Raw genomic sequence first — 57,671 nt, 5'->3', positions numbered from 1 at the left:
TTCTATCGGACACACGCAGCCGGATTATGTAGCAAAATTGAAGAATCAGATAGATAACTTAGGTTTTTATTCGAATGCCATTCAGAATCCTTTGCAGGTTGAATTGGCTCAGAAATTAGGAAAACTTTCTGGTCTTGAAGATTATGAATTGTTTTTATGCAGTTCTGGAGCTGAAGCAAACGAAAATGCTTTAAAATTAGCTTCTTTCCATAACGGAAAATCAAGAGTTGTAGCTTTTGATAATTCTTTCCACGGAAGAACTTCTGCAGCTGTTGCAGTTACTGATAACAAAAAAATCGTTGCTCCAATCAACGCACAACAAGAAGTAACCTTTTTACCGCTAAACCAAATTGAATTAGTTGAAGCAGAATTGGCTAAAGGAGATGTTACAGCAGTAATTATCGAAGGAATTCAAGGAGTTGGAGGTTTAGACCAAGGAACAACTGAATTTTTTCAGGCTTTAGAAAAAGCATGTAAAAAACATGATGTTGTTTTAATCTTAGACGAAGTACAATCAGGATACGGAAGAAGCGGAAAATTCTTCGCTTTCCAACATCACGGAATCAACGCTGATATTATCTCCGTTGCAAAAGGAATGGGGAACGGTTTTCCGGTTGGAGCGATTTTGATTTCTCCAAAATTTGAAGCTAGTTTTGGATTATTAGGAACTACTTTCGGTGGAAGCCATTTGTCTTGTGCAGCAGGAATTGCAGTTTTAGATGTAATTGAAAAACTGGATTTACAGAAAAATGTAAACGAAGTTTATGAATATTTCTTAGAGAAAATCAAAGAAGTTGAGGGCATCAAACAAGTAAAAGGAAAAGGTTTAATGCTTGGTGTTGAGTTTGATTTTGATGTTGCAACTTTAAGAAAGAAATTAATCATAGAAAAACACATTTTTACAGGAAGCGCGAACAATAAAAATCTATTAAGAATTTTACCGCCGCTTACAGTGAAAAAAGCTGATATTGATACGTTTGTAAAAGCTTTAAAAGAAAGTTTAGAAGAACTTAAAAATTAGAAATTCAAAAATGAATATTTCCAAAAAATTTGAATCAAACCGAATTTTTAGGATTTGGATGTATACTGTAAGTCATTCAACATTAATATTGAGAAGTGAAAAACAATATGATGATGTTGTTTACGATTTTAATTACGATGATCCTGATACTACTATTGATTTAATTTTTAGTGCAGTTGATTTTATTTCGATTCCAGATAGATTTGATATTCTCGAAATAAAGAAACATGATGATAAATTTATTTTCAATAATAATGAAAATTGGTTTGTTAAAGCTGTTTTTTGTAATGTAGGGAAATATTCAGGAGAAGATGAAGATGACATTTGGCATCGGAATTTAGAATATGATGAAATTATAAATATTCAATAAAATTTCTTAACAGGTTTTAGAAACCTGTTAGGATCAATAAAGTTTCGATAAAAGAAACAACCAAAAAACAACCAACCAACAAGAAATTATGAATCCATTATCAATTGAAAAACGCAATCTCGTACTGCGGACTATGGCAAAGCTGGTCGAACAGGAGCGGAATCAGATTATCTTAACCAATCAGGAAGATCTTGCTGATTACGACGGCTCAGATTTAGCGATGGAAGAACGCTTAAAAGTAGATGATAAAAAAGTCGACGAAATGATTTTATCATTAAACCAATTAGCTTCTCAAGAAGATCCCGTTGGCGTTGAGCGTTTTCATTTTACACACGATAATGGAATAAAAGTTATAAATAAAACTGCCGCTTTCGGAACGATTTTAATTATTTACGAATCTCGTCCCGATGTTACCATCGAAGCAGGCGGAATTGCCTTTAAATCAGGAAATAAGATTTTATTAAAAGGAGGAAAAGAGTCTTTAAAATCAAATTTGAAAATCGTAAGTCTTTGGCACAAAGCTTTGGAAGAAAACGAAGTTTCAAAAGACTGGGTGGAATATTTGAATTACAACAGAACAGAAACTCAGGCTTTTTTAGAAAAACCAACTCAAAAAGTTGATTTAATAGTTCCGAGAGGCGGAGAAAAATTAATTGAGTTTGTAAAAGCACACGCAACTTGTCCGGTAATTGTAAGCGGACGCGGAAATAATTTCGTTTACGTTCATGAAAAAGCAGATACAGATTTGGCTTTAAAAGTAATTTTAAATGCTAAAACAGCTAAAATTTCAGCTTGTAATGCTTTAGATAAAGTTTTAATTGATTCGAAACTTCCAAATTTTGAAGGTTTTACTGCCATGCTAATTGAAGCTTTAACTGAAGCCAAAGTTGAAGTTATTGTCGATAAATCTTTAGAGAATTTCGAAAATACTAAAACATTTCAAAACGAAGATATTTGGTACGAAGAGTTTTTAGATTATAAAATCGTAATCGGAACCATCGATTCTCAAGAACATGCAATTAATATGATCAATAAATATTGCGGAGGACATTCAGCAGCAATTATTACCAGAGATAATGAAATCGCACAGCAGTTTATGGAATCGATAGATGCAGCGGCGGTTTATCAAAATGCATCGACCAGATTCACAGATGGCGGACAATTCGGTCTTGGAGGTGAGTTAGCGATAAGCACAGATAAATTGCATCAACGTGGCCCAATCGGTCTTCAGCATCTTGTAACCAATAAATGGTACGTTTACGGAGAAGGACAGATTAGGTAATTGAGATAATTAGATAATGTGTCAATTAGATAATTAAACAATTGCACCTTAATAGATTTAAAAAAAACTTTGTGCCTTAGCGCCTTTGTGGCAGATAACAAAATGAAAAAAAGGATTTTATTAAAAATAGGAAGTAATACTTTAACGAAAGAAACCAATCATATTTCGCGGGGAAAGATTGAAGACCTCGGAATACAGATTGCAGCTTTAAACGACGAATATGAGTTTATCATCGTAAGTTCAGGAGCAATTGCTGCAGCGAAGCAATTTGTAAAACTGGATAATCAGGATAAAGATGTTTTTGTAAAACAGGCTTTAGCTTCTATCGGACAGCCTCATTTGATGCGGATTTACAATGAAAATTTTAAGGATTTAGGATTAAATACTTCGCAGTGTTTACTTTCTTATTCTGATTTCGAAAAAGAGCAGACCAAAAAGAACATTGTAAATACCATTAATGTATTGGTTAAAAATAATTATATTCCGATTATCAATGAAAATGATACCGTTGCCACAGATGAGATTCGGTTTGGAGATAATGATAAATTAGCGGCTTTAACAGCAGTTCTTTTAAATGTAGATATTCTGATAATTGCCACCAATACAAATGGAATTTATACGAAAGAATCCATTCACGATGAAGTTCCGGAAACAATCAAATTGGTAAATGATTTAAAATCACTCGAAAAAGAAATCGGCGAATCAAAATCATCACATGGAACAGGAGGAATGCAATCTAAAATAGAAGCAGCAGGAATCGCAAAAACAGCAAATATTGAAACCTGGATTGTGAATGGATTAAATGATAATTTTATTCTAAAAGCATTAAAAGATGAAATTCCTTTTACGAAAATAATCTAATGAGTCAATTAGAAAATTAGTTAATTAGATAATGCACAATTATCCAATTTTCTAATTATCACATTATCTAAATTAAAAAGAAAACAAATGAACTATATCTCAATAAAAGAAATCAACTCATTATCAAAATGGGTAAAACAAGCGATAAAAATCAAAAAGAATCCGCTTAAAAATCAAAGTTTAGGAAAGAATAAAACTTTAGGAATGTTATTCTTCAATCCAAGTTTAAGAACACGTTTGAGTACTCAAAAAGCGGCACTAAACTTAGGAATGAACGTTATGGTAATGAATTTTACAAACGAAGGATGGACTTTAGAATTTGAAGATGGAGCCGTAATGAATTCTGGTGCATCAGAACATATCAAAGAAGCTGCAGAAGTAGTTTCACAATATTGTGATATTATCGCAATTCGTGCTTTTGCAGGTTTGGTTGACAAAGAAAAAGATTATCAGGAAACTGTAATTTCAGGATTTCTTAAATATGCTACCGTGCCAATCGTAAATATGGAAAGTGCTATTCGTCACCCATTACAGTCGTTGGCAGATGCGATTACAATGGAAGAATTCAAACCTAGACACAAAGACAAACCAAAAGTAGTGCTTTCGTGGGCACCACATCCAAAAGCGTTGCCGCAGGCAGTTGCGAATTCATTCGTAGAAATGATGCAGTTGCAAAAAGATATGGATTTTGTAATCACACATCCAGAAGGATATGAACTAAGCCCAGAAATTACAAAAGACTGTAAAATCGAATACGATCAAAACAAAGCGTTTGAAAATGCAGATTTCGTTTACGTAAAAAACTGGAGTAATTTCAACGATTACGGAAAAGTAACCAACAGCGATCCAAATTGGACAGTAACAGCTGAAAAAATGGCTTTAACCAACAACGGAAAATTCATGCACTGTCTTCCAGTTCGTAGAAATGTAATTGTAAGTGACGAAGTTTTAGACGGAGAAAATTCAATCGTAATCGAACAAGCGAATAATAGAACATATTCAGCACAATTAGTTTTACAAAAGATTCTTAAAAAATTGTAAATTTAGGTGCAAAGGCTCAAAGTGGCAAAGGTTCAGAGGTTTTACGCCTTGAGAAAAACCTTTGAACCTTTGCACCTCTGCCTCTTTGAACCTTAAAAGAAATGAACGTATCAGTAATAAAAATAGGTGGAAACATCATCGACAATCCGGCAGAATTAGAACAATTTTTAACCGATTTTTCTAAAATCGAAGGATATAAAGTTTTAGTTCACGGCGGTGGAAAATCGGCTACAAAAATGGCGCAGAGTATTGGTTTGGTTCCGCAAATGATTGACGGACGCCGAATTACAGATGCTCCAATGCTTGATGTTGTGGTCATGATTTACGCCGGACAAATCAACAAACATATTGTAGCGCAATTGCAGGCAAAAGACAATAACGCAATTGGTTTTTCAGGAGCTGACGGGAATTTAATTCAGTCAACAAAAAGAAATCACCCAACAATTGATTACGGATTTGTGGGCGATGTAAAACAAGTCAACACCAAATTATTGGCAACTTTATTAGAAGCAGGAGTTGTTCCTGTTTTCTGTGCCATCACTCACGATAAAAATGGACAATTACTGAACACCAATGCTGACACCATTGCAAGCGAATTATCTATTGCATTATCTGAAGTTTTTGATGTAACGTTGACATATTGTTTTGAAAAACAAGGTGTTTTGCAAGATTCAGAAGACGAATCATCTGTAATAACAGAAATCAACGAACCATTATACAACAAACTAAAAGAAGAAAAAGTAATCCATTCCGGAATGATTCCAAAACTGGATAACTGTTTCAATAGTTTATCAAGAGGTGTGCAGAAAATCAAAATTGGTCATCACAGAATGCTCCAAAATTCAAATATTCCGCATACAACGATTACGTTATAAAAAATGCTGTCACGAATTGACATTAATTTTGACTGTTAAGAGAGAAAATAGTTTTAGATGAACATTAAAAAAATCATTTTGATTTTAAATCTAAAACAAAAAAACAATTTGCGAAAATTCGTGTAATTAGTGGCAAAAAAACAGAGTTGCGCAGTACTTTTAAATATTAATTTAAGAAATTTGCGCCAATTAAAAATGTCGCATATTATTTAGTTAACAAAGTAAAAACTAAAAAAAAACTTAGCGACTTAGCGCCTTTGCGGCAAGAGCACAACAAAATGAAAAATATAGATACGCTTACCCAGGAAGCAATTAGTTTATTAAGAAGCTTAATCGAAACGCCTTCATTTTCAAGTGAAGAAGATCAGACGGCTCTTTTAATTGAAAATTGGTTCAATCAGAACGAAATTCCATTCAAGAGAGAGAACAACAATGTGTGGGCTTTTAACAAATATTTCGACGAAAACAAACCAACACTTTTACTAAACTCACATCACGATACCGTACGTCCAAATCAGGCATACACCAACGACCCGTTCAAAGCAATTGAAAAAGACGGAAAATTATTCGGATTAGGAAGTAATGACGCTGGAGGATGTTTAGTTTCATTATTAGCAACCTTTGTACATTTCTACGAAAACCAAAACCTTTCTCACAATATTGTAATTGTAGCTTCCGCCGAAGAAGAAAGCAGTGGAAAAAATGGTTTAAATAGCGTTTTAAAAAGCTTGCCAGAATTAGATTGCGCGATTGTTGGAGAACCAACCTTAATGCAATTGGCAGTTGCGGAAAAAGGACTTTTAGTTTTAGATGTAAAAGTAAAAGGAACTGCAAGCCACGCTGCACATCAAAACGATGATAACGCATTATACAAATCAATTCCGGTAATGGAATGGTTTAAAAAATATAAATTCGACAAAATCTCAGATGTTTTAGGTCCCGTAAAAATGACTGTAACGCAAATCAATGCTGGAAAACAGCACAACGTAGTGCCATCAGAATGTGATTTGGTTGTAGATATTCGTGTAACAGACCGTTATACCAATGCTGAAATCTTAGAAGTGGTTAAAGCAAATGTAAATGCCGAAGTAACGCCAAGATCTATGCATTTAAATGCATCTTCTATTCCAGTTGCACACGGTTTAGTTCAGGCGGGAATTGCATTAGGAAGAACAACTTACGGTTCGCCAACACTTTCAGATCAATCGGTTTTAAGCTGTCAGTCTTTGAAATTAGGACCAGGAGAAACATTGCGTTCACATTCAGCAGACGAATTTATTTTTATAAATGAAATTGAAGAAGGAGTCGATTTGTACATCAAAATACTAACTGATTTCTTTAAATTATAATATTTTTTAGGAGCTAATCCCGCTATCCGTTCCAATCTTTTGTGCCGAACCCCGGCACAAAAGGATTTCCACTACTATCGGGGCTAGGACACTCAGGAACTTAGAAACATTAAGTAAAAAAAGAAACTTTGTGAATCTCTGAGAACCTTTGAGTATCTCTGTGAAACAAAAAACATACATCTTATGAAACTTTGGGAAAAAGGAATACCAACAGATAAACAAATCGAACAATTCACCGTTGGAAACGACCGAGAATTGGATTTAGTTTTAGCAAAATACGATGCTTTAGGTTCAATTGCACATGCCAAAATGCTTGGGCAAATTGGTTTATTAACTCAAGAAGAAACAACTTCTTTAGTTGATGCATTAAACGAAATCATTGCAGATATTGTAGTAGGTAATTTCAAAATCGAAGACAGTTTCGAAGACGTACATTCTAAAATCGAATACCTATTAACGGTAAAACTAGGCGATGCAGGAAAGAAAATCCACACCGCACGTTCTCGTAACGATCAGGTTTTAGTGGATGTTCATTTATATTTAAAAGACGAGTTAAAAGCAATAAAAGAGCAGGTAAAAACATTGTTTGATTTGCTGATGGAATCGGCAGAAAAACATCAAAACGTTTTATTACCAGGTTATACGCATTTACAAATTGCAATGCCATCGTCATTCGGAATGTGGTTTTCAGCTTACGCTGAAAGTTTGATTGATGATATTACGATGCTGAACGCCGCTTCAAAAATTGTAGATCAGAATCCGTTAGGATCTGCTGCAGGTTACGGAAGTTCATTTCCAATCAACAGAGCATTTACAACACAAGAATTAGGTTTTGAAACCTTAAAGTACAACGCGGTTGCTGCGCAAATGAGCCGTGGAAAAGCAGAAAAAACAGTTGCTTTTGCGATGACAAGCGTTGCAGGAACGTTATCAAAATTCGCAATGGACGTTTGTTTGTATATGAGCCAGAATTTCGATTTTATTGGTCTTCCGGCACATCTTACGACAGGTTCAAGCATTATGCCTCATAAAAAGAATCCAGATGTTTTTGAATTAATCAGAGGAAAATGCAACAAAATTCAGGCACTTCCATACGAAATCACTTTAATTACCAATAATCTTCCAAGCGGTTACCACAGGGATTTACAGCTTTTAAAAGAAGGTTTGTTTCCAGCGATTCAGACTTTGAAATCTTCTTTGGATATTGCCATTTTTTCAATAAAAGATATTACAGTAAAAGATCATATTTTAGAAGATAAGAAATACGATTATTTGTTTACAGTAGATACTTTAAACGAAATGGTTGTTGCGGGAATGCCGTTTAGAGATGCTTACAAAGCTGTTGCTGAACAATTAGAAGCAGGAACATACAAATCTCCAAAAGAAACAAAACACACGCACGAAGGAAGTATCAACAATTTATGTCTTGATTCGATAAAAGATAAAATGAAAGCTGCTTTTTAAGCTCTTTCTAAAAAAAGAAAAACCGATTTGTTGTTGAGCAAATCGGTTTTTTTATGTCTATTTAATTTTCAATTAACTTTTGTTGCTACAACTTGTAGACACTAAACCTGTAGGAGTTACTTGTAATGTTGCTCCAGCGCCGCAGGATTTATCAGAAACAAATTCTTCCACTTTTCCTAAAGGAATTGTCGTGTAAACATAAGATGGTTTAGTTACTTTCGTACCAAAATCCATTGGGCCTTTATGGCAATGGTCAAATGCAATTCCGATTTCACCGCCATCTGTACTGGTGTATTCTTTAAAAACTTTATCAACATTAGTAAAATCACTGCCCTCTACATAACAAGTCGAATTTTTGATTCCACCACCTAATCCAATTGCCAAAGAACCAGATTCAGAGGTGTTGTAAAGACAGTTTAAAATATGGATTTCAGCATTTCTAACACGCGGCATTCTTTGTCTGCATCCCTTTGCCCAATAACAATTCTTAAAAGTAATGCTGTAATGACCATCAGCTGGCGCATCAGTTTTAGAAGATCCGACTAGATTTGAAAATCTGTGATCGTCAGCTCCACCGGTTCCTCCAGCTTTGGGTGTTTTTAGATAAGTAAACTTACACCAAGAAATTGTAACATTGTCAGCATCACCTTTGTTGTCAAAATTACCATCCATTCCGTCTTGAAATTCACAATGATCAACCCAAATATTAGTTGCTTCAGAAGTTAAATTATCATGACCGTCAACGTCGTATGCGCCAGGGCCTTCAAAAATCAGATTTCGAATAATAATATTGTTAGAACCAGATTTTAGATTTAAAATTCCAGAATTCGCAGCCGTTTGGTCAAGGTTTACTAATCGAGCGCCTGGAAGCCCAATTATCGTTTTGTCTTTTACTAATAAACTGGTGTAAGAACAGTTAATAGTTCCAGAAACTAAAATTACTTGTGGCGTAGTAAGTTTTAGTTTTGAAGTCAAATCAGCTAGGGTAGAAACCGTTACCGGAGTCGTGTTTCCCCCGCCAACAGCAGAAGCTCCAAAACCTTCGGGGGCGTTCATAAAATAATTTTGAGCAAAAAGAATAGAACATGGAACAAGTAGTGCCAATAAAATAAGCTTTGTTTTCATTTGTGGTTTTTGTGTGGCTTAATAGTTAGTGTAATCGATTGCACAAATGTAAAAGTTTCAGATTAATTTCAAATTAATTTATCAAATTTTTATGTATTAAAGTTTTGATTCTAAGAAGTGTAAGTGTGATTTTTACACTAAAAAAGAATAATTTTGATTTAAAGGAATAAAAAAGAAAATGTTACAGAGAAATTATCGCTTTTCTAAAAAGAGAAAATTCATACTAAATACATATATTTGAATTTCAGTTTAAAATTTAAAAATGAAAAAATTTAGTGAACACTCAACTGTAACTCTTTTTGAAAAAGGCTTGATAACGGAGAATCAGTTTGAAGAAATAAAATCGTACAGAAGTTTGAATATTTTTTCGGTAAACGCAGAATTAAAGCTCTTTCTTTATTTGTCAGTTCTTTTATTTACCTCTGGAATCGGGATTTTGATTTATGAAAATATTGATTCAATTGGACATATTGCGATTTTGTCATTGCTTTTAGTAGTGATTGCGGTTTGTTTTTTTTATTGTTTTAAATATGCGAAGGGCTTCCAGAAAGGAGAAACAACTTTTGAGCACCCCGTTTTAGAATATCTAGTTTTGGCTGGCAATATCCTCACTTGCATTTTCATCGGATACCTTCAATTTCAATATAAACCTTTTGGAGAACACTATGGGTTAGCTACTTTAGTACCAACTGTTGTGAGTTTTTTTTGTGCTTACTATTTTGATAATAGAAGTGTTTTGACCATTGCAATTACCGGTTTGGCAGCTTATGTCGGGCTTTCTGTTACGCCTCAGGATTTATTAAAAAATAATGATTTTTATGCTAGTCAAAGTTTGAGTTTTTCGGCTGTCTTGTTAGGAGTTTTATTGATTTTATGGACAATTTATAGTCGCAGAATCTCTTTAAAAATACACTTTGGCTTAATTTTTCTGACTTTTGCTCTCCATATCATAAGTATTGCTGCGATAAATAATTTGACGAGTCACGATGTTTTGACATGGATGGTTTTTGCGTTTTTTTTAATGGTTTCTACCTATTACTTTTATAAAGCCAGTTATGAGTATCATGCCATGTCGTTGTACGTTTTTATGATTCTCTATGGCTATATAGGCGCTAATATATTTTTATTTAGAATTTTTGAAAATTTAGATTTCTCTGATATTTGGGAATTAGTGATTTTATTACTTCCTGCTTATTTTATAGGCTCAATTGTAATGTTTATTAAATTAGTTAAAGACTTTCATAAAGAAATTACCGAATGATAGTGTACGATAAAAGAATGCTCGATAATCAGATTTTAGTTGATGAAGCTCATGCTTTATGCAAAGGAAGTTTTATAAGCAAAGAACAGAAGAAGTTTATCAAAAAAGAATTGCCACTTTTTAGAAGTCAGGATAATATTTTGGTTAGAATTGGATTCTTTATACTTGGCGCTATGCTGTATAGCTCGATTTGTGGTGCGATTTCGATTTTTGGAATAGGTGGAGAGAATGCTTATTTCCAAATCTGCTTTTATATTTTTGCCGCTGTCGGTTTTGCAGGTTCAGAAATATTGGCAAAGCAAAATTTTCATAACCACGGATTAGACGATGCCTTTATATTAGGTGCCATCTTGAATGTCGGTTTAGCTATTGGAATTACCACAGAAGCAGATAATCCAGCCATAATAGCTTTTTTTATTACAGTAACGTCAATTTTTATGTTTATCAGATACCTGCATTTACTTTCGATGCTGGTTTTTTGTGTAGCATTTACAAAATTTTTGTTTTATCTAATGTTTGAATTCGGCGATATCGGAAAAGCAATTCTGCCATTTACTGCTATGATTTTTGCTGGGATTCTCTATTTTGTAACAAAAAAAACAATCAATAATTTGAGTGAAAGTTATTATTACAACGGACTTTTATTAGCGAATAGCTTTTGTCTCGTTTTGTTTTATCTTTCTTGTAATTATTTGGTTGTAAGGGAACTTTCAGCAGAACTTTTGGGAACAGAAGTAAAACCGGGAACAGATATTCCGTTTGCTTTTTTCTTTTATGCTTTTACATTTATTGTTCCTGCAGTGTATTTAGTTCAGGCTTTAAGGGCAAAAGATAGAATAATGCTTTGGATAAGTTTCCTCGCCATCGGATTTTCAATCTATACCATTCGATATTATTATTCGGTACTGCCAATCGAAGTGGCGCTCACATTGGGAGGATTGGTTTTATTTACAATAGCTTATTTTTCAATTATAAAATTAAAAGAAAAAGAGAGCGGTTTAACATTCAAACCAGATAGAATCAATCATTCAGATACTATTTTAAATGCGGAAGCTTTAGTTGTGGCTTCGACTTTTGGAATGAAACCAGAAGCAAAACCACAAGATTCTCCAATGGAATTTGGAGGAGGAGGTTTCAGCGGAGGTGGATCTAGTGAAAGTTTTTAATTGCTTTTGCTACAGATTAAAGAATTAAAATGATTTTCTAATCTTGGTCAAGTCGCCGCGAATTACACGAATTTTCACGAATTGATTTGTGTAAATTCGTGTAATTCGTGGCGAAAAAAAAAATCTTTTTAATTCTTTAATCTGTGGCAAAAAACTACACTTTACTTTTAAGCGCCTCAGCATCAATATCGCTGTGCGAAACATCGTAAACTGCTTTTCCGTTTTTGATTAAAATTAATTGCGGTGATTCGTGGTAAACTCCAAATCTGCTGGCGATTTCGTTCGAAATATCACGGTGAGCAATCAAATCTAGGAAATAAGCATCTACAACGCCTTCAAGATCAAATTCCTTTTCAAATTGTTTCAATGCCATACGGCTGATGCTGCATCTTGTGCTGTGTTTAAAAATTACAACAGGTTTTTCTTGAGAAATTGCTTCTATTTCCATTAACTGAAGCATATCCGTCAATTCTGTCCAGCTTACGTTACTTTTTTGAGCTTCTGAGTTCTCTGAACTTCCGAAGATTGAATTAAAAAAACTCATATTTGACTTGTTTTATGACTTTTTGACATTTAAAAATGAAAAAAATCAGTTTTTTGATGCCGTTTTGTCTGTTTTTTTGTTGTGGAATATAATTTGTCTATTCGATTACAAAGTTAGATTATTTGAGTTAAAAATGTACTTCAATAAATCTTAACTTTAATCTTATAGAATATTAAACAAATAAAATCAATCAAATTATAAAAATATGAACATAAATAAATTTACTATTAAATCGCAGGAAGCCATACAGTTGTCGCAGCAATTAGCGCAGCGAAATGGCCAACAGCAAATTGAAAATGAACACATTTTCAAAGCCATTTTTGAAGTGGACGAAAACGTAGCGCCATTTCTTTTGAAAAAACTAAATGTAAACGTTCCGTTGTTCCTTCAAATTTTGGACAGTACAATTCAGAGTTTTCCAAAAGTTTCCGGAGGAGATGTAATGCTTTCCAGAGACGCAAATAAAGCTTTGAATGAAGCTGAAATTATTGCACAAAAAATGAACGACGAATACGTTTCGATCGAGCATTTAATTCTAGCTATTTTCGACTCAAAAAGTAAAGTTTCTCAAATCTTAAAAGACCAAGGAGTTACCGGAAAAGGACTGAAAGCAGCAATCGAAGAATTACGTAAAGGAGAAAGAGTGACATCGGCTTCAGCTGAAGAGACTTATAATTCCCTAAACAAATATGCTAAAAATTTAAACGAATTAGCAAGAACAGGAAAGCTCGATCCAGTGATTGGTCGTGACGAAGAAATTCGCCGTGTATTACAAATCCTGACTAGAAGAACCAAAAACAATCCGATGTTAATTGGTGAACCAGGAGTTGGTAAAACCGCAATTGCAGAAGGTTTAGCACACAGAATTGTAGACGGAGATGTTCCAGAAAATTTAAAAGATAAAATCGTTTTCTCACTAGATATGGGAGCTCTTATTGCCGGAGCGAAATACAAAGGGGAATTCGAAGAACGTTTAAAATCGGTTGTAAAAGAAGTTACAGCGGCAGACGGAGATATCGTTTTGTTTATTGACGAGATTCACACGCTTGTTGGAGCAGGTGGAGGAGAAGGCGCAATGGATGCGGCTAATATCCTGAAACCAGCTTTGGCTCGTGGAGAGTTGAGAGCGATTGGAGCAACAACTTTAGATGAATATCAAAAATATTTTGAAAAAGACAAAGCACTTGAAAGACGTTTCCAAAAAGTATTAATCGATGAGCCAGATACTGAAAGTGCGATTTCGATTTTACGTGGAATCAAAGAGAAATACGAAACACACCATAAAGTTCAAATTAAAGACGAAGCGATTATCGCTGCGGTAGAACTTTCGCAAAGATATATTACGAATCGTTTCTTGCCAGATAAAGCGATTGACTTGATGGACGAAGCGGCTTCTAAACTTCGTATGGAAATCAATTCAAAACCAGAAGAATTAGATGTTTTGGATCGTAAAATCATGCAGTTGGAAATCGAAATCGAAGCCATCAAACGTGAAAAAGAAGAAAGCAAGCTGAAAATTTTAGGTATGGAATTGGCCAACCTGAAAGAAGAACGAAACGAAATCTATGCAAGATGGAAATCTGAAAAAGATATCGTTGACGGAATTCAGGCTGTAAAACACGAAATTGAAGACTTTAAATACGAAGCAGAACGTGCAGAACGTGACGGCGATTACGGAAAAGTAGCCGAAATTCGTTACGGAAAAATAAAAGAAGCACAGGAACGCCAAGAAACATTACAGAAACAACTGCTAGAATTCCAATCTGGAAATTCTTTAATCAAAGAAGAAGTAACTAGAGAAGATATTGCAGAAGTGGTTGCAAAATGGACAGGAATTCCAGTTACCAAAATGCTTCAGACAGAAAGAGAAAAACTATTGCATTTGGAAGACGAATTGCACAAACGTGTAGTAGGTCAGGAAGAAGCGATAGAGGCGGTGAGTGATGCCGTTCGTAGAAGCCGTGCCGGTTTACAGGATATGAAAAAACCTGTTGGATCATTCTTATTCTTAGGAACCACGGGAGTTGGTAAAACAGAATTGGCGAAAGCTCTAGCAGAATATCTTTTTGATGATGAAAATGCCATGACGCGTATCGATATGAGTGAGTATCAAGAACGCCACAGTGTGAGCCGTTTAGTTGGTGCGCCTCCAGGATATGTTGGTTATGATGAAGGTGGTCAGTTGACAGAAGCCGTTCGTAGAAAACCTTATTCTGTTGTGCTTTTAGATGAAATTGAAAAAGCGCATCCAGACACGTTTAATATTTTATTGCAGGTGCTAGATGAAGGTCGTTTAACAGACAACAAAGGGCGTTTGGCTGATTTCAGAAACACAATTATCATTATGACTTCTAATATGGGAAGTCAGATTATTCAGGAAAAGTTCGAAAATCTAAAGGGCGGAGTAGAAGCAGCTACAGAAGCTGCTAAAAACGAAGTTTTAGGATTATTGAAACAAACCGTTCGTCCTGAGTTTATCAACCGTATTGATGAAATTGTAATGTTTACACCACTTACTGTAGAGAATATTTCAAGAATTGTAAGTTTACAGTTAAAAAGCGTTACAAAAATGTTGGCACTGCAAGGAATTACAATGGATGCAACTCCAGAAGCAATTGCTTACTTGGCAGACAAAGGTTACGATCCACATTTTGGTGCAAGACCTGTAAAACGTGTGGTTCAGAGAGAAGTTTTAAATCAATTGTCAAAAGAAATCTTGGCAGGAAACATAACAACAGACAGCATTATTTTATTAGATGCTTTCGATGGCAATTTGGTTTTTAGAAACCAAACAGCTGAATAATTTTTTTCATGTTAATTCTTAGGAAAGCATCAGTCGAAAGACTGGTGTTTTTTTTATGCTTAAATTCTGAAACTTTTAATTCAAGTTCTATAACAATTTATGTCTGTAAAATAATCAATTTTAAGTTTATAAAAATCAGCAAATTATTAATTAAAATTTAAAGTCATGAACAATATATTCAGAGGATTACTTGCAGGATACGGAGCTAAAAAGTTAGGAGGCGGCTGTTTCGGAACAATTATAGTTTTCATTATCTTGTGGGTTCTATTAGGACAATGCAGTTAAAAATCGCAATACAGAAAAATAGGAATAAAAAACATAAATTTAGATGCCCGATTATTGGGCAGATTACCGCAAATTGTCTAGATTCGCACCACTAAAAATAAATTTAAAAAATGGCTTCAGGTTTTTTTGTTCTATTAGATGATATCGCAGCAATTATGGATGATGTTGCAGTAATGAGTAAAGTTGCTGCAAAGAAAACAGCTGGAATTCTAGGCGACGATTTAGCAGTAAATGCAGAAAAAGCTTCTGGATTTGCATCTTCAAGAGAATTACCAGTTTTATGGGCAATCAGTAAAGGTTCGTTACTTAATAAAATCATTATTCTTCCAATTGCATTTTTATTAAGCGCATTTTTTCCAATCGCAATTATAATAATTTTAGTTTTGGGAGGACTTTTTTTAGCATACGAAGGAGCCGAAAAAATTTATGAATTTATTTTTCCTCACAAACACGAAGAATCTGAAGGAATTACCGATGAAGTTCTTACAGAAGAAGAAATCCTGGTAATCGAAAAAGAAAAAGTAAAGTCAGCAATTATAACAGATTTTATTCTTTCGGTTGAAATCGTAATTATTGCTTTAGGAACTGTAATGGACCAACCTCTTATACAGAAGATAATTGTAACTTCTATAATTGCCTTAGTTGCTACGATTGGAGTTTACGGAATTGTAGCACTTATCGTTAGGATGGACGAAGCAGGTTTCAAGCTTATTAAATATAGTAAAAGTGAAAAAAGCCTTTCGAGATTTATTGGAAATTTATTGGTGAAAGCTCTCCCCGTTGTTATAAAAAGTTTAACAGTAATTGGGACAATAGCATTACTTTTAGTTGCAGGCGGAATATTTGTACACTATATTCCATTTTTCCACCATTTATCAGAAGAAATAAAAATTCCTTCAATTATCAAAGAATTTACAGTTGGATTAGTACTTGGATTTATAGTTTTACTTTTTGTAAATATGTTTAAAAAGATTTTTAAAAAGAAAACAGCCTAATACACATCAAAAATATATTTAAGAAAACATCAGTTAACGCTGGTGTTTTTTTTTGTTTTAGAAGCAGATCAAATCGTTTTCAGAAGAACGTTTTGTCCCGCTAGCCACTAAATTCCCGATTTAGAAAAACTACGGCTGAAAAAGCCTTGTTTTTCTAAATCGGGAGATACCGTTCCTATCGGGGCTAGATAATAAAATTTTTATTTTCATAAGAAATAATGGTATTTTTTGAATATTTTTTCATCAAATAAGTTGTTGATTTGTAGTTATTTAATATTTGACTCAAACTTTTTAACATTTTCTATAAGCAACCTTTGGAACTAAGCCATGTCTTCATAGTAATTAACAATTAATTATTATTTTATATGAAAAGTTTTAGATTAAAATCAGTTTTGGTAGTATTATTTTTGTCAATTTCATTTGCGTCATGCAGTAACGATAACGATGAGAAAACTCCAGTTCCAACTACAAAGGCTGCTTTAGTAACAGAAATTAAAGGACCGGCAACAGGAAAAGTAAATGACGAATTAAGTTATGATGTTACTTATGTTGTAGATAATGCTTGTGCAGAATTCGATAAAATTTCAGAAGTAACAATTGGAGATGTAAAAGGATTGCAAGTAATTGCAAAATATCCATCACAAATTTGCACAACGGAAATTCCAGCGCCAAAGAAAACAGTTTACAAATTCAAAGCGACTGCAAAAGGAACTTTCGAAATTAAATTCAAAAAATCAGAAACGGAATTCTTAACTCAGAAAGTTGTGATCGAATAACAAATAGTTTAGCTGCTATTTTTTTAGGTTGATAAGCCATTTTGCAAAAGTTTTATTTTAAACGGATGTGAAATGGTTTTCTGTTTTTAAATCCTTCTTTTTTCCCCTGTTATATAAAAGTTATAGACTTTGCCATTCCTTTAAAAAGTATTATTTTTGTACTCTAAATTTTATGTCATGCCGAAAAGAAAATATAAAATATCAGTTATTCAGTTAAATCTGAATGATGTTGCTGAAAATAATCTTAAAAAATGTATCAGCTGGGTAAGAGATGCTGCAAGTCAAGGAGCAGAGGTAATCTTACTTCCTGAATTGTATAGCAGTCATTATTTCTGCCAAAGCGAAGATGTAGATAATTTTGCGTTAGCAGAACCATTGTACAGTACTTCTTTTGTTGCATTTAGCGAATTGGCAAAAGAATTAGGCGTGGTGATTATTGTTCCTTTCTTCGAAAAAAGAATGGCAGGAATCTACCACAACAGTGCTTATATCATTGATACAGACGGTACAGAAGCTGGTTTATACCGTAAAATGCACATTCCAGACGATCCACATTTCTATGAAAAATTCTATTTCACTCCAGGAGATTTAGGTTTCCAAGCAATTGAAACTAAAAAAGGAACTGTTGGAACATTAATCTGCTGGGATCAATGGTATCCAGAAGCGGCAAGAATTACAGCATTAAAAGGTGCTGAGGTTTTATTCTACCCAACAGCTATTGGATGGCATCCAAAAGAAAAAGAACAGTACGGAGAAAACCAATATGGAGCTTGGATGAATGTAATGAAAGGCCATGCGGTTGCAAATGGCGTTTTCGTTGCAGCGGCTAACCGAATTGGTTTAGAGAAGTATATTGAAGGAACTGAAGGAATTCAATTTTGGGGAGCATCATTTATTGCTGGACCACAAGGAGAGATTTTAGCTCAGGCTTCACATGATAAAGAAGAAATCTTAATTGCTGAGGTTGATTTAGATCTTCAGGAAAATGTTCGTCAAAACTGGCCGTTTTTCAGAGACAGAAGAATTGATGCTTTTGGCGATATTACAAAAAGAGCAATTGATAAATAATTTGATTAATCTAACAATATAAAAAAGGGCAAAATTTTGAATTTTGCCCTTTTCTGTTTTTAGCTTTATATGGATTACTTCACTTGGAAAGTAACTCTTCTCACGATTTGACGTGCCTCTTTCGAATTTTTGTTAACCGAAGTATCCTCTCCGTTAGCAATCACATTTAGTCTCGATGCATCAATTCCTGCATTTATTGCTACATTTTTCACAGCCTCAGCTCTTTTTCTAGACAATTCAGTATTGTAGTTTGTGTTTCCAATTTCATCAGCATAACCAATAATATCAGCTGATTTTCCTGGATTATTTTTCAAGTATTTCACTAAGAAATCAACACCAGATAAAGAAGCATTTGTTGGTTTAGACGAATTAAAGTCGAAATAAACATTTACATAACCTCCGTTGATTAATTCTTCAACAGTGTTGTTTGTAGCTGTTCCAGCTCCTTTTTTCTCATACGTTTTGTCTAAGTAGCTTTCTAACTCATCCGGAACACCGTTTTGATTCGTATCAATAGATTGACCTTTTGTGTTGACAGCAACTCCTGCAATAGTATTTGGTTCTAAATCGTATAAATCAGCAACTCCATCTTTGTCTGAATCAATAAGACCAGTTTCGATTAAGTCCACTCTTTTTTCCAATTCACCAATTCTATCTTCTTCACCAACCCAGTCAGCATGTTTTTGGTTTTTTCCTAAGTAGAATGTCAAACCAACAGAAGCATTTAATAAAACTCCGTCAAAAGAACTAGTTGTAGTGTTTCCCATTCCGTCGAAGTTCCAGTTTTGTCTTCCGTTTACAATTCCGGTAAGGTCACCAGTTAGTGCTACTCGGTTACTTAATTTGATTTGTCCAGTTATACCAGCGATTCCGTGTGCCATGTAATCTTGACCTCCAAATCCTGTTTCAGTACTAATTTGCGAAACACCAAAACCACCATGTGCTAAAAGTCCGATTGTGTTAGTCCAAGTTTCAAAATTTAAAGCACGTCCAACATTAATAACCCCTTGTAAACTCGCTCTTACATAACGACTTTCAAAATCAGGTGTGTTTTTTTTCTCTTTAAATTGGTCGTAACCTATATCTAATTTCACCCCGAATTTTGGATTAAACATATATCTTGCACCTAAATCTGCGTGAAAGAAGTTAGCTGATTCTGTAGTGTAACCCGGAGTCATTGTTCTTGTCGGTTTGTTGACACCGCCGTTAAGTTCTATCGACCATTTGTTGAATTCCTGATCTACAGTTGGTTTTGTAGAAGTGGTAGCCATATTTTGTGCGCTTGCAGCGAAGGATAGTAATAATAAAGAGGCAGATACTAATTTCTTTTTCATGATATCAAAAATTTTATTGTTTTATTTTAAACTCATGACAAAATTAGAGGACGCGTTTTAAGTGCGTGTTGTATATCCAATTACATAATTTCCATGTTTTGGCTTATAATTATGAAAATTAGTTAATTAAGTATCAATAAAAAGCAAAAAAAGAGCAAAATTTATGTTTTGCTCTTTTTGAATTTCAGGTAATTTTATGGTTATTTCAAATCTGGCTGATAGATTTTTACAGTTCCGTCTCCTTCGCTGCTTACTACTAATAAACTTCTTTTGGTAGGACTTTTAGAAGCTGGAATGAATAATAATCCTTCTGGAGCATCACCTGTTTTTACAGTTTGTAAATATTGCGGAGAATTTGGATTGGTTACATCATAAGTTACAAAAGCATCAGCTCTTTCAAGACCAACGAAAAGAATATTTTGAGTTCCCATTTTGGCTACATAAACCGCTTCTGGCTCAGAACCTTTGTCGTCACTTCTTTTATCATCATAAAGGCTTAGTTCGTTTGATTTTTTGTCAAGATCGTTTTTACTATCGTAAACAATTTTCCCAGTGTTTCCGTTCCAGATAGAGAAAGATCTCGCTCCGAAACTTACCATTTCGTCTAAATCTCCGTCTCCGTCGGTGTCTCCCATATCTGTAAGGAGATTAAGTCTTCCTAAATTAGTATCCAATTTTAAAGTAGCTGCGTCTGGAAAAACAGTTGCATCAAGTTTTAAGTTTTTCATTCGCTTAATATCGCTGTAAGCATTATATTCTCTGGCATCACCTTCGTTGGCAGTAACAAAATAAGGCACATTGTTAGCAGAAAAATGACTGATTGCATCCGGCATAAATAATCCTTTTACTTTCCAAGGGTTAAAAGCAATTTTATCATCAAGGTCGCTTGGGTCAATCGCATTTTCGGCAGTGTTGTAATCTTTTAGACCTAACGGATAAATAGCTGTAATCGTTTTAGAAGTCAAATCAACTTTTGCAACACCATTGTTTTCTTGTAAAGTTACCCAAGCCGTTTTTGAATCATCAGAAATAGTGATGTATTCTGGTTCGATATCCTGAGCAAAACTCTTAGCGAATTTTGAAATTCTGAATCCGTCTTTTGCTAAAGTTGTGGCCTGACTTGCAAAAGAGCTAAAATCTAAAGTTGTTACAGCATAATTACTTGTTTCAATAATAGAAATCGTTCCGTTTGGATCTAGAGAATAATCGGTATTTGGTTCGCCTTCGTTAGCGGTCATGATATATTTTCCGTTAGGAGAAAACGTTACCATGTCTGGTAGAGCGCCCACAGTTACTTGTTTGATTAAGCTGTAATCTGAAGTGTTGAAAACAACTACTTTACCGTTAGCTTGTTTATTTGCTGTAGATTCTAAAGCAACTGCCAGTTTTCCGTCAAATACAGAAACACTGTTTGCGGCACCTTCATAAGTGGCTAAATCAATTTTACCAATTTTCATTGGTTTAGTAGGATCCGTAATATCGATAACGTCAATTTGGTTGACACCGCTGTTATTTACTGTAAATAATCTTTTTGTTTTCTCGCAATAAGCTGAAATTTCTGCAGCAGCTTCTCCGCCAATTGTAATAGAACCGATTTCTTTAAAAGTTGCTGGATTTTCGTTTACAACAACTTCAGGTTCGTTGTTTGAATTTTCATCATTATTACAGCTGGCCATTATTAAAAGAGCAGCCAATAATGAGATTGATAATTTTTTCATCTGTTAGTTTTTAGTTTTGGCAAAAGTAATTTTGGCATCGATGTTAAACATTAAGAATGTATTATATAATCTTTAACTTAAATTTTGCAAGATTAATTTTGTGAAATAATGTATGAATTTTAGTAGAATGTTTTATAATCCTAACGAATGCTTATCTTTGCACTTTCTAAATTAGAACCTATTTATGTCAACAAATAATAGAAGATTTCCAGCAGAATGGGAAAAACAACAAGGAATTGTGTTGTGTTTTCCGCATAATGGCAACGATTGGCCAGGAAAATACGAAGCTGTTCAATGGGCTTTTGTAGAGTTTATTAAAAAAGTAGCCACTTTTGAAACTGTTTTCTTGGTTGTAGCCGATGAAAAGCTGAAAGAAAAAGTTGCCGATATGCTTGAAAGAGCTCGTGTAAATCTTGAAAACATTTCTTATATCATTCATAAAACAAACAGAAGCTGGATGCGCGACTCTGGGCCGATTATTGTAAAAAATGGTTCCAAAAGAGAAGCTTTAAATTTCAATTTTAACGGTTGGGCAAAATATAAAAATTATCAACTAGATAAATTTGTTCCAGGTAAAGTAGCTGATTTTATTGATGTTCCGTTAACGCAAGTTATGTACAAAGGAAAACCGGTAATTGTAGAAGGCGGTGCTATTGATGTAAACGGAAAAGGAACTTTATTGACTTCTGAAGAATGTCTAATGCATCCAACAATTCAAGTTCGTAACGCTGGTTTTACCAAAGAAGATTACGAAGCGGTGTTTAAAGAATATCTTGGCGTAACAAACGTAATCTGGCTTGGTGATGGAATTGAAGGTGATGATACTCACGGTCACATCGACGATTTATGTCGATTTGTAAATGAAGATACAATTGTAACTATAGTTGAAACAGATAAAAATGATTCAAATTACAAACCTTTGCAGGATAATTTGAAACGCCTGCAGAATGCAAAATTAGAAAATGGAAAATCGCCTGTTATTGTGGCGTTGCCAATGCCAAAACGTGTAGATTTTGAAGATTTGAGATTACCAGCTAGTTATGCAAATTTCTTGATTTTAAATAATTGTGTTTTAGTGCCAACATTCAACGACAGTAATGATCGTGTAGCTTTGAATATTTTAGCAGAATGTTTCCCAGACCGAGAAGTAATCGGAATAAGCTGTATTGATTTTATTTGGGGGTTTGGGACATTGCATTGCTTAAGCCAGCAGATTCCTGTTTAAGTTTTTGCCACGAAGGCACAAAGGCGCAAAGTTTTTTTAAGTTTTGTGCTGAGTTTAATCTCGCAAAGTCGCAGAGTCGCAAAGTTTTAAAAATTTATATTAAATATCCTTCAGTTTTAAATGGAGGGAGGAATAAAGTCACTATACAGGGCTTTAGTCAAAATTGTGATTTTGGCTAAAGCCTTTTTTGCAACATACGAATCCTCAATTTAGATTGAAGGCAAAAAAACTTTGCGACTCTGCGACTTTGCGAGATTCAAAAAGACATGTCATAAAATGAGAAAAATCATTTTAATCCCTTTAATCTGTGGCAAAAAAAAACATAAAAAAAACCTTGGTTAACGCCAAGGTTTTTCTATTTCTATATGTCTACAGAATCTTTATCTGCTCTTCATTGTCTGATAAATGGAGGTAATAATTGGCTGGCAACTTCACCAAAACCAATTCTTACTTCTGCATTTTCGCAGAAACCACGAATAATTACAGTATCATTATCTTCGATAAATTTACGTTCGCTTCCATCTTTCATTTTTAACGGATTTTTACCGCCCCAAGTCAATTCCAACATAGAGCCAAAACTGTCTGGAGTTGGACCGGAAATTGTTCCAGACCCCATCATGTCGCCAGAATTTACGCGACATCCGTTTGAAGTATGATGTGCTAACTGCTGACTCATTGACCAATATAAATATTTAAAGTTAGATTTCGAAATAACAGTCTCTTCTTGATCTTCAGGTTTTAATGATACTTCTAAATGAATATCAAAAGCTTTCTTCCCTTTTGTCTGCAAATAAGGAAGTGGCGCTGGATCTTGTTTTGGTCCTTTAGTTCTAAATGGTTCCAAAGCATCCATCGTTACAATCCACGGAGAAATTGAAGTAGCAAAGTTTTTAGCTAAAAACGGTCCAAGAGGCACATATTCCCATTTCTGAATATCGCGAGCGCTCCAGTCATTTAGTAAAACCATTCCGAAAATATAGTCTTCCGCTTCGTAAGTAGGGATGTTTTCGCCCATTACATTTACATCAGTTGTAATAAAAGCAGTCTCCAATTCAAAGTCTACTAAACGTGAAGCTCCGAAAACGGGCGTATCGTGGCCATTTGGCAACGTTTGCCCCATTGGTCGGTGAACAGGAATCCCAGACGGTACAATCGTAGAACTTCTTCCGTGATATCCAACCGGAATATGAAGCCAGTTTGGCAGTAAAGCATTCTCTGGATCACGAAACATTTTCCCAACATTGGTAGCATGTTCTTTACTGGAGTAAAAATCGGTATAATCGCCAATTAAAACCGGAAGTTGCATTTCTACATCTTCAATTTTAAATATAACAATATCTCGGTGTTTTGTTGAATCTCTTAATTGTGGATTGTTTTGGTCAAAAATATCTGCAATGCGATTTCGGACCAAACGCCATGTTTTTTTTCCATCAGAAATAAAATCATTCAGCGTATCCTGCATAAACATATCGTCGGTTAATTCTATTCCTTCAAAATAGTTTAGTTGCTGTAAAGCCCCTAAATCTATGGCATAATCGCCAATTCTAGTTCCCACGGTAACGACATTTTCTTTCGTAAGAAACACGCCGAAAGGAATATTCTGAATAGGGAAGTCGCTGTTTTCAGGTACTTCTAACCATGATTTTCTACTGGTATCGTTGGCGGTTATTGGCATGTTAGTGTTAATTGTTTGTTGAAAAAATACATGTCAAATATATCATAATCTAACTGTATGGCAAACGTTTTTTTGTATTTTTGCAGGAAATTAACGAAAAACGAAAAAATGCAACGCGACGAACAAATTTTTGATCTTATCCAAGAGGAAAAAGAAAGACAAATTCACGGACTTGAACTTATTGCTTCTGAGAATTTTGTAAGTGATGAAGTAATGGCAGCAGCTGGGTCTGTTTTGACAAACAAATATGCCGAAGGTTATCCTGGTAAAAGATATTATGGTGGATGCGAGGTAGTTGATGTTATCGAGCAGATTGCTATTGACAGAGCTAAAGAATTATTTGGAGCTGAATATGCAAACGTGCAGCCACACTCAGGTTCTCAGGCAAACACTGCTGTTTATCATGCTTGTTTAAATCCTGGTGATACTATTTTAGGTTTCGATTTATCTCACGGAGGGCACTTGACTCACGGTTCTCCTGTAAACTTCTCAGGTCGTTTGTACCGTCCGGTTTTTTACGGTGTAGATGCTGAAACTGGTCGTTTGGATTATGATAAAATTCAAGAAATTGCAACTAAAGAACAGCCAAAATTAATCATTGCTGGAGCTTCTGCTTATTCTCGTGATATGGATTTTGCTCGTTTCAGACAAATTGCTGACAGTGTTGGAGCTATTTTATTTGCTGATATCTCTCACCCAGCAGGTCTTATTGCAAAAGGATTATTAAGCGATCCAATTCCACATTGCCATATTGTTTCGACAACAACACACAAAACATTAAGAGGACCACGTGGAGGTTTGATCTTGATGGGTAAAGATTTCCCAAATCCACAAGGATTAACAACTCCAAAAGGAGAAATCAGAATGATGTCTTCTTTATTAGATTTAGCTGTTTTCCCTGGAAATCAAGGAGGACCTTTAATGCACATTATCGCTGCTAAAGCGGTTGCTTTTGGTGAAGCATTAAAAGACGAATTCTTTACATATGCAATGCAATTACAAAAGAATGCAAATGCAATGGCTGATTCTTTCGTAAAAAGAGGTTATAACATTATCTCTGGCGGAACAGACAACCACATGATGCTTATTGACTTAAGAAATAAAAATATTTCAGGTAAAGAAGCTGAAAACGCATTGGTAAAGGCTGAAATTACTGTAAACAAAAACATGGTTCCTTTTGACGATAAATCTCCATTTATCACTTCTGGAATCCGCGTTGGAACAGCTGCAATCACAACTCGTGGTTTAGTTGAAAAAGATATGGAAACTATTGTAGCTTTAATCGACAAAGTACTTACGGATCATACAAATGAAGATCTTATCGAAGAAGTTGCTGAAGAAGTAAACGAATTAATGAGCGAAAGACCAATTTTTGCTTATTAATTAGTTTCAAGTTTCAGGTTTCAAGTTTAAAGTTTTGTAATGCGGAAATAAGCGTATTATGAAACTTTAAACTTTTTTAGCTTTAAGAAGAAACCTGACAACCTGAAACAAAACAAACTTGAAACAAAAACAAAACTATGGGCGTATTAAGATTACAGTTGCCAACTGATCCAAGATGGGTAAATATTGTTGAGAAAAATATAGAAGAAATTCTAACCGATCACGCTTGGTGCGAGCAGAAAGCGGCCACCAATGCGATTACAATTATTACAAACAATCCAGAACATCAGGATTTGGTTCAGGATTTATTGGCTTTGGTAAAAGAAGAAGTAGATCATTTTGAACAAGTGCATAATATCATCATCAAAAGAGGATTGAAATTAGGACGTGAGCGTAAAGACGAATACGTAAACGAATTATACCAATACATGAAAAGAAGCGGAGACGGAAGCCGTGTTTCTGGCCTTGTAGAAAGACTTCTTTTTTCTGCTATGATTGAAGCTAGAAGCTGTGAGCGTTTTAAAGTGCTTTCGGAGAATATTCAGGATGAAGAATTGTCTGTTTTTTACAGAGAATTAATGGAAAGTGAAGCAGGGCACTACACGACTTTCATTACTTATGCTCGTAAATACGGAGTGGGAATTGATGTTGAAAAACGTTGGAGAGAATGGCTGGCTTTTGAAGAATCAATTATAACCAATTACGGGAAAAACGAAACGATTCACGGATAGTTAAATTCAAATTCCAATTTTTTCAAATTCCAAATTCCATAATAACAGCGCATAAACTTTTGTTTGTCTCTGTGAAATTTCAAAAATAAAAAATCAGTTTAATCCGCGTTTTCGCGAAAGCGAATCAGTTTTATCCGTGTTCATTTTTTTAAGTTTTTATAATCTAAAATCTAAAGTCTACAATCTAAAATTTCCTATATTTGAGAGTAACCAAAAACTCGAACGATGAGAATAGAAATGGACTTAAAATTGGGATTTAAAGACGTAATGTTTAGACCTAAAAGATCAACACTTAAAAGTCGGTCAGAAGTTTCTTTAGAACAAAATTTCAAGTTTTTGCATAGCACCTCAAATTGGATCGGAATTCCGATTATGGCTGCGAATATGGATACGGTTGGAACTTTTGAAATGGCGAAGGTTTTGGCAAAAGAAAAATTGTTTACTGCGATTCATAAACATTATACTTTAGAAGAATGGAGTACATTTCTTCAAAATGCAACTCCAAATATATACGATTATATTGCAGTAAGCACTGGAACAGGCAAAGAAGATTTTGATAAAATAGGAGAAATAATAACTGCAAATCCGTTGCTGAAATTCATTTGTATTGATGTCGCAAACGGTTATTCAGAGCATTTTGTTCAGTTTCTAAAGAAAACCAGAAAACAATATCCTGAAAAAATAATTATTGCCGGAAATGTAGTTACGGGTGAAATGACCGAAGAACTTTTATTAGCCGGCGCTGATATTGTAAAAGTCGGGATTGGCCCAGGTTCTGTTTGTACCACACGTATCAAAACAGGAGTAGGTTATCCGCAGTTATCCGCAATTATAGAATGCGCCGATGCAGCTCACGGTTTAGGCGGACATATTATAAGTGACGGAGGTTGTACAACTCCGGGTGATGTTGCCAAAGCTTTTGGAGCTGGAGCCGATTTTGTAATGTTAGGCGGAATGCTAGCTGGACACACAGAAAGCGGAGGTGAGCTAATTGAAGTAAATGGCGAAAAATTCAAACAATTTTACGGGATGAGTTCGAAAACAGCCATGGATAAACACGCTGGTGGTGTTGCAGAATACAGAGCAAGCGAGGGGAAAACGGTTCAGGTTCCTTTTAAAGGAGACGTGATTCATACTGTTTTAGATATTTTAGGAGGTATTAGAAGTACATGTACGTATGTCGGAGCCTCAAGATTAAAAGAATTGACTAAACGAACGACTTTCATCCGCGTAAGCGAGCAAGAAAATCAAGTTTTTACAAAATAAATATGATTACAATTACCGAAGCATTTGTTGAAGATATTGCTAAAATTCAAGAGATTGCTCATATAACTTGGCCAATTACGTATGGCGAAATTTTGACTTCAGAGCAATTAGATTATATGTTAGATCTCATCTATTCTAATGAAGCACTTTCAAAACAAATTGAGAATAAAGAACAATTATTTTATTTAATTTCCGATTCAGAAGCTATCATTGGCTTTATTGGAATCGAACATAATTATAAAAACGAAAGCATTACCAAAATCCATAAAATCTATCTTTTGCCAGAAACACAAGGAAAAGGTTATGGAAAAACAGTTTTTGAAGAAATTGCAAAAATGGCTTCAGAAAATAATTCGGCAGCACTTTTATTAAACGTAAACCGATTCAATACGGCTTTAAACTTCTATAAAAAATTAGGCTTCAAAATAAAAGAAACGGTTGATATAGAAATTGGAAATGGGTATTTAATGGAGGATTATGTAATGGGGAAAGACATATTAAAGTAGTGGTTTTGTCATTTCGACTGAAAGGAGAAATCACACGCGGAACTCGACAAAGATTGGAGACTATCTGTGCGGAATTTCTAGTGTGATTTCTCCTTTCAGTCGAAATGACAAACTGTATGTTAACTGACAACAATATCATGCGTAAACAATAACCCTTTCACTTCATTCAAAGAAAAAATAGCTTTCTTCAATTTAGTTCTAGAAGGATCAATGGTATAATTATAACTTGTCTTAAAATCGGCTTTGTTGGCGATGGCTTTTGAGAATTCAGAACGATATAAATCGCAATTATCAAAAAGTACGCTTGTTAAATCCGCAGCCATAAAATCTACGGCAATTAAACTGCAATTGGTAAATGGAGTTCCTTTTAATTTTAAAGTATAAAACTTCGAAAAATCAAGAATACAATCATTAAAATGTACTTCAAAAATTAATTTGTCGCACATAGCGAAATTTACTTCTTTTATTTCGCATCGATTAAAAGTAACCGTTCTCAAAGCAACATAATTAATTTTTGTTTGATTAAAAATACAATCATTAAAAACGCAGTCAATAAAAGTCACGGCTAGAAAAGTGCAGGCAGAAAAATTACAATTATTAAAAACGCAACCTTCGAAGTCCTTAAAATTGAGATCGTCTTTGGCGTAAATAATTGTACTGTATTCTTTATCAAGAAAATATTCGCTATCTTTTTTCAACTCTTTGCAATAATTATTTCTGGTTGAAAAGGTACTAATTTACCATAAAACAATCTGGATAAATTAAAAATGATTTTGATTTCATTGACATTTTTAATTCATTAAAATGCTGTAGCTTTACACTTATTTTCAAGTTTAAAATACATCATTAATACGATATGGAACCAACAAGAAAAGAGCATGATTTTTTAGGAGAATTAGAAATTCCAAATCATTTATACTACGGAATCCAGACTTTTAGAGCGGTAGAAAATTTTAATATTACTGGAATTCCAATTTCAAAAGAGCCATTGTTTATCAAAGCTTTGGGGTATGTAAAAAAAGCAGCGGCTTTAGCAAATAAAGATTGCAATGCTATCGACCCCAAAATTGCAGAAGCAATCTGTTATGGAAGTGATCAGGTAATTGCTGGGAAATTTAATCAAGAATTTGTGAGCGATTTGATTCAAGGCGGGGCTGGAACTTCTGTAAACATGAATGCTAATGAAGTAATTGCTAATATCGGATTAGAATATTTAGGTCATAAAAAAGGAGAATACCAGTTTTTGCATCCCAATAATCATGTAAACTGTTCGCAGTCTACAAATGACGCTTATCCGTCGGCATTTAGAATTGCTTTATATTTAAAAATGGAAAGTTTTATCAAAACTTTTGCAGGTTTAGAAGTTGCTTTTGCTAAAAAAGGAGAAGAATTTAAGGAAGTTCTGAAAATGGGAAGAACCCAGTTACAAGATGCAGTTCCGATGACTTTAGGACAGGAATTTAAAGCTTATGCAACGACAATTGGAGAAGATATCCAACGTTTAAAAAATGCACAGGAATTATTGTTAGAAATCAATATGGGCGCAACTGCTATTGGAACCAAAGTAAATGCACCTGAAGGTTATCCTGAACTTTGCGTAAAATACCTTGCAGAAGAAGTTGGAATTCCATTGACACTTTCTCCAGATTTGATTGAAGCAACCGTAGATACAGGAGCTTACGTTCAGATTATGGGAACATTAAAACGTTCGGCGGTTAAGATTTCTAAAATCTGCAACGACTTAAGATTGTTAAGTTCTGGGCCGAGAACGGGTCTTAACGAAATCAATCTTCCGGCACGTCAGCCAGGTTCTTCTATTATGCCAGGAAAAGTAAATCCTGTAATTCCGGAAGTCGTAAATCAAACTTGTTTTTATGTAATTGGTCAAGATTTAACGGTAACTATGGCTGCTGAAGCAGGTCAGTTGCAGTTGAATGTTATGGAACCTGTTATTGCTTTTGCAATGTTTACATCATTGGATTATCTTTCGAATGCAATTCAGACTCTAATTGATAAGTGTATTGTTGGAATTACTGCAAATATTGATCACTGCTACAATATGGTGATGAACAGCATCGGGATTGTAACGCAGTTAAACCCAATTATTGGTTACGAAGAAAGTGCCAGTATTGCGGGTGAAGCTTTAAAAACAGGTAAAAGCGTGCATCAGATTGCGGTTTTAGAAAGAAAATTGATCACTCAAGAAAAGTGGGATGAAATTTATTCTCTGGAGAACTTGATACATCCAAAATTTATCACCAAATAGTAGCTGCATTGTCTTCTGCATTCAATTTTAAAAATTAAGAATTAAAAGCTTTAAAACACAAATCAATAACAAAATGCAGGCTATTGGGTCTGCTTTTTTTATGTTTTGATTTAATTGTTCATAATTAAATCATAATTTCTATCCGTAATAAGTACTATTTTTCAACTCAATTATTATTTTTGTTGTATATACAAACTTCTCAAGATGAAATTACTGATAGTTGAAGACGAACCAAACCTATTGTCAATCCTTCGTAAAGGATTTGCCGAAAACAATAATGAAGTAAGTGTGGCAATGGACGGAAAGACTGCTCTGGAAATGATTCATAATTACACTTTTGATGTTGTTATTTTAGATGTAATGCTTCCGGATATTAACGGAATCGAAATTTGCAGAAGACTGCGTGCTGCTAAAAATTTTGTACCGATTCTGCTTTTAACTGCTTTGGGAACTTCAGAAAACATCGTTACTGGACTTAATTCTGGAGCTGATGATTACCTTGTTAAGCCTTTTAAATTTGGAGAACTGGACGCACGCGTCAATGCATTGTACAGAAGATCGAATCAGGAAACAGAAAAAATCGATACTATTACAATTTCTGATTTAGAGATAAACGGTCGCGCCAAAACAGTAAAAAGAAGAGGAGAAAACATTATTCTTACCGCAAAAGAGTTTAAGTTACTGTATTATTTGGCAAAAAATACCGGCAGAATTGTTTCCCGTGACCAAATTTTGGACAACGTATGGGACATCAATTTTGATATGAATACCAATGTTGTTGATGTCTATATTACCTATTTAAGAAGAAAAATCGATAAGCCTTTTGGATCCAAACTTATTCATACCATGAAAGGATTGGGTTATGTTATAAAACCGTAAAATGGATATTAGAAAAAAGATTACTTTCAATTATGTTGCACTGTCTACCTTTAGCACGTCATTGTTGTGTATTATTGTTTTTTTTCTTTTCAGGGAAAACAATAGATACCACTTTTTAAAACGTTTAGATGACAGGTCAAAAATTGTGGCTTCAATCCATTTTCAGAATGATCCTCAAAAAATAAAATACTACAAGAATCTTAAGAAAAACGGTCTTGAAGAATTAATCGAAGAAGAAGAATATGTATTAAAAATCAACAGCCATAACAGTTTTGATTATAATATCAACTTAGATCTTCCGAATGAATTCTACACTACTATTTTAAGTACCGGAAGCGATTATTTTGAACGAGACAATAAATATTATTTAGGACAGATTTTTGAAGAAAACAAGCAGAAATACATTGTAATTGTTGGCGCAAGAGATAGAAAAGGAACCGATACGACCGTTTATATTGTCAAAATCATGGTTTTTGGCGGTATCGGATTTGTGATTCTTGCTTTCCTTTTAGGACGTTTTTTGGCCAAGAGAGTCATCAATCCGGTGGCACGCATTACTAAGGAAGTAAAAAGAATCAGTGCTTCTAATCTTCATAATCGTTTGCCGGAGGTTAAGAATTCTGATGAAATTTCGGATTTAACGAATACTTTCAATAATATGCTTGACAGGCTGGAAACTTCTTTTGAGATTCAGGCCAATTTTATCAATAATGCTTCACACGAATTAAAAACACCCATCACAACCATTATTGCTGAGGCCGAAATTATGCTTTTAAAAGAGCGTGCAGTTTCTGAATATGTCGAATCGCTTGAAAATATCTATAGTCAAGCTTCTAGATTAGGAAATTTGACTGAAAGTTTGCTCAAACTTACGCAGACGGGTTACGACGGTAAAAAACAGGTTTCTGATATTGCTCGTATCGACGAATTGCTGATGGATGTAAAATCTGATTTGGATAAAATTTATCCAGACAACAGGGTGAGCATCAAACTTAATTTTGCACCAAAAGATTCCAATTTATTGTTGTTGCCATGCAATAAACCACTTTTGGAACTTGCAATCAACAACATTATTACAAACGGAGTAAAATATTCGGATAATAATGAGGTTTTTGTAACTTTATCAGCCAATAACGAAATGATTAAAATTTCGATTAATGATATTGGAATCGGAATTCCGCCTGAGGATATTCCGCATCTTTATGAGCCGTTTTTTAGAGGGAAAATTGCAACCAGATATATAGGTTACGGTTTGGGACTTCCGTTGGCATCCAAAATAATCCGAATGCATGAAGGAGAAATGCAGGTTCAGTCAGAACAGAACAAAGGTACAATCGTTACAATCATCTTCAAAAAAACAAAGATTAAAAATTCTAATGTTTAATCTTAGAAAATTCTAATTTTAGATTAAGAAGCATCTAATCTGCCCGAAGTTATTTTGTAGGTATAAACTAAACGGTTATACTTATGAAAAATTTCCTTATACCTACGACTTTAAAAGACGATACTATTTCTGCTGTTAAATCTGCGGTAAGTCAGTCTAAAAATACTGATTCAGAAATTATCTTAGTATTAGTTTCTGAAGCGCCGGATACATTTTCTTCTTCAAGTTTTTTAAGAGAAATGAGATCCAGTCTTACCAAAAGCCAGGAAGAAGTCTTAGAAACGTGTCGTTATATTATTGATCATACTCCGAACTGCAAGCTTAAAGTTCACAATCAGTATGGACTTTCAGCACCGATTTTCAAACGTATTATCGAGGTTTTCTCTATAAAACTCGTTATCCTGACACATTCTTATAAACAGGAAACAAAAAAAATCCATCAATATTTAGTGCAGCTTGCTGGCAATCAAAAATGTCCGATTCTTCATTTGGGTACAGAAAGCAATAAAGATGTTTTCAAAAAAGCACTTTATATAGAAAACGCTGAAGTAAATATTCATGTAAAAGATGTGCAGCAATTTTTGAGCGAAAACTTTTCATTCGAGATTGTTAGCCAGACGGCAAGTTTTGAAGATAATTTCGAAAATGCAGAACCATTTTTATCTGAAGCTATTTCAAAACACAATATTGATGTGCTGGTAGAAACCCGTAAAGGAGAAAAAATCAAATTTAAAAAAGTAAAAAAGGAAAATATTAATGAAAAACTGGGACTTCCGGTGCTTTCATTATACGAAGAGCTGGTTTAAAAAACAGTTTAAAAGTGAGTGTAATTTAATTTAAAACCGAAAAGTATGCTGTTAAAGAAAAGAATACCAATGAAGTACGTTCTCGGGAAAATTAAGATAGAAATTGCCCTTGTAATGGCTTATGTAGTAGCGTTTGAAATTTTTCATCACTATTTTGTAACGCTTCCAGTAGATATTCCTATTGCAATTCCGACCATGATCGGAACCATTATTTCGCTTTTGTTAGCCTTTAAATCAAATCAGGCTTATGACAGATGGTGGGAAGCCCGAATTGTATGGGGAGCAGTTGTAAACGACTCGAGAACTTTGATCCGCCAAGTGCTGACTTTTTATGAAGATCCTGATTTTTCTGTAGAAGCAAGCGAATTCAAAGAGAATTTTGCAAAAAGACAGATTGCCTGGTGTTATAGTTTAGGACAGTCGCTTCGAAATAAAGATGCTGTAAAACCGATTCACGGATTGATGAGCGAAGAAGAAATTAAATACATCAAAAACCATCAGAATGTTCCAAATGCGATTTTAATGTTGCATGCTAGAGATTTGCGAAATGCTAAAAACGATAAGAAAATCAATGTTTACCAACAGGTTGAGATTGATAATACATTATCGCGATTATGCGATGAAATGGGAAAATGCGAGCGAATCAAGAATACTATTTTCCCGACAACGTACAGTATGTACATCAGATTGACATTGTGCTTGTTTATTCTGTTATTGCCTTTCGGACTTACAAGTGTCTTGAGCTGGTTTGCGATTCCGTTGATTACTGCTATAGGTGCAGCTTTCTTTTTAATAGAAAGAATGGCAATTCATCTGCAGGATCCGTTTGAGAACAGGCCAACAGATACACCTGTAACCGCGATTGCCAATACAATCGAAAAAAACATAAAACAAATGCTTAATGAATATCAAAGCGAGTTTGATATTTTGAAAGAGTTTGAATTAAAAGATGATGCTAAAAAGGTAGAAAGCGATGCTTACTACGTTTTGTAACAATAATTGACTTGGTTTCTCAATTGTCGCCAGGCAGCGTTTTAATTAGTGATGCTGTCTGGCATTTTTTTGTGATTTACTACGAATATTTTTTAAGCAGATTTCCTAATGTCTGTATGGATTGTCTCAATTCGGTTGACCACGGAAGTCCAAAACTCAAACGCATACAGTTGGAAAACTGGTTCTGAAAAGAAAAAATCCTTCCAGGAGCAATGCTGATATTGTGTTTAAGCGCCAAATGATAAAATGATGCCGTATCGATATTTTTATCAAGCTCTACCCACAGAAAAAATCCGCCTTGTGGTTGGCTTACTTTTGTGCCCGCTGGAAAAGATTCTAATACCGTATTAATATAATTATTGCAGTTGTGGTTTAAAATCTGTCGTATTTTGCGAAGATGATTTTCGTAACGACCGTTTTTTAGAAAATCGCCAACAACTTCATGAGTAATTGTAGGCGAGGAGATGGTATGATATAGTTTGGTTCGTAAAACCTCTTTTTTAAATTTTCCTGGCAGAACCCAGCCTACACGATAGCCGGGGGCTAAAGTTTTGGAAACTGAACTGCAGCAGAGCACAATGCCGCTTTCGTCATACGTTTTGCAATTTGTTGGGCGACTTGTGCCAAAATAGAGGTCTCCGTGAATATCATCTTCAATGAGTGGTATGTTATAAAACTCCATCATTTTGACAATTTCTTTTTTATGTTCGTTCGGCATCATACTTCCAGACGGATTGCTAAAGTTGCTCATCAAGACACAAGCTTTTACTTTTTTGCTTGAAAGCGTTTTTTTAACTGCTTCGAGCTCAATTCCTGTCGTCATATTGGTCGGAAGTTCCATTACATACAAACCCAAAGATCTGGCGAGTTGCAAAATGCCAAAATACACAGGACTTTCAGTAATAATTGTATCTCCTGGTTTTGTCAAGGTTAGTAAACAATCTGAAATCGCAGAAATACAGCCCGGTGTTGTAATGATATCTTCCTCAGTCAGAGAACCGCCCCATGTAAACGACCAGCGCGCAATCTCTTTTCGTAAATTGCTGTTTCCCTGAATTTCCTCATAACTAGTGCCACTGTTTGGTAATTGGCGCATAGCCTGAACCATTCCCTTGTTTAGTTTGGCGATAGGAAGCAATTCATTTGAAGGGAAACCAAGCGAAAGCATCGTAAGGTCTTTTTTACGCATATCGCCATAAACCAAATCAATTAAGTCTTCACGCTCGATATTTTTGACAGTTAAAACAGGGTTGCTCGCTGATGGTTCGGGAATAATACGTGCCGAAATATTACTTACATAATAACCTGATTGCGGTCTTGATTCAATCAAAGAACGGCTTTCAACTTCATAATATGCTTTGCTGACTGTACTCATGCTGTAACCCGTTTCGGCGCAGACTTCGCGAATTGAAGGCAGTTTGTCGCCTACATTTAAAAGTCCAGATTTTATCTGTTTCTCGATTCGGTCAGCAAATTGAAGGTATAAGTAGCTGGAATTTTTCATAAAAAAAAAACTGTTATGCTGCAATTTACAAAAACTGTATCTGTATTGCTGTTTTATTTTTAAGAAATTTGCTTGATCAAAGAAAACAAATTCAAAAAACAAATTTTGTGAAAACAACAAAGTATTATATAGCTGCAATAATTGCTTTTGTAACATGGGGACTTTTCAGTTTGGTTTTAAGGCCAATTCACGAGTATCCTTCATTGGATATCTTGTTTTTCCGGGTTTTCAGTTGCAGTATTTTAATGCTTTTGATTGCTTTTCTATTCAAAAGAAAAAAAATAAAAGAGACCGTAGAAGTCTTTAAAGCCATGCCAAAATCAGAAAAAAGAAAATCAATTCTTTTGAATATTGGTGGAAGTGCTTTTTTGATGGCAAACTGGTTCACGTTTATTTATGCTATGAACCATGTAAGTATCAAAGCGGCTTCCTTGGCTTACTTAGTTTGCCCAATTTTAACGACGCTGCTGGCTTATTTTATATTAAAAGAAAAACTGCTTAAATCACAATGGATTTCGGTTGGTTTGAGTATTTCGGGCTGTTTGTTGCTTTCTTATACTGATATTTTGGATATGGCGTTCAGTATCGTTATTGGTTTAACATACGCTGCTTATTTAGTAAGCCAGCGTGCCAATAAAGGTTTTGACAAGTTTATCGTTTTGACTTTTCATATAACATTGGCTGCATTGTTTTTAGTACCATTTTATCCAAGTTATGGAGGACCGGTTCCAACAGAATTAAAGTTCTATCTCTGTATCGAAACAATCGCAATCTTATTTACAATTGTACCACTTTTCCTGAATTTGTACGCGCTTTCCGGAATCAATTCTTCAACAGTTGGTATGTTATTAAACATCAATCCGATGATTGCATTTGGATTAGCAGCCTTTGTTTTTAAAGAGAATATTACACCTTTACAAATTACAGCATACGGAATTATATTCGCTGCAGTGTTAGTTTTTAATTCACATCATCTTTTTGCCATAAAGCAAAAATATATCCTGTCGTCTAAAGATTCTCGCCAGACATAATCTTATATTTTTTATTGGTTTAAAATGTAAAATTACGAGAATCTTAACAGGGTTTTAAAACAGGAATGATTATTTTTCATTCCTGTTTTTTTATGCGATAAACTGAAAAAAATGTTTTGCCACAGATTTCACAGATTAAAATGATTACATTCTTTGTGTTAAAAATTGTTGCCACGAATTCCACGAATTCCTTTTTTTAAAGAATAGAAATTAAAATTTGTGAGAATTAGTGGAATTCGTGGCGAAAAAAAAATCATTTTAATCTGTGAAATCTGTGGCTAAAAAAAGAATACAAACCGAATCTTAATATATTCCTATGAAAAACAATAAACTACAAGCTTTTATTCCATTATTTTACTTAGTGTGGTCTGATGATCTTTTGACTCAGAAAGAATTTTCGACTTTAAAAGAATTCATAAATTCACTTGCAGCGCTGTCTTCAGACGAAAAAGAATTTCTTCTTTCAAAAGTTGATATTTCAAACCCGCCTTCGCGAAATGAACTCACACAATGGAAAACAGATATCGAAAAAAGCATTCTGGATAAATCATCAATAAAATCGATTTTTGATATCGCAAAAGCGCTATCAGGAAATGATTTAGATTTAACGCCAATAGAATCTGATTTTAAAAAACTTGAAAACGATCTTGGAATCTTAGGTGAGGAAGCTTTGCAGAATTTCAAAACAAAAGACGGTTCTTTTACGTCAAATTCTCAGACATCTGAAAATTTTGACATAAAAAAAATTACCGAATTTCTGGATGGCAAAGAAGCACCAATCATAAAAAAAGTAAAATCAGTCATTTCAAGACCTGAATTTGCTTATGAGACGTCTACCGATATTAATGTTTTTCGCCAAACGGTTTACAAATGGTGCAAAATCCTTGCCGATGAAAATTTAGGAAATATGGCGTATCCAAAACAATATGGTGGAGGAGAAAACATAGCCGATTATTTTGCGATTATGGAAACGTTGAGTTATCACGATTTGAGTTTAGTGATAAAATTCGGTGTGCAATTCGGACTTTGGGGAATGAGTGTACAATCTTTAGGAACAGAAAAACATTATGCTAAATATTTAAAAGATATTGGCTCGTTAAAGCTTCCGGGTTGTTTTGCGATGACCGAAACGCATCACGGATCAAACGTAAAAGGTTTGGAAACTACGGCAACGTACAATCATAATGATAAGACTTTTACTATTCATACGCCTTATAAAAATGCCCAGAAAGAATATATCGGAAATGCGGCGGTTCACGGACAAATGGCGACTGTTTTTGCTAAATTAATTATTGACAATCATGATTATGGCGTAAATGCTTTTGTGGTTCCATTACGAGATTCAAACGGAAATATTGTAAATGGAGTTACAATCGGCGATTGTGGTCATAAAATGGGATTAAACGGTGTTGATAACGGAACTATCAGTTTTGATAATGTTGTGATTCCGAAAGAAAATATGCTAGATCGCTTTGCTTCTGTTAATGATAAAGGGGAATTCGAAAGTCCGATTCCGAGTGATAACAGACGATTTTTTACTATGTTAGGAACTTTGGTGGGAGGTAGAATCGGAATTCCGCGTTCGGCATTAGCTGCAGCTAAATCAGGATTGACAATTGCCATTCGCTACAGTGATCAAAGAAGGCAATTCGGACCAGAAGGCGGATCAGAAGTGCCGATTTTAAATTATAGAATGCACCAGCGCAGATTGTTGCCTCATTTGGCGAAAACCTATGCGGTACATTTTGCTCTTCAATATTTAACTAAAAGGTTTTTGGGTAGAACCGAAGCCGAAATGCAAGAAATCGAAGCTTTGGCAGCCGGAATGAAATCGTACTCGACCTGGAGCACAAGAGATATTTTGCAGGAATGCCGTGAAGCTTGTGGCGGAAAAGGTTATTTGTCTGAAAACCGTATTGATGCCTTGAAAAATGATACCGAAATTTATACCACATTTGAAGGAGATAATACGGTATTAATGCAATTGGTAGCTAAAAATCGTTTGTCTGAATTCAGAAAATCGTTTGGAGAAATGGGCTCTTTAGGCATCATCAATTATGTATATGAAAATGCCAAAACGGCTCTTGCGGAAAAAAATCCAATCGCAACCAGAAGAACAGAAGACGAACATTTGCTGGATGTCGAATTTCATTTGCAGGCATTCGTGCATAGAGAAAAAACAATATTGGCTTCTGCAGCGAGACGTATCAAGAAATTGGTTGATGGCGGTTTAGAGGCTTATGATGCTTTCAATGTCGTACAGCATCAAATGATTGATGTTGCCCAAGCTTATTTGGAGCGTATTGTTTTAGAGCAGTTTCAGGAAGCTTTGAAAGTGATTGAGGATGAAAATTCAAAACAAATCTTAACCAAACTTTATCAGTTGTTTGCGCTTTCACAGTTAGAAAAAAATAAAGCATGGTATTTGGAAGATGGTTATATGGAAGCCGTAAAAACAAAAGCGATTCGAAAAATGGTCAACCAGTTGTGTTGGGATATTCGCCCAGATGCGGTCGCACTTGTAGATGCTTTTGATATTCCAGAAAGCTGTCTAGCAGCGCCTATTGCAGTTTAACTTTTTTTATAAACCATATAAGTGATATAAGTTCATTTAAAACTTAAGCTTGGTAATTAGCTTACACAAATCCAAAACTTAAAATTTCCTATATCACTTATATGTTTTAAAAATATTGGCTAAAAAGTTTTGGTTTTATTCGACGAACACTACATGTATTCGTACTTTACTATATTTGTGACTCTTTTTATACTCTTAGATTGAAAAAATATTTATTGTTTGTATTAGCAGTTTTGTTCAGCTCTCCGGCTTTTGCATTGGATAGCGAGGATGTTATTTTGACGAAATTAAACAATGCGATTAAAAACAAACAACATTACGTCAGGCTTAAAGAAGAACGGATTTTAAACTTCAAAAAAATAAAATCTGAAAATCTGACAGCAGAACAGGAATATAATTACAATAAAACGCTATACTTAGAATATCAGAAATTCAATTCTGATTCGGCAATTCGATATGTAAAAAAGAACATCAAAATAGCCGAACAGCTTCAGAATAAAAATCTTTTTAATTTGGCGCAGCTTCAATTGGTAACACTTTTTTCCTCTTCAGGAAAATACCGAGAATCAGAAGCCATTCTGAAAAGCATCAATAAAAAAAGGCTTTCTACAGATTTATTGCCTACATATTATGTATCCTATCGAGAATTTTTCGAACATTATGCGGCGAATAGTTATAATGAAGAATACCGCCAACAAATCATAAAATACAGAGATTCTCTGCTTGTAATTCTGAATCCGAAATCATTTGATTATAAGATAAACCGCATTCAGCAGGATATCTTTCATAAAAAATATAATAACACGCAGAAGCAGTTACAAGATTTATTGGCAGTTACAAAAGACGATAATCCGCAGTATGCGATGATTACGTATTTGCTCGGTAAAATTTATGAATCGACTAATAATCTCGAACTTAGAAAGAGATATTATGCGCTTTCTGCTACATCAGATCTTAAAAATGCTAATAAAGACAATGCTTCTCTTCAGGAACTCGCTTTGGTTTTTTACGAAATTGGCGATGTCGATATGGCTTATAAATTGACGCAGTCGGCGATTGAAGATGCTTTGTATTGCAATGTACAGTTTCGAACCTTATTAATGTCAGAAGTATATTCGATCATCAACACAGTTTATCTCGAAAAAGAAGCAAAACGCAAAACCGAATTACAGCTTTATTTATTATGCATCAGTTTGCTGTCTGTTTTTTTGGTTGCTGCCGTAATCTACGTTTACAAACAAATGAAAAAGGTTTCGCGAATTCGTACGGAATTGTACGAAACCAGTCAGAAATTAGCAGAATTAAACAAAGACATTACCGAAACCAACGAACAGCTTCAGGAAACCAACTCACAATTGTCTGAATCTAATCATGTTAAGGAAGAATACATTGCGCATTTTTTCAGTCTTTGTTCAACATATATTAACAAACTGGAGAACTATCGTATTGTTTTGAATAAAAAAGCAACGGCCAAACAGTTTGATGAGATTTATAAAATCTTAAAGTCAACGACTTTGGTAGATAACGAACTTGAAGAACTTTACAAAAACTTCGATATTATCTTTTTGAATCTTTATCCGACTTTCGTGAAAGACTTTAATGCCCTTTTGATTCCAGAAGAACAGATAGTTTTAAAACAAGGAGAATTGCTCAATACGGAACTTCGAATTTTTGCTTTAATCAGACTCGGAATTACTGACAGTGTCAAGATAGCGGCATTTCTTCGTTATTCTTTAAGCACCATTTACAATTATCGGACAAGAGGAAGGAATAAGGCTGCTGTTTCGCGAAATGATTTCGAAGAAAGAGTCATGAAAATAGGCTTAATGGTATTGAAAACTTAAATAAAATTTTAAAAGCACTACTTTTTTTAGTACTTTTTTTTATTTATTAAATTGAAAATCAATGTTTTGATTTTTTAAATTACTACTTTTTTGCGTTTAAAAATGTAACGTGTCCGATAACGTTTTAGTTTTACATTATGATAAAGGTACAAATGACCACTAGTACTTTTTTACATATTTAAAGCTTAAATAAATTACAATAGTTATGTTTAAAAACGTTAAAACAATCGTTGTTTTAGTTTTATTGAGTTCATTCGGATTGAATGCACAAAATAAAGTTCCGGTTTATCTTGATGATAAAAAGCCAATTAATGAGCGTGTAGAAGATGCGCTGAAGCGAATGACAACCGAGGAGAAAATTGCCATGATTCATGCGCAGTCTAAATTTAGTTCACCTGGTGTAAAACGTCTGGGAATTCCAGAAAACTGGATGACCGATGGGCCTCACGGAATTCGTACCGAAGTAAAATGGGACGAGTGGGATCAAGCAGGATGGACAAACGACTCTTGTATTGCATTTCCGGCTTTGACCGCACTTTCTTCAACATGGAATAAAGAATTGTCTTCATTATATGGTAAATCTATCGGAGAAGAAGCGCGTTACCGTAATAAAAATGTACTATTAGGCCCAGGAGTTAACATATATAGAAGTCCATTAAACGGGCGTAATTTCGAGTATATGGGAGAAGATCCGTTCTTGGCTTCAAAAATGGTTGTTCCTTACATTAAAGGCGTACAAGCAAATGGAGTTGCAGCCTGTGTAAAACATTTTGCATTAAATAATCAGGAAACAAATCGTAATTCTGTAAACGTAATCGTAGACGATCGTGCATTGTACGAAATTTATCTTCCAGCTTTTAAAGCGGCGGTTCAGGAAGGTGATGTTTGGTCGATTATGGGTTCATACAATAAATACAAAGGACAGCAATGCTGCCACAACGAATATTTGTTAAACGATATTCTTCGCGGAGAATGGGGTTTCAAAGGAGTTGTAGTTTCAGATTGGGGCGGTGTAAACGATACCAAACAAGCAATCCACAATGGATTGGATATGGAATTTGGCTCTTGGACAAACGGCCTTTCTTGGGGAACAAGCAATGCGTATGACAATTATTATTTAGCAAAACCATATTCTGAAATGATCAGAAAGGGCGAAATTGGAACAAAAGAATTGGACGAAAAAGTACGCCGTATTCTTCGTTTATCTTTCTTGACTACAATGGACAGAAATCGTCCTTTTGGTTCTTTTGGAACTCAAGAACACGCTGATGCAGGTCGTAAAATTGCCGAAGAGGGAATTGTGCTATTGCAAAACAACAACAATATTCTGCCAATCAATCTTTCTAAAACTAAAAAGATTGCTGTAATTGGAGAAAATGCAATTAAAATGATGACTGTTGGAGGAGGAAGTTCTTCTCTGAAAGCAAGATACGAAATTACGCCTCTTGAAGGATTGAAGAAGAGAATCGGAAATCAAGCCGAGATTGTATATGCAAGAGGTTATGTAGGAGATCCGACGAGTAATTATAATGGAGTAGTAGCCAAAGTGAGTTTGGAAGAAAAACGTCCGCAAGCTGAATTAACGGCAGAAGCTTTAAAAATTGCTAAAGATGCGGATATTGTTCTTTTTATTGGAGGCTTGAACAAAAGTGAAAATCAGGATGACGAAGGACATGACCGTAAACATTTAGAATTACCTTACGGTCAAGATAAATTAATCAGCGAATTGGCGAAAGTAAATAAAAACATTGTTTTTGTAAATATTTCTGGAAATGCAGTTGCAATGCCTTGGATTAAAGAAGTTCCAGGAGTGATCCAAGGATGGTTCTTAGGAACTGAAGCAGGAAATGCTTTAGCAAATGTTTTAGTAGGTGATGTAAATCCGTCAGGAAAACTTTCTTTTACTTTCCCTGTAAAATTAGCCGATAATGGAGCTCACGCTTTAGGAGAATTTCCAGGCGGTGATGATGTAAAATACAACGAAGGAATTTTTGTTGGATACCGTTGGGCAGACAAAAACAAAATCAAGCCATTGTTCTCTTTCGGTCACGGATTAAGCTATACTACTTTTGCTTACGGAAAAGTAACAGCTGATAAGAAACAAATGAGCGCTGGAGATAAAATTACGTTCTCTGTTTCAGTAAAAAATACAGGAAGCCGTGACGGATCAGAAGTAGTTCAACTTTATATCAGCGATTTAAAATCTTCGTTGCCTCGTCCGATAAAAGAATTAAAAGGTTTTGAAAAAGTGGCTCTTAAAGCTGGAGAAGAAAAAACAGTTACGTTTACAATCGATAAAACGGCTTTAAGTTTCTTCGACGATAAAAAACACGACTGGGTTGCCGAACTGGGAGCTTTTGAAGCAGTTATCGGAGCATCTTCTACAGATATAAAATCTAAAGTGGGATTCTCACTTCAATAATTTCATTATTTCTAAATTTGGTTGGTTGTAAAGCTGCAAGTGTAAAAAATTTGCAGCTTTGCTTTAGTTTTAATTTTACCATTAAGACATTAAGAAACATAAAAATAGCTTTTTGCAGATTAATTTACCATTAAGAAATTAAGAAACATAAAGGAGCGCTTTATTTTCTTAAATATAAACAGTAATATTAAAGTCTAGCTTAATTTTCTTACTATCTTAATGGTTAAAAAAATAAAAATGACATGAAAAAAATTACACTTGCAGTTTTTGCTTTATTTTTGATCCAAAACCTTTCAGCGCAAAGCTTAAATAAAATGCAATGGTTTAACGAGCCGGAAAAATGGGAGATTAAAAACAATGCTCTGATTATGAATGTGACTGCCAACAGTGATTACTGGCGAATTTCGCATTACGGTTTTACAGTAGACGACGCGCCATTTTATTATGCCAATTATGGAGGCGAGTTTGAAGCAAAAGTAAAATTGACCGGAAATTACATAGCTCGTTTTGACCAAATGGGGCTCATGATTCGTATTGATGAAAGAAACTATATTAAAACTGGAGTGGAGTTTGTTGACGGAAAATTCAATGTAAGCACAGTGGTTACCCACGATAAAAGTGATTGGAGCGTGACAACTTTAGAAAAAGCACCACCGTTTATTTGGATAAAAGTTGTGAGAAGATTAGATGCTGTTGAGGTATTTTATTCTTTAGATGATAAAAGCTACATTATGACTAGAAACGCGCCTTTAGAAGATAATAAACCGGTAATGGTTGGTTTAATGGCTGCTTCGCCTGACGGAAAAGGTTTTGAAGCGAAATTTGAAAACTTCACCGTAAAGCACCTGCCGGATCAAAGAAGGCTTGAGTGGCTTAAGAATCATCAATAGGGAAGTTAAATTTCAATTTTTAAATTCCAAAATAATTACTAACTAAAAAACTTAACCAAAACTAAATATAAATGAATTCAATTTCATCTGATATTACACCAAAAAAACATTACGAAATTTTAGACGGCCTGCGTGGCGTAGCGGCTATTTTAGTCGTGGCTTTTCACATTTTTGAAGCACACGGAGGCGGAAACCGTTTTGTACAAATCATCAATCACGGATATCTGGCAGTAGATTTCTTTTTTCTCTTATCAGGATTTGTTGTAGCGTATGCCTATGATGACCGTTGGGGAAATATGACACAATGGGAATTCTACAAACGACGTTTAATCCGTTTGCAACCAATGGTAATAATGGGAATGATCATTGGTGCTCTATTTTATTATTTTCAGGCATCAGATATATTGTTTCCGAGGATTGCAGGAATGGAAGTATGGAAAGTCATTTTAACCATGATCATTGGTTTTACGCTATTGCCGATTCCCCCTTCAATGGAAATTAGAGGTTGGGGAGAAATGCATCCTTTAGATGGTCCGGCATGGTCACTTTTCTTCGAATATATTGCAAACATTTTGTACGCCTTGTTTTTCCGCAGGTTTTCGAATAAAGTATTAGCTGTTTTTGTGGTGATATTTGCCGGACTGTTAATTAATTATACCATTTTTGGGCCTAAAGGAGATGTAATTGGCGGTTGGTCTTTGAATTTGGAACAAATGAATATTGGCTTTACAAGATTATTGTATCCATTTTTTGCTGGAGTTTTATTATGTCGTTTAGGAAAGTTGATTCATGTAAAAAATGCTTTCTGGATTTGCAGTATTTTAATCACCATTGTTTTAGCGTTGCCAAGATTTGGAGATGAAAACAGTCTTTGGATTAATGGTTTATACGAATCATTCTGTATTATTTTGGTGTTTCCACTTATTGTAGCAATTGGCGCTGGCGGGCAGATTAAAAGCGAATTTTCGAAAAAGATATGCAAGCTTTTGGGAGACATTTCATATCCAATTTACATTACCCATTATCCGCTGATTTATTGGTACACGGCATGGGTGGTAGACAATAAAATTTCATTGAAGCAAGGCTATCCGCTAGGAATTGCTCTTCTGTTTACAAGTATTCTGCTTGCTTATTTGTGTTTGAAATTATATGATGAACCAGTTCGCAATTGGCTTCAGAATAAATTTCAGAAGAAAAAAGCAGTATAATTTTTTTTTAGAGTTTGTAATTTTTTGTTAGTTACAAATGCAGAAGGGGATGAAACATTTTTGTTTTATCCCTTTTTTAATTAGATTTGATTCTAAAATACATAAGAAATGTCACCGATTGATGAAACCCACAAAATGCCGATATACATCAAGGCAGAACAGATTTTTCAGCTGACACAGGGACTCGTGCAAATTGTGCCACTTGAAAATGAATATCTTCAGGAAACTGTGGTTAAATTTATGCTTGAGAATTCCATGACAATTCCTGTAAAGATTGCAGGGGCAGAAGGTGGTGATTTATACGATCTAAGGATGGAAAATGCTGCAATCATTCGCAAAGCGGCTAGAGAATTGTATGTTCAGGCTGGAAGCCTTCGTTTTGAAGATGGAATCAGAGATAAAGATTACATTGAATTGCTGCGAAATACAATCGAAGAGTTTCGTCTTCTTTTTATAGATTGGGTTGCAGGATTTGATCAGTGGAATTATATTAAAGACAGTTGGGGATTGTTTAATCCTCCAGGAGTTACTGCACACGATAAAGATCCGGATGCAGATATTCCCTTTAATCCGAAGGATTTTTTTGAATTTGATGATACTAATTATGACGATGATGAAGATTAAAAAGAAAAGAACAGCATCGAAATGCTGTTCCGTTTAGTTTCATATCAATTCATAAAAATTTCGCTTTCCAATTTTTATTTTCGTTCCTTTTTGTAAAGAAATAGATTCGTACGGATTTGTAATTTTCAAATTGTTTATCTGAACTGCTCCACTTTCAATCAATCTTCTGTTAGCCGATTTTGTAATGTCATTTTTAATTAATGTACAAACATCCAGTAATACAATTTCATCTGACTCACTTTTTAGAGATGAAATCAAAATCGGAACAAATGTCTTTGCTTCTAATTTTTTGTTTTGAAATTGATTGATGAAGAAATTTTCTGCTTCATCTGCTTTGTTTGCATCATGGTATTGCGTGATGATATTTTTAGCAATCATTTTTTTGATGTTCATCGGGTTTTCATTTTCGAGCCTTTTTTTGATTTCTTGTTTTTCTTCGAATGAAAAATCAGTTGTTAAGTCTATAAATTCTAGAATAAGATTATCGGGAATCGACATCGTTTTACCGAACATTTCATTTGGCTCATCAATCAATCCGATTGTGTTGTGAAGCGATTTGCTCATTTTTTCTTTTCCATCCAAGCCTTTCAATAAAGGCATACACATTACAATCTGTGCTGGCATTTTGAAATTTTCCTGCAATTGTCTTCCCATTGTACAATTGAATAATTGGTCTGTACCGCCCATTTCGATATCGGCATTGATTTTAACTGAATCAAAGCCTTGCAAAATTGGGTAAACCAGTTCGTGCATTGCAATTGGTGTATTTTCGGAAAAACGTTTATTGAAATCATTTCTATGCATTAGTTGCGCTACTGTCACATTCGACATAATCTGAATCACTTCTGCAAAAGAAAGTTCGTCGAGCCATTCTGAGTTGAATGCAATTTGAGCTTTTTCAACATCGATAATTTTAGATAATTGCGAAATGTATGTTGCAGCATTGTGTTGTACTTCTTGAGTGCTGAGCGGTTTTCGACTTTTGTTTTTCCCCGTTGGATCACCAATTCTGGCGGTGAAACTTCCAACAAGAATCACAATCTGATGTCCAAGATCCTGAAATTGTTTCAATTTTTTGAGAACAACTGCATGTCCCAAATGCAGATCTGGAGCAGTCGGATCAAAACCTAGTTTGATGATTAATTTTCTGTTTTCTGTTTCAGCCAGTTTGATTTTTTCTTCCAAACCATTTTCAGGAAGAAAGATGGCGGCATTTTCTTTTAGTTTTTGAATTGTTTCCATTTTTTTGAAAATAAAAAAGCCCGGACGCAATGCCCGGGCTTTTAGGTTTATATAATTTATCTATCTAATTTACAGTTGTGAATACGTTGAATTATATGCATAGCCTATCCGAGCAGATATTATTGCATAATAATAAGTGCTGAAAAATGGAAGACGTAATATGCTGTTCAAGAATTTCATATCGAGTGCAAAGATAAATAATAAAATCTAATTTAATCTGCTGAAATCCTTTTAAAATCTGCGTGAAATACTTTTGCGCAACGATTTTTTCACGCAGATATATACAAATTAAAGCAGATTTACACAGATTTGAATTTAAAAAAAAATAAAAAAGGTTCAAAGGAAAAACTTTGTCCCTTTGAACCTTTGCATCTTAAAAAAAAATATTCTAAAACCAATTCTGCTTAAAGCTTCTTTGCTGAAATCCTTTTAAAATCTGCGTTAAATACTTTTGCGTATTGATTTTTTCACGCAGATATATACAGATTAAAGCAGATTTACACAGATTTGAGTATTGTAGCAAACAACAAAGGTTCAGAGGAAAAAACTTTGTCCCTTTGAACCTTTGTAACTTTGCATCTTAAAAAAAAATTATTCTAAAACCAATTGTGCTAACGCTTCTTTGCTGAAACCTTTCAATTGATCTGTTTTTCCAGCTTTGATTTTTGCCACCCAATTTGGATCAGATAAAAGAGGTCTTCCAACGGCAACCAAGTCAAAATCGCCTCTCTCGAAACGTCTGTTTAGTTCTTCTAAAGAAGTTGGCTGTGAACTTTCTCCAGCAAAAGCACCGAAGAAATCACCAGAAAGCCCAACAGAACCTACAGTAATAGTTGGAGCTCCCGTCACTTTTTTAGCCCATCCAGCAAAGTTTAAATCAGAACCTTCAAACTCTGGTTCCCAGAATCTGCGTTGAGAAGCGTGTATAATATCAACTCCGGCATCTACAAGAGGTGTAAGCCAAGCTTCTAATTCCTGCGGATTTTTAGCCAGTTTATAATTGTAATCAGAAGGTTTGAATTGAGAAAAACGCATAATTACAGCAAAATCATTCCCAACCTGTTTTCTAACTTCTTTGATTACTTCAATAGCAAAACGATTGCGTTCTGGAAGTGTTTTTCCGCCATAAATATCTTCACGCAAGTTTGTTTCGGCTCTAAAGAATTGGTCAATTAAGTAACCGTGTGCACCATGAATTTCAAGAGTATCAAAACCCAGTTTTTTAGCATCAGCGGCAGCTTTTCCAAAAGCCAAAATAGTATCTTCAATATCTCTTTCAGACATGGCGATTCCGTTTCTAAAGTCAGGACGATTTAATCCAGACGGACCTTCAAATGGAACAGGAGGAACCCATCCAGAATGATGATTGTCCATGATTCCCATATGCCAGATTTGCGGTCCCATTTTTCCGTTTACAGCATGAACTTCATCAATCACTTTTTTCCATCCATTTAAAGCTAAATCTCCATGAAAATGAGGTACATTAGCATCATTAGAAGATGATTTTCTGTCAATAACAGTTCCTTCAGACAAAATTAATCCAACTTCGCCTTCAGCTCTTTTTTGGTAATAAGCTGCTACTTCATCAGTTGGAACTCCGTTAGGAGAAAAAGAGCGCGTCATTGGCGCCATTACGATTCGGTTTTTCAGTTTTAACGATTTTAGGTTAAATTCAGAAAACAGGTTGTTTGTACTCATAGTAATTTTACAAATTAGATTGAATTAATTTACTAAGTGCTTCAAAGGCACCTTCGTTACGTTTATAATAGGTCCATTGTCCAACACGTTTGGCTTCTATAAAACCGGCGCGCTGCAAAATAGACAGGTATTCGGATACTGTCGATTGTGTTAGACCAGCCTTGGCCTGAATCTGACCCACACATACTCCGTGTTCAAATCCAGCATGCTCCAGCTGGCCCGGAAAGTTAATTTCGGGTTCTTTTAGCCATTCCAGCATTTGTAGTCTGGACTTGTTGGATAAAGCTTTAAAAATTTCTATCGTTTCCATGATGCAAATATATCGACTTTTCCCGATATACCAATTAAACGAAATTTATTTAGGATAATTTTATGATGGGAAGAGAAAAGATTGCAGTGATTTAGAGTTTTCACAAAGAAAATTTATATTTGCTTTTAGAAATAATCTCAAAATGACAGATAGTCTTGCTAAGACGAGATTTAAAAAAAGCCCCATTTATCAAATTAAACTTAAATTATGAAAAAAACTTTACTCATTTTTGGATTCTTATGTTGTGTAATAACTGCATCAAATGCGCAAGTTGTGGGTTCAGAGATTGGAGACATTGCTCCAGAAATAGAACTTCCGGATGCAAAGGGAGAAAATGTAGTGCTTTCTTCTTTACGTGGTTCACTCGTTTTAATCGATTTTTGGGCATCATGGTGCGGTCCGTGCATCAAAGAACAGCCATTATTAGTGAAATTGCATAATGCTTATCCTGATAAATTATCAATTTATGGTGTTTCTATGGATACAAAAAAGCCATTGTGGACTGCTGCAATTGCAAAGGGAAAACTACCTTGGATAAACGTTAGTGATTTTAAATACTGGAAATCTCCTGTGGTAAACGATTATAAGCTGCAGTCGGTTCCGCTAAATTTCCTGATAGATAAAAATGGAATTATTATTGCAAAGAACATTCACGGAAAAGCTTTGGAAGATAAAATTAATGAGTTGTTAGTTCAATAAATCTGTTTCTGGAGCAAGTGAAATTTTAAGCTATTTTTTAGTTGTTAAAGAAAATACGCTAAATTAAATTATGATATTATGATTCAAAAAGCACTTTTAGTATTATTGGTATTGATTTCATTGAAATCTAATTCGCAAACATTGGAAACCGTTTATAAATTAAAGTCGAACTACCAGAAATGTTTGGATAAAGGAATTGACATGAGAGGATGTTCTCTTAAATATTACAATCAATCAGATAGTTTGCTAAATGTGGCGTACAACAATCTTAAATCAAAAATAAGTTCAAAAGAGCAGTCTAAACTCAAAAAAGAACAAGTAGAATGGCTGAAAAAGCGTGATCAGTTTTTTGAAAAAATATATTCTGATACTAAAAAAGAAGGTCATTTTAAAGAGGGAACTCAAGATTTTGAGATGATCGTTTTAGATGAAGAGGCAAAATTTGTCTTTGGCAGAGTCAAAGAACTTATCAAAAGAAGTTAGATCTTATATTTTCATAAAACAGAATAAAGTTCACAAGGTTGATTAATAGGCAACTTTGTGAACTTTCTCTTTTTTTTTGCGTTTTGTCATTTTTAAAATCACGTTCTAAAGAGTGATTTAAAGAGAGAATTGGATTGGTGAAGTACAAAAAAAAAGCCCAATTCAATAAAGAAATGGGCTTTAAGCTTTTGTTGCAATTTAGTTACTCGTTTTCTGTGTTCTCTTTTCTAACACCGCCAAAATTCGTTTTCATCATTTCTCTAATCTGAAATTGCGTTTTATTTCGCGTAACGTTTTTCCATTCATCAAAATCATAAATATTAATTTTTTCAGCATACGGATTGGTTACGAAAAAAAGTCGCGATATAGAGAATTTGTAGTATTTTAGTTCATGCGAAATGTGACGATCGGGAACGACAATAAGGATTGTGTCCCAGTCCAGAAAATTCTTGGGAACATCCTCTCTTTCTGTTAATCCAAGAGAATCAAAAAAGGCAACTATCTTTTGATCATTATTCTTATCGATTTTTTCATCGATTCGTTTAATGGTGCTAAGAAGCTTTTTTTCATCTTTAATAACACTCATAATTACTCTCTGCTTTTTAAATTTTTATATAAAATTACACCAAAAGAAAATTATTTTGAAAAGTATAGCCAATAGAATGATTCTAAATTTTCGCTTCTCATTTTTGCTCAGCAAAATGGAGTAATTGTGAACGTTTTGATAAAATACTATTAATTTAAAACGGTTATAAAGCTTAATTTTATATTTCTATACTATTCTAACCGACTAACCGCTTTTTATGAAAATACTATTTTCTAGAACCTTTTTACTGCTTTTTATTGTATTGTCCGACTTGTCTTTTGCTCAAAACAAATCAGATAGAGAATTGATTTTGATTGATAAAGATTGGCGTTTTTCGTTTGGTCATTTATACGATACTCAAAAAGATTTCGGACATGCCACGGGTTATTTTTCCTATTTAACAAAAACAGGTTTTGGCGACGGCCCGGCTGCAAAAGATTTTGATGACCGCGCTTGGCGAAAACTTGATCTTCCTCATGATTGGGCGGTTGAACAGCCTTTTGGTGAAAGTGGTAGTTTTAGCCACGGATTTAAGGCTGCAGGTAAAAATTATCCTGAAAAAAGCATCGGCTGGTACAGAAAGAAAATCAATGTTCCAGAAAGTGATTTGGGGAAAATCATATCAATTCAATTTGATGGTGTTTTCAGAAATTCAAAAGTATTTTTTAATGGTTATTACCTCGGAACAACAGAAAGCGGATATAACGCATTTGAGTACGATGTTACGGCTTATGTGAATTATGGCGGAGAAAATACGATTGTTGTTCGCGCTGATGCCTCAATGGAGGAAGGCTGGTTTTATGAGGGTGCTGGAATCTACAGACATGTGTATTTAAAGAAAACGAATCCAATTCATGTAGATCAAAACGGCACGTTTGTTACTTCTGAATTGATAAATAATGATGCAACGATTACGGCAGCTATAACGATTAAAAATAAGGGAAAATTTAAAGGTTCGATTGATGTTGTTCAGAAGATTTTAGATGCTCAGAATAAGCAGGTTGCCATTTCTTCTGAAAATATATTAGCCCCTGAATTCTATAAAACTATTGATTACAGTTCAAAATTGCGTATCGAAAATCCGCTTTTGTGGGATATTGATTTGCCGAATTTATATCAATTAATTACTGAAATAAAAAAAGAAGGAAAAATAATTGACAGTTATAAAACTTCTTTCGGAATCAGAACAATTAAGTTTGATTCTGAAAAAGGTTTCTTTTTGAATGGAAAATCTATAAAGCTCAAAGGAACTAATAATCATCAGGATCATGCAGGAATTGGAACTGCGTTACCAGATGAGATTCAGTATTATAGAATTAAAAAACTGAAAGAAATGGGTTCGAATGCTTATCGATGTTCGCATCATCCGCCAACGCCTGAATTATTGAAAGCCTGTGATGAATTGGGAATGCTGGTAATCGATGAAACCCGTTTGATGGGAATCAACGATTATCATTTGAATGATTTGGAACGAATGATGAAAAGAGACCGAAACCATCCTAGTATTTTCTGCTGGTCGGTTGGAAATGAAGAGTGGAATATTGAAGGCAATATTGTTGGTGAAAGAATCACTAATGTCATGCAGGATTTCGCCAAAACTATCGATCCGACAAGACCCGTTACGGTTGGCATCAGCAGCGGGTTTAAAAGCGGTATTTCTTCAGTAGTAGAAATTATGGGGTATAATTATCTCGGAAATGGAGATATTGATGCTCATAGAAACGAATTTAAGAAACAGCCGGGAATGGGAACCGAAGAAGGTTCGACATTTGCAACTCGCGGTATTTATTTTACGGATGACGCCAAACATTACCAAAGTGCATACGATAAGAAACCTCGCCCTACTTTTTATAGTATTGAAGAAGGCTGGAAATTTTATGCGAAACGTCCTTATCTGGCCGGAATGTTCATTTGGACTGGTTTTGATTATCGCGGAGAGCCAACGCCTTATGGCTGGCCTTCGGTAACTTCGTATTTTGGCATGATGGATGTTTGCGGTTTTCCAAAAGACAATGTCTTTTATCTCAAATCTTGGTGGGGAAAAGAACCTGTTTTGCACCTATTGCCGCATTGGAACTGGAGTGGAATGGAAGGCAAAGAAATTACGGTTTGGGCTTATTCTAACTGCGATGAGGTAGAACTTTTTCTAAACAAAAAAAGTTTAGGAAAAAAGAAAATGGAAATCAACAGCCATTTAGAGTGGAAGGTTTCATATAGTCCAGGAACTCTCGAAGCGATTGGCTATAAAAATGGCAAAAAAGTTTTGACAGCTGTTCAGAGAACAACAGGAAAAGCAGAAAACATTAAATTGAAGCTGGATAAAGAGAATGTTTTGAAAGGAAATGTTGCTGTTGTAACTGTTGAAGCGACTGACAAAAATGGTCTTAATGTTCCGACAGCAAATGATGAAATCACATTTTCTATAAAGGGTGGAAAAATCTTAGGAGTAGGAAATGGTGATCCAACATCGTTAGAGAGTGATCAGTTTATTGATGACATAAGTCTTGTTGCTATAGCTAATCTTAAGGAACAGAAAATGGCCAATGCTGTTTTGTCGCAACAATTATCTAATTTTGAAGAGAATGAATGGACAGAAGCTTTTAAAGATCGTGATTATAAAAAACAAGCACCATCTTATATTTATAAAGGTGAATTTGAGTTAAAGAACAATGCATTAACAAATAAGGTAAGTTTCTTTTATAAAAAAATAGGAGTAGAAACAGTAGTTTTTATTAATGGAAATAAAGTGGAAGCCAGCACTGACGATGCCCAAAAATATATTCTGAATTCGAATATCTTAAAACAAGGAAAAAACACAATTCATATCGCAGCAACTCCTTTACAAAAAATAAAAGATTGGGATGTCATGAATACCAATCCTGGAATCATTCAGGTTATAACTCCAGCAGAACCTTGCAAAAGAAAGCTTTTTAACGGTTATGCCCAAATCATTATCCAAAAAGAAGATAATACCAAAGAAGTTGTTTTATCTGCTTCCGCGAAAGGATTAAAAATGACAACTTTGAGTTTAAAATAGTTTCACGCAGATTTTGCAGATTTAAGCAGATTATTTTTTCGATTTAAATTATTATAAAATAAAAATCTTTACAAATCTGCCTAAATCTGCAAAATCTGCGTGAAAAAAAACTTTGCGACTCTGTGACTTTGCGAGATTATTTCTTTCGCATAAAAAGTCTTGCGAGCCTTGCGTAAATCTTAGCGCTCCTTGCGGTTAAACCTGAGACCTGAAACAAAAAAAAACCAAAATAATATTGTTTGATTTTCATAACTTTGCAAAATGAATAATCAGATAGAAACTCAGAATTGCGATTTTACTTCAGATTTAAAAATGAAGGGATTTAAAGTGTATCCTATAAATGGAGATTTTAGTAAAGTTCCCGTTTATAGCCGAAGAGACTTTTATAAAATCTGCATCAATACCAGCAAAAGCCTTATACAATACGCCGACCGCGGCATAGAAACCGACGGAAGCATCTTGTTTTTTGGTAATCCGATAATTCCCTATTCTTGGGAAACACTTTCGGAGAATTATGAAGGTTATGCCTGTGTCTTTACAGAAGAATTCCTAAAAGCAAAAGATCGTTCTGAAACCTTGCAGGAATCACCTTTGTTTAAAATTGGAGGAACGCCGATATTTTCTTTAAACACTGAGCAAAAGGTTTTTATAGATTCGTTATTCCAGAAAATGATTCAGGAATATGAAACGGATTATGTTTTTAAAGACGATTTAATGCGTAGTTATGTCAACTTGATTATTCATGAATCGATGAAGATGCAGCCTTCAGAGAATTTTTTCAAACATAAAAATGCTTCGTCCAGAATTACCGCTTTATTCCTAGAGTTATTAGAAAGACAGTTTCCGATAGAAACCAAAAATGAGCCTTTGACATTAAAGACACCGCAGGATTATGCGCAAAGTCTAGCTGTTCACGTTAATCATTTAAACCGTTCTGTAAAAGAAGTTACAGGAAGACCAACAACGGCTCACATTACAGACCGAATTATAAACGAAGCCAAAGCATTATTACAGCATACAGACTGGAGTATTTCAGACATTGGTTATTCACTTGGATTTGAATATCCGAGTTATTTCAATAATTACTTTAAAAGACTTACAGGAACAGTTCCGAAATCACTTCGCATGTAAATTGTTTCAATTTCATAATTTTTTGTTTGAATATTGTTATTTTCTAAAAGCAGTGTTGCTCTAATTTTGCCTTAGAAAATTACAGTATTAATTATTTATCAGTCTTAACACACTAAGCGATACTTCATAAAGCGTCTTCTAGCTTTCCAAAATTTAGTTTCCTGATTCTGATAATTCCTAAAACCGAAACATTATGACAAAATCTGAAATGAATTAACAATTCTATTTTCTAAAACGACATGTAGCGCTTTTAGAATATTTTACACCAACTGGAAGGAAAAATTAACCAAACAGTGAATTTATACATTACCTCAAACACAAAAAAAGGAATGACGGGTTATTCTTAACTTTTTGGTAATGAATAATATATAGTTTAAAATAAAATCAAACTCAAAAAATAAGTAAATTTATGTCAACAAATTATTCAGCCGTTATCGAAGAAGGAAAAGTCCCGAATGTCTATATGACGGGTGACGTTTCCTATAAAAAACAAACCAGTGATATTCATCCGGAAAACACTGTTGTAAAGGAAGTTACTTTTGAGCCTTGCGCAAGAAGTAATTGGCATAGTAATGCAGGTCTGCACATGCTGATTGCGAAAGAAGGAAGTGGTTATTACCAAGAAAGAGGAAGCGCAGTAAGAATGCTTAAAAAAGACGAAGTAGTAACCATTTTACCAGATGTAGAACATTGGTATGGTGCCACTCCGTTTGATAAATTCTCTTATGTAGCCATCATTACAGAAGTGGATAAAGGCCACGGTGTTTGGATGGAACCCGTAACCGACGGAGAGTATTATCTTTTAAGTTACTAAGATTCTGAGATACTAAGTTTCTAAGTTTGTTCTCTTTAGCGCTCTTAGAGGTTGAACCTGAAACCTGAAACTTGAAACTTGAAACTTGAAACCTGAAACAAAAAAACGAAACAAATTATAAAAAAATGGAAACAAAAAGTATTAAAGCCTTTGGTACAGAAGCAGCCGAAGCACCCTTACAAACCTTAGATATTAAAAGAAGAGCAGTACAAGCACACGATGTTGAAATCGAAATTTTATACTGCGGAATCTGTCACTCAGACTTGCATACAGCCCGAAATGAATGGCATGGAACAATTTATCCGATTGTTCCCGGACACGAAATTGTAGGTCGTATTACAAAAGTCGGAGAACATGTAAAGGGTTTTAAAGTTGGCGATCTGGCAGGAGTAGGTTGCATGGTTGATTCTTGCAGAGAATGTGAACATTGCAAAAATGATCAAGAACAGTTCTGCGACGAAGGAAACATTCAAACATTCAATTCGCCAGACAAACATTTAGGAGGACAAACGTACGGAGGTTATTCTCAAAGTATTACAGTTGACGAAAGCTTTGTTCTACACATTTCGGATAAGTTAAATCTTGCTGCTGTAGCGCCATTATTATGTGCCGGAATCACCACTTATTCGCCATTAAAACACTGGAAAGTAGGTCCTGGTCAAAAAGTAGGAATCGTTGGGATTGGAGGTCTTGGACACATGGGAATCAAAATAGCAAAAGCTATGGGAGCTCATGTTGTGGTTTTTACAACTTCATTATCTAAAACTGATGATGCAAAACGTCTTGGAGCAGATGAGGTTGTATTGTCTACAGACGCAACACAAATGGCACAGCATGCGAGAAGCTTAAACTTTATTTTAGACTGTGTTTCTGCAGAACATAACATCGATGCTTATTTAAATTTATTAAAAGTTGATGGAACACTTACGTTGGTTGGTGCACCGATGGATCCGCTTCCTGTAACTTCTTTCAGCTTGATTTTAGGAAGAAGAAGTTTCTCTGGCTCGCTAATTGGAGGAATAGCAGAAACTCAAGAAATGCTAGATTTCTGTGCCGAACACAACATTACATCAGATGTAGAAGTAATTGGCGTTAATGATGTAAATGATGCCTATGAAAGA

General features: G+C 34.6%; 48 protein-coding genes (2 of these 48 running past the window's edge). 37 read left to right on the top strand and 11 right to left on the bottom strand.

Annotated elements, in window-relative coordinates; all coding sequences use genetic code 11:
• From ACFFLS_RS22360 to argH, 8 genes are all read left to right on the top strand, one after another.
• A protein-coding gene (locus tag ACFFLS_RS22360; RefSeq protein WP_379687605.1) for an aspartate aminotransferase family protein crosses the window boundary here: on the top strand, window positions 1-1,021 show its 3' portion. The gene continues 119 nt to the left of window position 1, outside the view; 1,021 of the gene's 1,140 nt are visible here — the last part of the coding sequence; its start codon lies off the left edge, out of view; the stop codon is at window positions 1,019-1,021.
• Between the two features lie 10 nt (window positions 1,022-1,031).
• Window positions 1,032-1,391, top strand: a complete 360-nt coding sequence (locus ACFFLS_RS22355; RefSeq protein WP_379687604.1) for a hypothetical protein — start codon at window positions 1,032-1,034, stop codon at window positions 1,389-1,391.
• A gap of 88 nt (window positions 1,392-1,479) precedes the next feature.
• Entirely contained in the window at window positions 1,480-2,673 is a 1,194-nt protein-coding gene (locus ACFFLS_RS22350) for a glutamate-5-semialdehyde dehydrogenase (RefSeq protein ID WP_379687603.1), read from the top strand.
• A 102-nt stretch (window positions 2,674-2,775) separates the two neighbouring features.
• Window positions 2,776-3,534 (top strand): glutamate 5-kinase, encoded by a 759-nt coding sequence (proB, locus tag ACFFLS_RS22345; RefSeq protein ID WP_379687601.1) that lies wholly within the window; start codon window positions 2,776-2,778, stop codon window positions 3,532-3,534.
• Between the two features lie 87 nt (window positions 3,535-3,621).
• Window positions 3,622-4,575: an N-acetylornithine carbamoyltransferase gene (locus tag ACFFLS_RS22340; RefSeq protein ID WP_379687599.1), complete on the top strand. Its 954-nt coding sequence runs from the start codon at window positions 3,622-3,624 to the stop codon at window positions 4,573-4,575.
• A 101-nt stretch (window positions 4,576-4,676) separates the two neighbouring features.
• Window positions 4,677-5,450 (top strand): acetylglutamate kinase, encoded by a 774-nt coding sequence (gene argB, locus ACFFLS_RS22335; protein ID WP_379687597.1) that lies wholly within the window; start codon window positions 4,677-4,679, stop codon window positions 5,448-5,450.
• Window positions 5,451-5,728: 278 nt separating this feature from the next.
• Window positions 5,729-6,799 carry a M20 family metallo-hydrolase gene (locus tag ACFFLS_RS22330; protein ID WP_379687595.1) on the top strand — a complete coding sequence of 357 codons (1,071 nt, stop codon included), beginning with the start codon at window positions 5,729-5,731 and terminating at the stop codon, window positions 6,797-6,799.
• Between the two features lie 183 nt (window positions 6,800-6,982).
• Window positions 6,983-8,263, top strand: a complete 1,281-nt coding sequence (gene argH, locus ACFFLS_RS22325; protein WP_379687593.1) for an argininosuccinate lyase — start codon at window positions 6,983-6,985, stop codon at window positions 8,261-8,263.
• 72 nt (window positions 8,264-8,335) lie between these two features.
• On the opposite strand, the gene ACFFLS_RS22320 is transcribed toward argH, so the two are convergent.
• Window positions 8,336-9,388, bottom strand: a complete 1,053-nt coding sequence (locus ACFFLS_RS22320) for a pectate lyase family protein (RefSeq protein ID WP_379687592.1) — start codon at window positions 9,386-9,388, stop codon at window positions 8,336-8,338.
• Window positions 9,389-9,650: 262 nt separating this feature from the next.
• Between ACFFLS_RS22320 and ACFFLS_RS22315 the strand changes: the two genes are divergently transcribed.
• Together ACFFLS_RS22315 and ACFFLS_RS22310 are read left to right on the top strand one after the other, a co-directional pair.
• Window positions 9,651-10,649, top strand: coding sequence for a DUF2157 domain-containing protein (locus tag ACFFLS_RS22315; RefSeq protein WP_379687590.1), 999 nt, complete (start codon window positions 9,651-9,653; stop codon window positions 10,647-10,649).
• A complete protein-coding gene (locus ACFFLS_RS22310) occupies window positions 10,646-11,815 on the top strand; it encodes a hypothetical protein (RefSeq protein WP_379687589.1) in 1,170 nt (389 codons plus the stop codon). Before ACFFLS_RS22315 ends, ACFFLS_RS22310 begins: the two co-directional genes overlap by 4 nt.
• 154 nt (window positions 11,816-11,969) lie before the next feature.
• Here the strand turns inward: ACFFLS_RS22310 and ytxJ are convergent, their stop codons facing one another.
• On the bottom strand, window positions 11,970-12,359 hold the full coding sequence (ytxJ, locus tag ACFFLS_RS22305; protein ID WP_379687587.1) for a bacillithiol system redox-active protein YtxJ: 390 nt from the start codon (window positions 12,357-12,359) through the stop codon (window positions 11,970-11,972).
• A 205-nt stretch (window positions 12,360-12,564) separates the two neighbouring features.
• Here ytxJ and clpB point away from each other — a divergent pair, with 205 nt between their 5' ends.
• The 4 genes from clpB (at window position 12,565) to ACFFLS_RS22285 (ending at window position 18,286) form a co-directional block, all read left to right on the top strand.
• Entirely contained in the window at window positions 12,565-15,162 is a 2,598-nt protein-coding gene (gene clpB, locus ACFFLS_RS22300; RefSeq protein WP_379687585.1) for an ATP-dependent chaperone ClpB, read from the top strand.
• Between the two features lie 395 nt (window positions 15,163-15,557).
• Window positions 15,558-16,442 carry a DUF808 domain-containing protein gene (locus ACFFLS_RS22295; RefSeq protein WP_379687584.1) on the top strand — a complete coding sequence of 295 codons (885 nt, stop codon included), beginning with the start codon at window positions 15,558-15,560 and terminating at the stop codon, window positions 16,440-16,442.
• A gap of 365 nt (window positions 16,443-16,807) precedes the next feature.
• Window positions 16,808-17,218: a hypothetical protein gene (locus tag ACFFLS_RS22290; protein ID WP_379687582.1), complete on the top strand. Its 411-nt coding sequence runs from the start codon at window positions 16,808-16,810 to the stop codon at window positions 17,216-17,218.
• A gap of 177 nt (window positions 17,219-17,395) precedes the next feature.
• Entirely contained in the window at window positions 17,396-18,286 is an 891-nt protein-coding gene (locus ACFFLS_RS22285; protein ID WP_379687580.1) for a carbon-nitrogen hydrolase, read from the top strand.
• 74 nt (window positions 18,287-18,360) lie between these two features.
• On the opposite strand, the gene ACFFLS_RS22280 is transcribed toward ACFFLS_RS22285, so the two are convergent.
• Complete coding sequence (locus ACFFLS_RS22280; protein ID WP_379687579.1) at window positions 18,361-19,620, bottom strand: OmpA family protein; 1,260 nt, start codon at window positions 19,618-19,620, stop codon at window positions 18,361-18,363.
• 200 nt (window positions 19,621-19,820) lie between these two features.
• The gene (locus tag ACFFLS_RS22275) at window positions 19,821-21,338 is read right to left on the bottom strand and encodes a choice-of-anchor I family protein (RefSeq protein WP_379687577.1); all 1,518 of its coding nucleotides are present in this window, start codon (window positions 21,336-21,338) and stop codon (window positions 19,821-19,823) included.
• A gap of 184 nt (window positions 21,339-21,522) precedes the next feature.
• On the opposite strand from ACFFLS_RS22275, the gene ACFFLS_RS22270 reads away from it, so the two are divergent.
• Window positions 21,523-22,563: an agmatine deiminase family protein gene (locus ACFFLS_RS22270; RefSeq protein WP_379687575.1), complete on the top strand. Its 1,041-nt coding sequence runs from the start codon at window positions 21,523-21,525 to the stop codon at window positions 22,561-22,563.
• Window positions 22,564-22,954: 391 nt separating this feature from the next.
• Here the strand turns inward: ACFFLS_RS22270 and fahA are convergent, their stop codons facing one another.
• Window positions 22,955-24,238, bottom strand: a complete 1,284-nt coding sequence (gene fahA, locus ACFFLS_RS22265; RefSeq protein ID WP_379687573.1) for a fumarylacetoacetase — start codon at window positions 24,236-24,238, stop codon at window positions 22,955-22,957.
• Between the two features lie 108 nt (window positions 24,239-24,346).
• On the opposite strand from fahA, the gene glyA reads away from it, so the two are divergent.
• From glyA to ACFFLS_RS22245, 4 genes are all read left to right on the top strand, one after another.
• Window positions 24,347-25,621 carry a serine hydroxymethyltransferase gene (gene glyA / locus ACFFLS_RS22260; protein ID WP_379687701.1) on the top strand — a complete coding sequence of 425 codons (1,275 nt, stop codon included), beginning with the start codon at window positions 24,347-24,349 and terminating at the stop codon, window positions 25,619-25,621.
• 137 nt (window positions 25,622-25,758) lie between these two features.
• Entirely contained in the window at window positions 25,759-26,352 is a 594-nt protein-coding gene (locus tag ACFFLS_RS22255; RefSeq protein ID WP_109192917.1) for a MiaE family protein, read from the top strand.
• Window positions 26,353-26,577: 225 nt separating this feature from the next.
• Window positions 26,578-27,618, top strand: a complete 1,041-nt coding sequence (locus ACFFLS_RS22250; protein ID WP_379687571.1) for a GMP reductase — start codon at window positions 26,578-26,580, stop codon at window positions 27,616-27,618.
• Window positions 27,619-27,620: 2 nt separating this feature from the next.
• Entirely contained in the window at window positions 27,621-28,124 is a 504-nt protein-coding gene (locus ACFFLS_RS22245) for a GNAT family N-acetyltransferase (protein ID WP_379687569.1), read from the top strand.
• 119 nt (window positions 28,125-28,243) lie between these two features.
• On the opposite strand, the gene ACFFLS_RS22240 is transcribed toward ACFFLS_RS22245, so the two are convergent.
• On the bottom strand, window positions 28,244-28,822 hold the full coding sequence (locus ACFFLS_RS22240) for a pentapeptide repeat-containing protein (protein ID WP_379687567.1): 579 nt from the start codon (window positions 28,820-28,822) through the stop codon (window positions 28,244-28,246).
• Window positions 28,823-28,980: 158 nt separating this feature from the next.
• Between ACFFLS_RS22240 and aspA the strand changes: the two genes are divergently transcribed.
• The 5 genes from aspA to ACFFLS_RS22215 all read left to right on the top strand — a co-directional run bounded on the left by aspA (window position 28,981) and on the right by ACFFLS_RS22215 (window position 34,452).
• Complete coding sequence (aspA, locus tag ACFFLS_RS22235) at window positions 28,981-30,390, top strand: aspartate ammonia-lyase (protein ID WP_379687565.1); 1,410 nt, start codon at window positions 28,981-28,983, stop codon at window positions 30,388-30,390.
• Between the two features lie 204 nt (window positions 30,391-30,594).
• Window positions 30,595-31,269 (top strand): response regulator transcription factor, encoded by a 675-nt coding sequence (locus ACFFLS_RS22230; RefSeq protein WP_379687564.1) that lies wholly within the window; start codon window positions 30,595-30,597, stop codon window positions 31,267-31,269.
• Window position 31,270: 1 nt separating this feature from the next.
• Window positions 31,271-32,653 (top strand): ATP-binding protein, encoded by a 1,383-nt coding sequence (locus ACFFLS_RS22225; RefSeq protein ID WP_379687562.1) that lies wholly within the window; start codon window positions 31,271-31,273, stop codon window positions 32,651-32,653.
• Between the two features lie 83 nt (window positions 32,654-32,736).
• Window positions 32,737-33,459 (top strand): hypothetical protein, encoded by a 723-nt coding sequence (locus ACFFLS_RS22220; protein ID WP_379687560.1) that lies wholly within the window; start codon window positions 32,737-32,739, stop codon window positions 33,457-33,459.
• Window positions 33,460-33,504: 45 nt separating this feature from the next.
• Window positions 33,505-34,452, top strand: a complete 948-nt coding sequence (locus ACFFLS_RS22215) for a bestrophin family protein (protein ID WP_379687558.1) — start codon at window positions 33,505-33,507, stop codon at window positions 34,450-34,452.
• Window positions 34,453-34,531: 79 nt separating this feature from the next.
• Here the strand turns inward: ACFFLS_RS22215 and ACFFLS_RS22210 are convergent, their stop codons facing one another.
• Window positions 34,532-35,956, bottom strand: coding sequence for an aminotransferase-like domain-containing protein (locus tag ACFFLS_RS22210; protein WP_379687556.1), 1,425 nt, complete (start codon window positions 35,954-35,956; stop codon window positions 34,532-34,534).
• 107 nt (window positions 35,957-36,063) lie between these two features.
• On the opposite strand from ACFFLS_RS22210, the gene ACFFLS_RS22205 reads away from it, so the two are divergent.
• The 7 genes from ACFFLS_RS22205 (at window position 36,064) to ACFFLS_RS22175 (ending at window position 46,550) form a co-directional block, all read left to right on the top strand.
• Window positions 36,064-36,987, top strand: coding sequence for an EamA family transporter (locus tag ACFFLS_RS22205; RefSeq protein WP_379687555.1), 924 nt, complete (start codon window positions 36,064-36,066; stop codon window positions 36,985-36,987).
• 316 nt (window positions 36,988-37,303) lie between these two features.
• Window positions 37,304-39,562, top strand: coding sequence for an acyl-CoA dehydrogenase family protein (locus ACFFLS_RS22200; RefSeq protein WP_379687553.1), 2,259 nt, complete (start codon window positions 37,304-37,306; stop codon window positions 39,560-39,562).
• 200 nt (window positions 39,563-39,762) lie between these two features.
• Window positions 39,763-41,406 (top strand): SusR family glycan utilization regulator, encoded by a 1,644-nt coding sequence (gene susR / locus ACFFLS_RS22195; RefSeq protein ID WP_379687551.1) that lies wholly within the window; start codon window positions 39,763-39,765, stop codon window positions 41,404-41,406.
• A gap of 205 nt (window positions 41,407-41,611) precedes the next feature.
• Window positions 41,612-43,828 (top strand): glycoside hydrolase family 3 C-terminal domain-containing protein, encoded by a 2,217-nt coding sequence (locus ACFFLS_RS22190; RefSeq protein ID WP_379687550.1) that lies wholly within the window; start codon window positions 41,612-41,614, stop codon window positions 43,826-43,828.
• A gap of 242 nt (window positions 43,829-44,070) precedes the next feature.
• Window positions 44,071-44,718 (top strand): DUF1349 domain-containing protein, encoded by a 648-nt coding sequence (locus tag ACFFLS_RS22185; protein WP_379687548.1) that lies wholly within the window; start codon window positions 44,071-44,073, stop codon window positions 44,716-44,718.
• A gap of 71 nt (window positions 44,719-44,789) precedes the next feature.
• Complete coding sequence (locus ACFFLS_RS22180; protein WP_379687546.1) at window positions 44,790-45,926, top strand: acyltransferase family protein; 1,137 nt, start codon at window positions 44,790-44,792, stop codon at window positions 45,924-45,926.
• 108 nt (window positions 45,927-46,034) lie between these two features.
• Window positions 46,035-46,550: a hypothetical protein gene (locus ACFFLS_RS22175; protein WP_379687545.1), complete on the top strand. Its 516-nt coding sequence runs from the start codon at window positions 46,035-46,037 to the stop codon at window positions 46,548-46,550.
• Between the two features lie 39 nt (window positions 46,551-46,589).
• Here ACFFLS_RS22175 and tyrS read toward each other — a convergent pair whose 3' ends face one another.
• The 3 genes from tyrS to ACFFLS_RS22160 all read right to left on the bottom strand — a co-directional run bounded on the left by tyrS (window position 46,590) and on the right by ACFFLS_RS22160 (window position 49,800).
• Complete coding sequence (gene tyrS / locus ACFFLS_RS22170; RefSeq protein WP_379687543.1) at window positions 46,590-47,792, bottom strand: tyrosine--tRNA ligase; 1,203 nt, start codon at window positions 47,790-47,792, stop codon at window positions 46,590-46,592.
• A 591-nt stretch (window positions 47,793-48,383) separates the two neighbouring features.
• On the bottom strand, window positions 48,384-49,490 hold the full coding sequence (locus tag ACFFLS_RS22165; protein ID WP_379687542.1) for an NADH:flavin oxidoreductase: 1,107 nt from the start codon (window positions 49,488-49,490) through the stop codon (window positions 48,384-48,386).
• A gap of 7 nt (window positions 49,491-49,497) precedes the next feature.
• The gene (locus ACFFLS_RS22160) at window positions 49,498-49,800 is read right to left on the bottom strand and encodes an ArsR/SmtB family transcription factor (protein WP_091496855.1); all 303 of its coding nucleotides are present in this window, start codon (window positions 49,798-49,800) and stop codon (window positions 49,498-49,500) included.
• A 207-nt stretch (window positions 49,801-50,007) separates the two neighbouring features.
• Between ACFFLS_RS22160 and ACFFLS_RS22155 the strand changes: the two genes are divergently transcribed.
• On the top strand, window positions 50,008-50,499 hold the full coding sequence (locus ACFFLS_RS22155) for a TlpA family protein disulfide reductase (protein ID WP_379687541.1): 492 nt from the start codon (window positions 50,008-50,010) through the stop codon (window positions 50,497-50,499).
• Window positions 50,500-50,577: 78 nt separating this feature from the next.
• Window positions 50,578-50,982, top strand: a complete 405-nt coding sequence (locus ACFFLS_RS22150) for a lysozyme inhibitor LprI family protein (RefSeq protein WP_379687539.1) — start codon at window positions 50,578-50,580, stop codon at window positions 50,980-50,982.
• Window positions 50,983-51,184: 202 nt separating this feature from the next.
• Here the strand turns inward: ACFFLS_RS22150 and ACFFLS_RS22145 are convergent, their stop codons facing one another.
• Entirely contained in the window at window positions 51,185-51,568 is a 384-nt protein-coding gene (locus tag ACFFLS_RS22145; protein ID WP_379687538.1) for a hypothetical protein, read from the bottom strand.
• 217 nt (window positions 51,569-51,785) lie between these two features.
• Here ACFFLS_RS22145 and galA point away from each other — a divergent pair, with 217 nt between their 5' ends.
• From galA to ACFFLS_RS22125, 4 genes are all read left to right on the top strand, one after another.
• Window positions 51,786-54,605 (top strand): beta-galactosidase GalA, encoded by a 2,820-nt coding sequence (galA, locus tag ACFFLS_RS22140; protein WP_379687537.1) that lies wholly within the window; start codon window positions 51,786-51,788, stop codon window positions 54,603-54,605.
• Window positions 54,606-54,866: 261 nt separating this feature from the next.
• Window positions 54,867-55,736: a helix-turn-helix domain-containing protein gene (locus ACFFLS_RS22135; protein ID WP_379687535.1), complete on the top strand. Its 870-nt coding sequence runs from the start codon at window positions 54,867-54,869 to the stop codon at window positions 55,734-55,736.
• Window positions 55,737-56,145: 409 nt separating this feature from the next.
• A complete protein-coding gene (locus tag ACFFLS_RS22130) occupies window positions 56,146-56,550 on the top strand; it encodes a cupin domain-containing protein (RefSeq protein ID WP_379687534.1) in 405 nt (134 codons plus the stop codon).
• A gap of 125 nt (window positions 56,551-56,675) precedes the next feature.
• Window positions 56,676-57,671, top strand: partial view of an NAD(P)-dependent alcohol dehydrogenase gene (locus ACFFLS_RS22125; RefSeq protein ID WP_379687533.1) — the 5' portion only. The gene runs 57 nt beyond the window's last position; 996 of the gene's 1,053 nt are visible here — the first part of the coding sequence; it begins with the start codon at window positions 56,676-56,678; its stop codon lies beyond the right edge, outside the window.

Source organism: Flavobacterium procerum (genome assembly GCF_042431625.1).
In the GTDB taxonomy this organism is placed as follows: Bacteria; Bacteroidota; Bacteroidia; order Flavobacteriales; family Flavobacteriaceae; genus Flavobacterium; species Flavobacterium procerum.
The sequence above is the reverse complement of the archived record's forward strand: the minus strand, read 5'-3'. Positions and strand labels throughout refer to the sequence as shown.

What these genes read in the sequence shown, in the direction of transcription:
- ACFFLS_RS22355 (WP_379687604.1), top strand. Translation starts at nt 1,032, where the DNA reads ATGAATATTTCCAAAAAATTTGAATCAAACCGAATTTTTAGGATTTGG.
- ACFFLS_RS22350 (WP_379687603.1), top strand. Translation starts at nt 1,480, where the DNA reads ATGAATCCATTATCAATTGAAAAACGCAATCTCGTACTGCGGACTATG.
- proB (WP_379687601.1), top strand. Translation starts at nt 2,776, where the DNA reads ATGAAAAAAAGGATTTTATTAAAAATAGGAAGTAATACTTTAACGAAA.
- ACFFLS_RS22340 (WP_379687599.1), top strand. Translation starts at nt 3,622, where the DNA reads ATGAACTATATCTCAATAAAAGAAATCAACTCATTATCAAAATGGGTA.
- argB (WP_379687597.1), top strand. Translation starts at nt 4,677, where the DNA reads ATGAACGTATCAGTAATAAAAATAGGTGGAAACATCATCGACAATCCG.
- ACFFLS_RS22330 (WP_379687595.1), top strand. Translation starts at nt 5,729, where the DNA reads ATGAAAAATATAGATACGCTTACCCAGGAAGCAATTAGTTTATTAAGA.
- argH (WP_379687593.1), top strand. Translation starts at nt 6,983, where the DNA reads ATGAAACTTTGGGAAAAAGGAATACCAACAGATAAACAAATCGAACAA.
- ACFFLS_RS22320 (WP_379687592.1), bottom strand. Translation starts at nt 9,388, where the DNA reads ATGAAAACAAAGCTTATTTTATTGGCACTACTTGTTCCATGTTCTATT.
- ACFFLS_RS22315 (WP_379687590.1), top strand. Translation starts at nt 9,651, where the DNA reads ATGAAAAAATTTAGTGAACACTCAACTGTAACTCTTTTTGAAAAAGGC.
- ACFFLS_RS22310 (WP_379687589.1), top strand. Translation starts at nt 10,646, where the DNA reads ATGATAGTGTACGATAAAAGAATGCTCGATAATCAGATTTTAGTTGAT.
- ytxJ (WP_379687587.1), bottom strand. Translation starts at nt 12,359, where the DNA reads ATGAGTTTTTTTAATTCAATCTTCGGAAGTTCAGAGAACTCAGAAGCT.
- clpB (WP_379687585.1), top strand. Translation starts at nt 12,565, where the DNA reads ATGAACATAAATAAATTTACTATTAAATCGCAGGAAGCCATACAGTTG.
- ACFFLS_RS22295 (WP_379687584.1), top strand. Translation starts at nt 15,558, where the DNA reads ATGGCTTCAGGTTTTTTTGTTCTATTAGATGATATCGCAGCAATTATG.
- ACFFLS_RS22290 (WP_379687582.1), top strand. Translation starts at nt 16,808, where the DNA reads ATGAAAAGTTTTAGATTAAAATCAGTTTTGGTAGTATTATTTTTGTCA.
- ACFFLS_RS22285 (WP_379687580.1), top strand. Translation starts at nt 17,396, where the DNA reads ATGCCGAAAAGAAAATATAAAATATCAGTTATTCAGTTAAATCTGAAT.
- ACFFLS_RS22280 (WP_379687579.1), bottom strand. Translation starts at nt 19,620, where the DNA reads ATGAAAAAGAAATTAGTATCTGCCTCTTTATTATTACTATCCTTCGCT.
- ACFFLS_RS22275 (WP_379687577.1), bottom strand. Translation starts at nt 21,338, where the DNA reads ATGAAAAAATTATCAATCTCATTATTGGCTGCTCTTTTAATAATGGCC.
- ACFFLS_RS22270 (WP_379687575.1), top strand. Translation starts at nt 21,523, where the DNA reads ATGTCAACAAATAATAGAAGATTTCCAGCAGAATGGGAAAAACAACAA.
- fahA (WP_379687573.1), bottom strand. Translation starts at nt 24,238, where the DNA reads ATGCCAATAACCGCCAACGATACCAGTAGAAAATCATGGTTAGAAGTA.
- glyA (WP_379687701.1), top strand. Translation starts at nt 24,347, where the DNA reads ATGCAACGCGACGAACAAATTTTTGATCTTATCCAAGAGGAAAAAGAA.
- ACFFLS_RS22255 (WP_109192917.1), top strand. Translation starts at nt 25,759, where the DNA reads ATGGGCGTATTAAGATTACAGTTGCCAACTGATCCAAGATGGGTAAAT.
- ACFFLS_RS22250 (WP_379687571.1), top strand. Translation starts at nt 26,578, where the DNA reads ATGAGAATAGAAATGGACTTAAAATTGGGATTTAAAGACGTAATGTTT.
- ACFFLS_RS22245 (WP_379687569.1), top strand. Translation starts at nt 27,621, where the DNA reads ATGATTACAATTACCGAAGCATTTGTTGAAGATATTGCTAAAATTCAA.
- aspA (WP_379687565.1), top strand. Translation starts at nt 28,981, where the DNA reads ATGGAACCAACAAGAAAAGAGCATGATTTTTTAGGAGAATTAGAAATT.
- ACFFLS_RS22230 (WP_379687564.1), top strand. Translation starts at nt 30,595, where the DNA reads ATGAAATTACTGATAGTTGAAGACGAACCAAACCTATTGTCAATCCTT.
- ACFFLS_RS22225 (WP_379687562.1), top strand. Translation starts at nt 31,271, where the DNA reads ATGGATATTAGAAAAAAGATTACTTTCAATTATGTTGCACTGTCTACC.
- ACFFLS_RS22220 (WP_379687560.1), top strand. Translation starts at nt 32,737, where the DNA reads ATGAAAAATTTCCTTATACCTACGACTTTAAAAGACGATACTATTTCT.
- ACFFLS_RS22215 (WP_379687558.1), top strand. Translation starts at nt 33,505, where the DNA reads ATGCTGTTAAAGAAAAGAATACCAATGAAGTACGTTCTCGGGAAAATT.
- ACFFLS_RS22210 (WP_379687556.1), bottom strand. Translation starts at nt 35,956, where the DNA reads ATGAAAAATTCCAGCTACTTATACCTTCAATTTGCTGACCGAATCGAG.
- ACFFLS_RS22200 (WP_379687553.1), top strand. Translation starts at nt 37,304, where the DNA reads ATGAAAAACAATAAACTACAAGCTTTTATTCCATTATTTTACTTAGTG.
- ACFFLS_RS22190 (WP_379687550.1), top strand. Translation starts at nt 41,612, where the DNA reads ATGTTTAAAAACGTTAAAACAATCGTTGTTTTAGTTTTATTGAGTTCA.
- ACFFLS_RS22185 (WP_379687548.1), top strand. Translation starts at nt 44,071, where the DNA reads ATGAAAAAAATTACACTTGCAGTTTTTGCTTTATTTTTGATCCAAAAC.
- ACFFLS_RS22180 (WP_379687546.1), top strand. Translation starts at nt 44,790, where the DNA reads ATGAATTCAATTTCATCTGATATTACACCAAAAAAACATTACGAAATT.
- ACFFLS_RS22175 (WP_379687545.1), top strand. Translation starts at nt 46,035, where the DNA reads ATGTCACCGATTGATGAAACCCACAAAATGCCGATATACATCAAGGCA.
- tyrS (WP_379687543.1), bottom strand. Translation starts at nt 47,792, where the DNA reads ATGGAAACAATTCAAAAACTAAAAGAAAATGCCGCCATCTTTCTTCCT.
- ACFFLS_RS22165 (WP_379687542.1), bottom strand. Translation starts at nt 49,490, where the DNA reads ATGAGTACAAACAACCTGTTTTCTGAATTTAACCTAAAATCGTTAAAA.
- ACFFLS_RS22160 (WP_091496855.1), bottom strand. Translation starts at nt 49,800, where the DNA reads ATGGAAACGATAGAAATTTTTAAAGCTTTATCCAACAAGTCCAGACTA.
- ACFFLS_RS22155 (WP_379687541.1), top strand. Translation starts at nt 50,008, where the DNA reads ATGAAAAAAACTTTACTCATTTTTGGATTCTTATGTTGTGTAATAACT.
- ACFFLS_RS22150 (WP_379687539.1), top strand. Translation starts at nt 50,578, where the DNA reads ATGATTCAAAAAGCACTTTTAGTATTATTGGTATTGATTTCATTGAAA.
- ACFFLS_RS22145 (WP_379687538.1), bottom strand. Translation starts at nt 51,568, where the DNA reads ATGAGTGTTATTAAAGATGAAAAAAAGCTTCTTAGCACCATTAAACGA.
- galA (WP_379687537.1), top strand. Translation starts at nt 51,786, where the DNA reads ATGAAAATACTATTTTCTAGAACCTTTTTACTGCTTTTTATTGTATTG.
- ACFFLS_RS22135 (WP_379687535.1), top strand. Translation starts at nt 54,867, where the DNA reads ATGAATAATCAGATAGAAACTCAGAATTGCGATTTTACTTCAGATTTA.
- ACFFLS_RS22130 (WP_379687534.1), top strand. Translation starts at nt 56,146, where the DNA reads ATGTCAACAAATTATTCAGCCGTTATCGAAGAAGGAAAAGTCCCGAAT.